Annotated in this window: 41 protein-coding genes and 1 rRNA gene; 20 read left to right on the top strand and 22 right to left on the bottom strand. The window is 63.8% G+C overall.

All coding sequences use genetic code 11. The annotated features are described in order from the left end of the window. Nucleotides 1-1,056 (bottom strand): aldehyde dehydrogenase family protein (locus tag FOZ70_RS21525; RefSeq protein WP_219706661.1); only part of this gene is annotated, 1,056 nt, incomplete at its 3' end. A gap of 29 nt (nt 1,057-1,085) precedes the next feature. Beyond that, the gene (gene phnA, locus FOZ70_RS21520; RefSeq protein WP_219706660.1) at nt 1,086-2,324 is read right to left on the bottom strand and encodes a phosphonoacetate hydrolase; all 1,239 of its coding nucleotides are present in this window, start codon (nt 2,322-2,324) and stop codon (nt 1,086-1,088) included. Between the two features lie 208 nt (nt 2,325-2,532). Here phnA and FOZ70_RS21515 point away from each other — a divergent pair, with 208 nt between their 5' ends. The 7 genes from FOZ70_RS21515 (at nt 2,533) to FOZ70_RS21485 (ending at nt 10,241) form a co-directional block, all read left to right on the top strand. After that, on the top strand, nt 2,533-3,588 hold the full coding sequence (locus tag FOZ70_RS21515) for a putative 2-aminoethylphosphonate ABC transporter substrate-binding protein (protein WP_021157963.1): 1,056 nt from the start codon (nt 2,533-2,535) through the stop codon (nt 3,586-3,588). 97 nt (nt 3,589-3,685) lie between these two features. Beyond that, nucleotides 3,686-4,777 (top strand): putative 2-aminoethylphosphonate ABC transporter ATP-binding protein, encoded by a 1,092-nt coding sequence (locus tag FOZ70_RS21510; protein WP_048025652.1) that lies wholly within the window; start codon nt 3,686-3,688, stop codon nt 4,775-4,777. Next, nucleotides 4,774-6,501, top strand: a complete 1,728-nt coding sequence (locus FOZ70_RS21505) for a putative 2-aminoethylphosphonate ABC transporter permease subunit (RefSeq protein WP_219706659.1) — start codon at nt 4,774-4,776, stop codon at nt 6,499-6,501. The genes FOZ70_RS21510 and FOZ70_RS21505 overlap by 4 nt, the downstream gene beginning before the upstream one ends. 48 nt (nt 6,502-6,549) lie before the next feature. Beyond that, nucleotides 6,550-7,680: a 2-aminoethylphosphonate--pyruvate transaminase gene (locus tag FOZ70_RS21500; protein ID WP_219706658.1), complete on the top strand. Its 1,131-nt coding sequence runs from the start codon at nt 6,550-6,552 to the stop codon at nt 7,678-7,680. Nucleotides 7,681-7,795: 115 nt separating this feature from the next. After that, nucleotides 7,796-9,184, top strand: a complete 1,389-nt coding sequence (locus FOZ70_RS21495; RefSeq protein ID WP_059688914.1) for an FAD-dependent oxidoreductase — start codon at nt 7,796-7,798, stop codon at nt 9,182-9,184. Nucleotides 9,185-9,525: 341 nt separating this feature from the next. After that, on the top strand, nt 9,526-9,972 hold the full coding sequence (locus tag FOZ70_RS38130; RefSeq protein WP_258025694.1) for a DUF4105 domain-containing protein: 447 nt from the start codon (nt 9,526-9,528) through the stop codon (nt 9,970-9,972). Continuing rightward, the gene (locus tag FOZ70_RS21485; protein ID WP_060229525.1) at nt 9,969-10,241 is read left to right on the top strand and encodes a hypothetical protein; all 273 of its coding nucleotides are present in this window, start codon (nt 9,969-9,971) and stop codon (nt 10,239-10,241) included. The genes FOZ70_RS38130 and FOZ70_RS21485 overlap by 4 nt, the downstream gene beginning before the upstream one ends. 174 nt (nt 10,242-10,415) lie before the next feature. Here FOZ70_RS21485 and FOZ70_RS21480 read toward each other — a convergent pair whose 3' ends face one another. After that, entirely contained in the window at nt 10,416-11,141 is a 726-nt protein-coding gene (locus FOZ70_RS21480; protein ID WP_048025648.1) for a phosphonate utilization associated transcriptional regulator, read from the bottom strand. A gap of 206 nt (nt 11,142-11,347) precedes the next feature. Further along, on the bottom strand, nt 11,348-13,522 hold the full coding sequence (locus FOZ70_RS21475) for a phospholipase C, phosphocholine-specific (RefSeq protein WP_059586591.1): 2,175 nt from the start codon (nt 13,520-13,522) through the stop codon (nt 11,348-11,350). A gap of 229 nt (nt 13,523-13,751) precedes the next feature. On the opposite strand from FOZ70_RS21475, the gene FOZ70_RS21470 reads away from it, so the two are divergent. Continuing rightward, entirely contained in the window at nt 13,752-14,696 is a 945-nt protein-coding gene (locus FOZ70_RS21470; RefSeq protein ID WP_219706657.1) for a LysR family transcriptional regulator, read from the top strand. A gap of 95 nt (nt 14,697-14,791) precedes the next feature. Here FOZ70_RS21470 and FOZ70_RS21465 read toward each other — a convergent pair whose 3' ends face one another. Beyond that, the gene (locus FOZ70_RS21465) at nt 14,792-16,432 is read right to left on the bottom strand and encodes an L-lactate permease (RefSeq protein WP_021157971.1); all 1,641 of its coding nucleotides are present in this window, start codon (nt 16,430-16,432) and stop codon (nt 14,792-14,794) included. A gap of 419 nt (nt 16,433-16,851) precedes the next feature. Between FOZ70_RS21465 and FOZ70_RS21460 the strand changes: the two genes are divergently transcribed. After that, nucleotides 16,852-17,163 (top strand): DUF4148 domain-containing protein, encoded by a 312-nt coding sequence (locus FOZ70_RS21460; protein ID WP_060217983.1) that lies wholly within the window; start codon nt 16,852-16,854, stop codon nt 17,161-17,163. Nucleotides 17,164-17,265: 102 nt separating this feature from the next. Here the strand turns inward: FOZ70_RS21460 and gshA are convergent, their stop codons facing one another. The 3 genes from gshA to ada form a co-directional block, all read right to left on the bottom strand. After that, nucleotides 17,266-18,879: a glutamate--cysteine ligase gene (gene gshA, locus FOZ70_RS21455; protein WP_219706656.1), complete on the bottom strand. Its 1,614-nt coding sequence runs from the start codon at nt 18,877-18,879 to the stop codon at nt 17,266-17,268. A 476-nt stretch (nt 18,880-19,355) separates the two neighbouring features. Next, the gene (locus tag FOZ70_RS21450; RefSeq protein WP_219706655.1) at nt 19,356-20,315 is read right to left on the bottom strand and encodes an AlkA N-terminal domain-containing protein; all 960 of its coding nucleotides are present in this window, start codon (nt 20,313-20,315) and stop codon (nt 19,356-19,358) included. Then, complete coding sequence (gene ada / locus FOZ70_RS21445) at nt 20,312-21,403, bottom strand: bifunctional DNA-binding transcriptional regulator/O6-methylguanine-DNA methyltransferase Ada (RefSeq protein ID WP_060229522.1); 1,092 nt, start codon at nt 21,401-21,403, stop codon at nt 20,312-20,314. Before ada ends, FOZ70_RS21450 begins: the two co-directional genes overlap by 4 nt. A 431-nt stretch (nt 21,404-21,834) precedes the next feature. Between ada and FOZ70_RS21440 the strand changes: the two genes are divergently transcribed. Then, nucleotides 21,835-22,248 carry a VOC family protein gene (locus tag FOZ70_RS21440; protein WP_011353604.1) on the top strand — a complete coding sequence of 138 codons (414 nt, stop codon included), beginning with the start codon at nt 21,835-21,837 and terminating at the stop codon, nt 22,246-22,248. Nucleotides 22,249-22,269: 21 nt separating this feature from the next. Here FOZ70_RS21440 and FOZ70_RS21435 read toward each other — a convergent pair whose 3' ends face one another. From FOZ70_RS21435 to speG, 3 genes are all read right to left on the bottom strand, one after another. Further along, the gene (locus FOZ70_RS21435) at nt 22,270-22,824 is read right to left on the bottom strand and encodes a YaeQ family protein (RefSeq protein ID WP_111998996.1); all 555 of its coding nucleotides are present in this window, start codon (nt 22,822-22,824) and stop codon (nt 22,270-22,272) included. A gap of 200 nt (nt 22,825-23,024) precedes the next feature. Next, nucleotides 23,025-23,372 (bottom strand): hypothetical protein, encoded by a 348-nt coding sequence (locus FOZ70_RS21430; protein ID WP_021157977.1) that lies wholly within the window; start codon nt 23,370-23,372, stop codon nt 23,025-23,027. Between the two features lie 488 nt (nt 23,373-23,860). Further along, nucleotides 23,861-24,418, bottom strand: coding sequence for a spermidine N1-acetyltransferase (gene speG, locus FOZ70_RS21425; protein WP_042973815.1), 558 nt, complete (start codon nt 24,416-24,418; stop codon nt 23,861-23,863). Between the two features lie 138 nt (nt 24,419-24,556). Between speG and FOZ70_RS21420 the strand changes: the two genes are divergently transcribed. The 4 genes from FOZ70_RS21420 to FOZ70_RS38125 all read left to right on the top strand — a co-directional run bounded on the left by FOZ70_RS21420 (nt 24,557) and on the right by FOZ70_RS38125 (nt 26,865). After that, nucleotides 24,557-24,727 carry a hypothetical protein gene (locus FOZ70_RS21420; protein ID WP_039364617.1) on the top strand — a complete coding sequence of 57 codons (171 nt, stop codon included), beginning with the start codon at nt 24,557-24,559 and terminating at the stop codon, nt 24,725-24,727. A 147-nt stretch (nt 24,728-24,874) separates the two neighbouring features. Then, entirely contained in the window at nt 24,875-25,123 is a 249-nt protein-coding gene (locus FOZ70_RS21415) for a DUF2795 domain-containing protein (protein WP_027788809.1), read from the top strand. Between the two features lie 110 nt (nt 25,124-25,233). Further along, nucleotides 25,234-26,592 carry a sensor domain-containing diguanylate cyclase gene (locus FOZ70_RS21410; RefSeq protein ID WP_021157979.1) on the top strand — a complete coding sequence of 453 codons (1,359 nt, stop codon included), beginning with the start codon at nt 25,234-25,236 and terminating at the stop codon, nt 26,590-26,592. Between the two features lie 150 nt (nt 26,593-26,742). Continuing rightward, on the top strand, nt 26,743-26,865 hold the full coding sequence (locus FOZ70_RS38125) for a hypothetical protein (RefSeq protein WP_021157980.1): 123 nt from the start codon (nt 26,743-26,745) through the stop codon (nt 26,863-26,865). A gap of 43 nt (nt 26,866-26,908) precedes the next feature. Here FOZ70_RS38125 and FOZ70_RS21405 read toward each other — a convergent pair whose 3' ends face one another. From FOZ70_RS21405 to mnmE, 3 genes are all read right to left on the bottom strand, one after another. Next, entirely contained in the window at nt 26,909-27,292 is a 384-nt protein-coding gene (locus FOZ70_RS21405; RefSeq protein WP_219706654.1) for a hypothetical protein, read from the bottom strand. Nucleotides 27,293-27,479: 187 nt separating this feature from the next. Further along, nucleotides 27,480-28,193, bottom strand: coding sequence for a hypothetical protein (locus FOZ70_RS21400; RefSeq protein WP_155635141.1), 714 nt, complete (start codon nt 28,191-28,193; stop codon nt 27,480-27,482). Between the two features lie 171 nt (nt 28,194-28,364). Continuing rightward, nucleotides 28,365-29,759, bottom strand: coding sequence for a tRNA uridine-5-carboxymethylaminomethyl(34) synthesis GTPase MnmE (mnmE, locus tag FOZ70_RS21395; protein ID WP_219706653.1), 1,395 nt, complete (start codon nt 29,757-29,759; stop codon nt 28,365-28,367). A 336-nt stretch (nt 29,760-30,095) separates the two neighbouring features. On the opposite strand from mnmE, the gene FOZ70_RS21390 reads away from it, so the two are divergent. Then, complete coding sequence (locus tag FOZ70_RS21390) at nt 30,096-30,527, top strand: transcriptional regulator (protein ID WP_021157984.1); 432 nt, start codon at nt 30,096-30,098, stop codon at nt 30,525-30,527. 102 nt (nt 30,528-30,629) lie between these two features. Here FOZ70_RS21390 and yidC read toward each other — a convergent pair whose 3' ends face one another. The 4 genes from yidC to rpmH form a co-directional block, all read right to left on the bottom strand. Continuing rightward, the gene (gene yidC / locus FOZ70_RS21385; RefSeq protein ID WP_027788804.1) at nt 30,630-32,294 is read right to left on the bottom strand and encodes a membrane protein insertase YidC; all 1,665 of its coding nucleotides are present in this window, start codon (nt 32,292-32,294) and stop codon (nt 30,630-30,632) included. An 8-nt stretch (nt 32,295-32,302) separates the two neighbouring features. Then, nucleotides 32,303-32,569, bottom strand: a complete 267-nt coding sequence (gene yidD / locus FOZ70_RS21380) for a membrane protein insertion efficiency factor YidD (RefSeq protein ID WP_006750110.1) — start codon at nt 32,567-32,569, stop codon at nt 32,303-32,305. A 75-nt stretch (nt 32,570-32,644) separates the two neighbouring features. Then, nucleotides 32,645-33,106, bottom strand: a complete 462-nt coding sequence (rnpA, locus tag FOZ70_RS21375) for a ribonuclease P protein component (protein WP_219706652.1) — start codon at nt 33,104-33,106, stop codon at nt 32,645-32,647. A 15-nt stretch (nt 33,107-33,121) separates the two neighbouring features. Continuing rightward, nucleotides 33,122-33,256: a 50S ribosomal protein L34 gene (gene rpmH / locus FOZ70_RS21370; RefSeq protein WP_004198824.1), complete on the bottom strand. Its 135-nt coding sequence runs from the start codon at nt 33,254-33,256 to the stop codon at nt 33,122-33,124. A 421-nt stretch (nt 33,257-33,677) separates the two neighbouring features. On the opposite strand from rpmH, the gene dnaA reads away from it, so the two are divergent. From dnaA to gyrB, 3 genes are all read left to right on the top strand, one after another. After that, nucleotides 33,678-35,261, top strand: a complete 1,584-nt coding sequence (gene dnaA, locus FOZ70_RS21365) for a chromosomal replication initiator protein DnaA (protein ID WP_027788803.1) — start codon at nt 33,678-33,680, stop codon at nt 35,259-35,261. Between the two features lie 168 nt (nt 35,262-35,429). Next, nucleotides 35,430-36,536, top strand: coding sequence for a DNA polymerase III subunit beta (gene dnaN / locus FOZ70_RS21360; RefSeq protein ID WP_006756934.1), 1,107 nt, complete (start codon nt 35,430-35,432; stop codon nt 36,534-36,536). Between the two features lie 192 nt (nt 36,537-36,728). Next, nucleotides 36,729-39,203, top strand: a complete 2,475-nt coding sequence (gene gyrB, locus FOZ70_RS21355) for a DNA topoisomerase (ATP-hydrolyzing) subunit B (protein ID WP_219706651.1) — start codon at nt 36,729-36,731, stop codon at nt 39,201-39,203. Nucleotides 39,204-39,300: 97 nt separating this feature from the next. Here the strand turns inward: gyrB and FOZ70_RS21350 are convergent, their stop codons facing one another. Continuing rightward, on the bottom strand, nt 39,301-40,221 hold the full coding sequence (locus FOZ70_RS21350; protein ID WP_219706650.1) for a DNA adenine methylase: 921 nt from the start codon (nt 40,219-40,221) through the stop codon (nt 39,301-39,303). 21 nt (nt 40,222-40,242) lie between these two features. After that, complete coding sequence (locus tag FOZ70_RS21345; RefSeq protein WP_219706649.1) at nt 40,243-41,697, bottom strand: hypothetical protein; 1,455 nt, start codon at nt 41,695-41,697, stop codon at nt 40,243-40,245. Nucleotides 41,698-42,051: 354 nt separating this feature from the next. Between FOZ70_RS21345 and FOZ70_RS21340 the strand changes: the two genes are divergently transcribed. Continuing rightward, nucleotides 42,052-43,407, top strand: a complete 1,356-nt coding sequence (locus tag FOZ70_RS21340; RefSeq protein WP_258025691.1) for a hypothetical protein — start codon at nt 42,052-42,054, stop codon at nt 43,405-43,407. Between the two features lie 109 nt (nt 43,408-43,516). Here FOZ70_RS21340 and FOZ70_RS21335 read toward each other — a convergent pair whose 3' ends face one another. Then, nucleotides 43,517-44,575 (bottom strand): DUF6236 family protein, encoded by a 1,059-nt coding sequence (locus tag FOZ70_RS21335; protein WP_219706648.1) that lies wholly within the window; start codon nt 44,573-44,575, stop codon nt 43,517-43,519. Between the two features lie 182 nt (nt 44,576-44,757). Between FOZ70_RS21335 and FOZ70_RS21330 the strand changes: the two genes are divergently transcribed. Next, on the top strand, nt 44,758-45,090 hold the full coding sequence (locus FOZ70_RS21330) for a hypothetical protein (RefSeq protein WP_219706647.1): 333 nt from the start codon (nt 44,758-44,760) through the stop codon (nt 45,088-45,090). A gap of 241 nt (nt 45,091-45,331) precedes the next feature. On the opposite strand, the gene rrf is transcribed toward FOZ70_RS21330, so the two are convergent. Next, nucleotides 45,332-45,444 (bottom strand): 5S ribosomal RNA (gene rrf / locus FOZ70_RS21325). Between the last annotated feature and the right edge of the window lie 40 nt (nt 45,445-45,484).

Raw genomic sequence — 45,484 nt, 5'->3', positions numbered from 1 at the left:
CGCGATCGCGTCGTTCACCTGCTGCTCGCAGAACTTCGCGGCCGCTTCGTCGATCACCGTGCCCATGTCCACGGACGGATCGGCCGGATTGCCGTACGACCACGCGCGCGTTTTTTCGACGACCAGCTCGGTGAAGCGATCGGCCACCGACTCGTGCACGAGCATCCGCTTGATCGCGGTGCAGCGCTGCCCCGAGTTCTTGTACGAACCCGACACCGCGAGCGTGCTCGCTTCGTCGAGATCGGCGTCTTCCATCACGATGATCGGATCGTTGCCGCCGAGTTCGAGCACCGCGCGCCGGTAGCCCATCCGCGCCGCGATCGACTTGCCGATCGACACGCCGCCCGTGAACGTGATGAGGTCGATCGCCGGGTTCGTGATCAGCTCGTCGGCGATCTCCTTCGGGTCGCCGGTGAGCACCTGCAGCATCTGCGGCGGCAGGCCCGCTTCGTACAGGATGTCCGCGAACAGGTAGCACGACAGCGGCACCTTCTCGGACGGCTTCACGACGATCCGGTTGTTGGTCGCGATCGACGGCACGATCTTGTGCGCGACCTGGTTCATCGGGTGGTTGAACGGCGTGATCGCCGAAATCACGCCGAGCAGCGGATCGCGCTGCGTGTACACGCGGCGCTTCTTGCCGTGCGGGGTCAGGTCGCACGAGAAGATCTGCCCGTCGTCCTTCAGCACTTCGCCGGCGCCGAACGTCAGCACGTCGGCCACACGCCCCGCCTCGTATGTCGAATCCTTGATGCACAGCCCGGCCTCGGCGGTGATCAGCGCCGCGATCTCCGCCGTGCGCGCACGCACGATGTCGGCCGCGCGGCGCAGGATCGCCGCGCGATCGTGGCGCGTGAGCGCCGGCCGGTAGGCACGCGCGGCCGCGAACGCGCGCCGCACGTCGTCGAGTGTCGCCTTCGGCACGGTGCCGACCAGCGCGCCGTCGTACGGGTTGCGCACTTCGATCACCGCGTCGCGATGAATCCGTTCGCCGTCGATTCGCAGTGCTTCGCGACGAATCTCGCGGACGTCCGTCGATGCTGCAATGGCGTTCATGAGTGTGTCCCCTTGCGGATGCGTACGCATCACTGCAGATGGTTGAGCGCGATGTCGATGATGTCGAAGTTGCGCAGCCGCGCGCGGCCCGTGACGTCGCCGGCGACCGGTTTGCTGAAAATCAGCGGCACGATCTGCTCGGAGATCCCGCCGTGCGAACGCAGCGGCACGTCGAGGCCCGACAGGTCGTGCTTGATGCGGCGCGTGCCGAGCACGACGTCCTGCTTCGAGATCACGATCAGGTCGCCCATGCGCACAGGCGGCAGCTCGAAGCGCGCGCAGCCCTCGGCGCCGGTCAGCACGACCTCGATGCCGTCGACCGCGGCGAGCCGCGCGCGCAGCGCCTCGGCATCGGCCGACGCCGGCACGTAGACGGTCGCGAACGAGCCGAGCGCGCCGTGGTGCACGACGTACGGATCGGTGATCGGCAGGATCACGCGCGCCGCGTCGTGCCCGAGCCACGCGTCGAACAGCTCCTGCAGGTAGATCACGTTCGGCTCGCCGGTTTCATCGTCGTGTTTCGCGTTCATCCCGTGGTCGGCCGTGATCGCGACGATCGCGCCGAGTTCGTCGAGGCGCTGCAGGTACGTGTCCATCATCGCGTAGAACGCGTTTGCGCCTTCCGTGCCGGGCGCGCACTTGTGCTGCACGTAGTCGGTGGTCGACAGGTACATCAGGTCGATCGGGCGCGTCTCGAGCAGGCGCACGCCGGCCGCGAACACGAATTCCGACAGGTCCGCGCTGTACACGCTCGGCACGGGCTTGCCGACCAGCTCGAGCACGTTGTCGATGCCGTTTTCCTCGACGGTCGCCTCGTCGGCCTTTTCCGACGAGAAACAGATGCCCTTCAGCCCCTTGCCGAGGAGGCGGCGCAGCTTGTCCTTCGCGGTGACGACCGCGACGCGCGCCCCCTGCTCGGCGAAGGTCGCGAGCACGGTGGGAGCGACCAGGTACTTCGGATCGTTCATCAGCACCTCGGCGCCGGTGTCGCGATCGTAGAAATAGTTGCCGCTTATCCCATGCACCGCGGGCGGCACGCCCGTCACGATCGACAGGTTGTTCGGGTTCGTGAAGCTCGGCACCACGCACTCGCCCTTGAGCGCCGTGCCCGGTTTCAGCAGCGTGCGCAGGAACGGCGCGACGCCGGCCCCGGCGGCTTCCTCCAGGTATTCGTATGCGCAGCCGTCGACGCACACGACCACCACCGGCCGGCGCATCCAGTTGTAGCGGCGGCCGTTCACTTCCACGGATACAGGCGTTTCAGTCATGACGTTCATTCCTTTCAGTTCGAAGGGTAGAGCCGTCGGCGCCCGCGCCGCGCCGAAGGGAGGTGTTTTCCATGCTTGACATTAAAATTGATGATTTGTAGATTGTCAACAACATGCAGAGAACAGAAAGCAAAACAACGCAGCAGCAAGAGGGCTGGTCTCCACTCATTCGCCGTGTGCCGCGGCGCCACAGTCAAGGGGTCTGAAGATGAACGAAGTGCCGGTAAACAAGCGTTTGAATGCATGGGCGGCGGGCGCGGCCCGTCTCGCGCTGGCCGCGGCGGTCGCGCTCGGCGCCGCGCAGGCGGCGCACGCAAAGACGTCGCTGCTCGTCTACACCGCGCTGGAAGACGAGGCGATGAAACCCTACAAGGACGCGTTCGAGAAAGCGAACCCCGACATCGAGATCCGCTGGGTGCGCGACTCGACCGGCTCGGTCACCGCGAAGCTGCTCGCGGAGAAGAACAATCCGCGCGCGGACGTCGTGCTCGGCCTCGCCGCGTCGAGTCTCACGCTGCTCGACCTGCAGGGCATGCTGATGCCGTACACGCCGAAGGGCTTCGACCAGCTCACGCGCAAGTACAGCGACGCGAACACGCCGCCGCACTGGGTCGGCATGGACGTGTGGGGCGCGACGATCTGCTACAACCGCGTCGCCGCGCAGGCGAAGAACATCCCGAAGCCGACGTCGTGGGAAGACCTGACGAAGCCCGTCTACAAAGGCGCGATCGTGATGCCGAGCCCGGTTTCCTCCGGCACCGGCTACCTCGACGTGACCGCGTGGCTGCAGACCTTCGGCGACGACAAAGGCTGGAAATTCATGGACGCGCTCGACAGGAACGTCGCGCAATACGTGCACTCGGGCTCGAAGCCGTGCACGCTCGCCGGCACCGGCGAATTCCCGATCGGCATCTCGTTCGAGTTCCGCGGCCACGAACTGCAGTCGCAGGGCGCACCGATCGATCTCGTGTTCCCGAAGGAAGGGCTCGGCTGGGACATGGAAGGCACGGCGATCATGAAGACGACGAAGCAGCCCGACGCCGCGAAGAAGCTGGCCGACTTCATGGCGAGCAAGGACGCGAACCAGATCACCGCGCGCTGGTGGGCGATCGTCGCGTACCCGGGTGTCGCGCGCAAGCTCGCCGGCATCCCCGACAACTACTCGGACCTGCTCGTGAAGAACGACTTCGTGTGGTCGGCGAAGAACCGCCAGTCGATCCTCGATACGTGGCAGAAGCGCTACGGGGCGAAAACGCAGCAGTAACGCCGCGACCGGCAGCGGGGCCGCGCCGCGCGCCGCCCCGCGTCACCCTTTCCATCGTCGAATCCGGCCCCCGGGCCGCCCCAGCATGGAGGCGCGCATGGCACCTTATCTGAGCGTAGAACGCATCGAGAAGCGGTACAACGACACGCAGGTCCTGACCGACATCAACCTGAGCGTGATGAAGGGCGAGATGATCTGCTTCCTCGGGCCGTCCGGCTGCGGGAAGACCACGCTGCTGCGGATCATCGCGGGGCTCGAAACGCAGAACGCCGGCCACATCATGCAGGACGGCCGCGACATCTCGCGGCTGCCGCCGCAACTGCGCGACTACGGCATCGTGTTCCAGTCGTATGCGCTGTTCCCCAACCTCACCGTGTACGACAACGTCGCGTACGGGCTCGTGAACCGGAAGATGAAGCGCGACGCGATCCACGAGCGCGTGCACACGCTGCTCGCGCTGGTGGGCCTGCCCGACAGCCATCGCAAGCACCCGGGCCAGTTGTCCGGCGGCCAGCAGCAGCGCATCGCGCTGGCGCGCGCGCTCGCGACTTCCCCCGGCCTGCTGCTGCTCGACGAGCCGCTGTCGGCGCTCGACGCGCGCGTGCGCGTGCGGCTGCGCCAGGAAATCCGCGCGCTGCAGCAGCGGCTCGGCGTGACGACGATCATGGTCACGCACGACCAGGAAGAAGCGTTGTCGATGGCAGACCGCATCGTCGTGATGAACCACGGCGTGATCGAGCAGATCGGCACGCCGCTCGAAATCTACCGGCAGCCGGCGTCGCCGTTCGTCGCGGATTTCATCGGCCGCGTCAACACGATTCCCGCCGAAGTCGCGCAGGACGGCACGCTGCGGGCGGGCGCGGTCGGCCTCGACTGCCGCCACGGCACGGCACGCCCAGCGCAAGGCGCGGCGGTATCGGTCTACGTGCGGCCGGAAGACCTGCGCATCCGCGTGCCCGGCGAAACGGCCGACAACGTGCTGGCCGGCCGCGTCGAGAAGCTCGAATTCCTCGGCGCGTTCTGTCGCGTGAGCTTCCGGATCGACGGGCTCGACGGCCAGGAAATCGTCGCCGACCTGTCGTATCACGACGTCGACCGCACCGGCGTGGCGGCCGGCGCGCGCATCGATCTCGCGCTCGATCGCGAGCATGTCCGCGTGTTCCCGTGCGCGAAGGAGCGACTGCAATGAGCACCGTCCTGACCGAGCGCCGCCGTGGCGCCTCCGCCCCCGCCGACGTGCGGCAGCTCACGCACTGGCACGACCGCATCGCGCAGCTCGCGCTCGTCGCGATGGCCGCGCTGATGTCGCTGTTCCTGCTGCTGCCGCTCGCGCTCGTCGTGCAGAAATGCTTCGTCGATGCCGACGGGCGATTCGTCGGCGCGCACAACTTCGTCGATTACCTCGAGGACAGCGGCGTGCTGCGTTCGATGCTGCATTCGCTGACGGTCGGCGCGCTCGTCACGGCGATCGTCGTGCCGATGGCGTTCACGTTCGCGTATGCGCTGACGCGCTCGTGCATGCCGCTGAAGAACGCCGCACGCACGATCGCGCTGTTGCCGCTGCTCGCGCCGACGCTGTTGTCCGCGGTGTCGTTCATCTACTGGTTCGGCAACGCGGGGCTGCTGAAGCCGCTGCTGCACGGCCATTCGATCTACGGACTGCCGGGCATCGTGCTGAGCATGGTGTACGCGTCGTTCCCGCACGTGCTGATGATCCTCGTCACCGCGCTGTCGCTCGCGGACGGCCGGCTCTACGAGGCCGCCGACGCGATGGGCACGCGCCGCCTGCGCAAGTTCTTCACGATCACGCTGCCGGGCGCGAAGTACGGGCTGATCAGCGCGACGATGGTGGCGTTCACGATGTGCATCAACGACTTCGGCGTGCCGGTCGTGATCGGCGGCTCGTACAACGTGCTGTCGACCGACATCTACAAGCTGATCATCGGCCTGCAGGACTTCAACCGCAGCGCGGTCGTGAGCCTGATGCTGCTGTGCCCCGCCCTCGTCGCGTTCGGCGTCGACTTCTTCATCCGCCGCCGCCAGCAGTCGCAGCTCGGCGCGCGCTCGACGCCGTACCAGCCGAAACCGTCGCGCGGCTTCGACGCGGCGATGCTCGCGTACTGCACGCTCGTGTGCGCGTTCTTCATCGCGGTGGTCGGCATCTCGGTGTTCGCGTCGTTCGTGAAATTCTGGCCGTACCAGATGACCCTCGGGCTGCAGCACTACGAGATGGGGCTGATCGGCGCCGGCATCTTCGACGCGTACAGGAACAGCCTGCGGATGGCCGCGACGGTGGCGATCGGCGGCACGATCGTCGTGTTCGGCGGGGCCTACCTGATCGAGAAGACGCGCGGCGCGCGCTGGCTGCGCGGCTTCATCGCGCTGTGCGCGATCCTGCCGATGGGCGTGCCGGGGCTCGTGCTCGGCATCAGCTACATCTTCCTGTTCAACGCGCCCGGCAATCCGCTGAACGGGCTGTACGGCTCGCTGTGGCTGCTCGCGATCGTCACGGTGGTGCACTACTACGCGTCGAGCCACCTGACGGCCGTCACCGCGCTCAGGCAGATCGACAGCGAGTTCGAGGCCGTGTCCGCGTCGCTGAAGGTGCCGTTCTACAAGACCTTCCTGCGCGTGACCGTGCCCGTGTGCCTGCCCGCGATCCTGCTGATCGCGCGCTACCTGTTCGTCAACGGGATGACGACCGTGTCGGCCGTCGCGTTCCTCTACTCGCCCGACACACAGCCCGCGTCGGTCGCGATCCTGAGCCTCGACGACGCGGGCCAGATGGGCCCGGCCGCCGCGATGGCCACGCTCGTGCTCGCGACGTCGTCGTTCGCCTGCGTGCTGTTCGCGTGCATCTCGCATCGACTGCTGCGCCGTACGCAGGCCTGGCGCAACCCGCATCGCCACTGATTCTTTCGCCGCATTCACGTGACGTCCCGACTTCATCGAGGAGACACCATGACGCTCGCCGCCCAGCCCATCCTGCTCACCCCCGGCCCCCTGACCACCTCCGACCGCACGCGCGACGCGATGCTGCGCGACTGGGGATCGTGGGACAGCGACTTCAACACGATCACCGCGCGGCTGCGCGAACGCCTGCTGCAGATCGTGCACGGCGAAGGCACGCACGAATGCGTGCCGCTGCAAGGCAGCGGCACGTTCTCGGTCGAAGCGGCCATCGGCACGCTCGTGCCGCGCGACGGCCACGTGCTCGTGCCGAACAACGGCGCGTACTGTCAGCGCATCGCGAAGATCAGCCGCGTGCTCGGCCGCAAGCTCACGACGATCGACTACAGCGAGGATCGCCGCGTCGATCCGGCCGACGTCGAGCGCGCGCTCGCCGCCGATCCGTCCATCACGCACGTCGCGCTCGTGCATTGCGAAACGGGTGCCGGCGTGCTGAACCCGCTGCACGAGATCGCGCAGGTCGTCGCGAAGCACGGCCGCGCGTTGATCGTCGACGCGATGAGCTCGTTCGGCGCGATCGACATCGACGCGCGCACGACGCCGTTCGATGCGGTGATCGCCGCGTCCGGCAAATGCCTCGAAGGCGTGCCGGGGCTCGGCTTCGTGATCGCGAAGCGCAGCACGCTCGAACGCTGCGAAGGCAACAGCCATTCGCTCGCGATGGACCTGTACGACCAGTGGGTCTACATGCAGCGCACGACGCAGTGGCGCTTCACGCCGCCGACCCACGTGGTCGCGGCGCTCGACGCGGCCGTCGCGCAATACGTCGACGAAGGCGGGCTCGCCGCGCGCGGCGGCCGCTACCAGCGCAACACGCGCGCGCTGATCGACGGGATGCTCGCGCTCGGCTTCCGGCCGTTCCTCGATCCGGCGATCCAGGCGCCGATCATCGTCACGTTCCACGCGCCGGACGATCCGAACTACGACTTCAAGCGGTTCTACCAGGAGGTCAAGAAACGCGGCTACATCCTGTATCCGGGCAAGCTCACCGAGGTCGAGACGTTCCGGGTCGGCTGCATCGGCCACTTCGGCGAGGCCGGCATCCCGGGCGCCGTCGCCGCGATCGCCGACACGCTGAAAGCGATGGGCGTGCGCCGCGTATCGGCCGAAGCGGCGGCCTGACGTGACGCAATACGACGGGATGTGATGTGACGTACCCCGCCGCGTGCACGTTCGCATGCGGCGGCCGCTTTTCCCGTGCCGTGCATGGCACGGCCCCTTTTCGGCGAACCCTCCCATGCGACCCTTCTGGATCGAACAAGCGCTGTTCAACGACGGCGATCTCGCCCCCGCGCTGCAAGGTGCGACGCAGGCCGACGTCTGCATCGTCGGCGGCGGCTTCACCGGGCTCTGGACCGCGATCCAGGCCAGGCAGCAGAACCCCGCGCTCGACATCGCGATCGTCGAAGCCGACCTGTGCGGCGCCGGCGCGAGCGGCCGCAACGGCGGCTGCCTGCTCACGTGGTCCGCGAAATTCCTGACGCTGCGGCGGCTGTTCGGGGAAGCCGAGGCGATCCGGCTCGTGAAGGCCTCCGAAGCAGCCGTGCAGCACATCGCCGATTTCTGCCGCGCGCACGACATCGATGCCGAGCTGCGGCTCGACGGCACGCTGTACACCGCGACGTCGCGCGCGCAGGTCGGCACGCTCGCGCCGGTACTCGATGCGCTCGCCGCGTGCGGCATCCACAGCTACGAGCCGCTGCCGCCCGCCGAAGTCGCGCGCCGCTCGGGTTCCGCACGCAACCTCGACGGCGTCTACTCGCCGATCGCCGCGACCGTGCATCCCGGCAAGCTCGTGCGCGGGCTGCGCCGCGTCGCGCTCGCGATGGGCATCCGGATCTACGAGCGCACGCCGATGCTCGACTTCACGCCCGGCCAGCCGGCCGTCGTGCGCACGCCGTCGGGCAGCGTGAGCGCGGGCAAGCTCGTGTTCGCGATCAACGCGTGGATGGCGAGCCGCTTCCCGCAGTTCGAACGCACGATCGCGGTCGTGTCGAGCGACATGGTCATCACCGAGAAATGCCCGGAACTGCTCGAGAAGACCGGGCTCGTGGACGGCGTGTCGGTGCTCGATTCGCGGATCTTCGTCTACTACTACCGCACCACCGCCGACGGGCGGCTGATGCTCGGCAAGGGCGGCAACACGTTCTCGTGGCGCAGCCGCATCGCACCGGTGTTCGACCGGCGCTCGCCGTACGAGGCGCAGCTCACGCACAGCCTGCGCGAGTTCTTTCCGTCGCTCGCGGGCGTGCCGGTCACGGCGAGCTGGAACGGGCCGTCGGATCGATCGGTCACCGGCTTCCCGTTCTTCGGCCGCCTGGACGATGCGCCGAACGTGTTCTACGGCTTCGGCTATTCGGGCAACGGCGTGGGGCCGACCTACATGGGCGGGCAGATTTTGTCGTCGCTGGTGCTCGGCCTCGACAACGCATGGACGCGCAGCCCGATCGTGCGCGGCCCGCTCGGCCATTTCCCGCCGGAGCCGATCCGCTATGTCGGCGCGCATGTCGTGCGCAATGCGATCCGCCGCAAGGAGCGCGCGGAGGACGAGAGCCGGCAGCCGGCGGCCGTCGATACGTGGCTCGCGAAGTTTGCGAGCGCGGCGGGGAAGGCGGACAAGGCGTGACGGGAGGGCACCATGCGCGGGAGATCAGGAAAACCCGGGCGGCACGCCAAGCGTTATCCCGCCGCCGGCTTTTTGAGCCCTCGCCTCGCCCGATTGGCGAGCTAGGAAATCCCGTCCATGGAGCAAGTCCAATCCCCAACATCGTGATTCCCGCAAAACAGGCAACCCGTCATTCAATTTACTGCGCATCGATGAGACATGTCCCAATACAGACATAATTAACAAATGGATTTACCACCTATCGAATATTTATTTTTCGATTAAATGTCTCGATTTTACAATCAAGATCATCATGATAGGATTTCGCGAATTCGATAGATAATCAATTCAATTCATCCTTCATGCATTCGTCAGCAACCGTCGAAATCCTGATTAGCGACTCTCGATCCATCTCGAGAGGATCCCAGTTCGGACATGCCGCGATCGCAATCGACGGAATCGTATATGGCAGGGCGCATCCGGGGTGGGACGTCGATAACATCCGGAACTATCTGAGCCGCCAGCAAACCAAGATGCAACGCGATACGATCGGCTATCTCCTCAACAGCTCCGAGGACGAGAAGAAGATCATTGTTTCCGAGATTAAACGCCGGCGACATGAAAACAAGCCATACTCGCTCGTCGACAACAATTGCTCGTCGAACATAGCCGAATTACTGGGCAAGGCGGGAATTCTGGCTTATGACCCAAGATGGCAACTGCCGGGTATCATAGCCCCTGCGGATTTGATGACCGGTCTGCGCCACTCGAAACGCCTGATTGGAATCCGACGATATCCCAAAAAATGATGCGCCTTCTGCTATTCGCCGCACTCACCATGATGATCGGTGCTTGCTCGAAATATAAAGACGAGAAGTGGACAGCGCTTCAGAACATGCCTGCGTTTGCCGAGCCCAACGACGATAGGACCCAGCCGGTCTTTACGGTCAGGAAAGGTGAATCCTGTGTTCCATTGACGGATCGTGTTGCCAAAATTTACGCGTACACAGAAGTGCACTGCGAATCCGGCACGGGCTGGGTTCTGGACGATGCCTTTGATAAACGACGCGGCAAATGATCGCCTGCCGGCGATCCGTGCATTCAGCCCGGGCGCCTTCGATTTCGACCGGGGCTACGCCTGTCCGATGCGACCAGCAACCCATCCGAAACTCGCAATGCAAGAACGGAAGGCGGTGAGCGCCCGGTCAACGCTCTTTCGCCATCAATGTGCGATGACGCCCGCCGCCCCCACTCACGCGCCAGCCTTCTCCCGCGCCGCCTTGCCCGTCGCGGGCAGCCCCTGCTCGTGCGTACGGCGCATCCGCGCAAGGCCATGCGAAACGTGCTCGCGCACCAGCGCGACCGCCTGCTCCTCGTCGCCCCGTGCGAGCGCCTGCACGATCTTGTCGTGCTCGGCGGCGGACACCGCGATCGCGTCTTCCTCGGCCTCGATCGCGGCCTGGCGCAGCAGCCCGAGCTGGCGCACCAGCCGGCGGTAGGTATCGGTGAGGTGCGTATTGCCGACGCCGACGACCATCGCGTCGTGGAACTGCACGTTCAGCTCCGTGTAGCGCGTGACGTCGTGGGTCTTCGCGGCGTCCTTCATCGACTGGATGATGCCCTTCAGCACCTTCAGCGTGTCGGGCGAGATGCGCTTCGCGAGCGCACGCGCGACCGACTCGTCGAGCATCGCGCGCACTTCGTAGATCTCCTCGGCCTCGCGCAGCGGCACGACGCGCACCGTCACGCCGCGGTTCTTCTCGTTACGCAGCAGGCCGGCCTGCTCGAGCGCCCGGAACGCTTCGCGCACGGGGCCGCGCGACACGTTCAGCCTGGTCGCGATCTCGACTTCGTTGAGCTTCTCGCCGGGTGCGTATTCGCCGGAGACGATCGCGCGCTCGAGCATGTCCTGGACGATCATCGCGAGCGACTGGCTTTGCAGGAGTTCGATGGCGCTGAGCGCGTTCGGGGCTGTCATGGTCGGGCAGGCAGCAAGGCTGCGGTAGGGAACGAGGGCGCCATATCGGCGAATGATCCTTGTATACCCTCGGCCCGACACATTGTCAACAGTTTTCAGTTTCCAAAAGCCAATTCCACGTACCGGGATGCAATCGGGATGCAGCCGGCAGGCGGTGCTCGCGCGGCGGGCCGACCTCGCCCGCATCGCGCGACGCGTGACGGCCGTCAGGCCGTCGTGTGCTTCACCGGCCCCGGATCGCTGTGGCTCGGCCGACCCGTCTCGACGTGGCCCGCGAAGCGGCGCACGACCTTGTCGTCGCCGCCGCGCAGCGTCGTCGCGGTAATCGTCAGATCGTACCAGCCGTGGCTCGACGACAACGCGAAGTGATCCTCGACGCGTTCGCCCGGCTCCAGCGTGTAGGTGCGCGCATGCGCATGGCTGTACGCGTTGTCGACCGTCACGCGGCAGGTCGCGCGCCCGCTGTTGCGCAGTTGCAGGTACACGTGACGGTTGCGCACGTCGTAGCCGATCCGCGCTTCGGGGTTCGCGTGGCGGCCGTCGGCCGCGAGCCGCGTGTTGCCCTGGAACTCGCACAGATAGCCGTTCGGGCCGTATGCCGCGAGATGGTAATCGCCGCGCGCGGCCGACGTGTTCCACGTGTCGACGAAGCGATCGTGCGCGGACACCGCATAACGACGCGGCGGCGTCGCCGGATTGCGGCGGTCGTACACATAGAACGCCGCACCCGCGTCGCCGGTGTTCGCGAAGTCGAGCGACACGCTGTCGTCATGGCCGCTCACGCGGCTGTGCACGAACAGCTCGTACGGCAGCGCCCGCGCCGGCCGCGTGCCGGGTTCCTGCGCCGGCATCGCCTGCTGCGCGGGCACCTGGTACGCCTGGCCGGCCGTCGCGATGTGCTGCGGCACCGTGAAGCTCACCGTGCGCGTGTCGGGGCGCGCGGAGAAGTCGAACGCCGACGTGAGGTCGCCGCAGATCGAGCGGCGCCATGCGCTGATGTTCGGCTCCTTCACGCCGAAGCGCGCTTCGAGGAAACGCAGCACCGACGTATGGTCGAACGTCTCCGAGCAGACCCAGCCGCCCTTCGTCCACGGCGAGATGATGATCAGCGGCACGCGCGGCCCGAGGCCGATCGGCTGGATGCCGCCCGGGTCCGCGCCCGGCACGAGCGGGCTCATTTCGCCCGGGTACTTGTTCAGGTCGAGCAGCTCGTCGCCGAGGTTCGACAGCAGGTTCGACGACACGATGCCCTGGCCGCCCACGCCGCTCGTGACCGGCGGCACCGGCGGCACGACGTGATCGAACAGCCCGTCGTTCTCGTCGTAGTTGAGGATGAACACGGTCTTCGCCCACACCTCCGGGTTCGACGTCAGCGCCTCGAGCACCATGTTGATGTAGAACGCGCCGTCGGTCGGCGACGCCTGCGGGTGCTCGCTGTACTTGTACGGCGCGACGATCCACGACACCTGCGGCAGCCGGTTGGCCTGCACGTCGGCCTTCAGCTCGGCGAGCGTGTGGTCCGACGCGCCCTTGTCGACCAGCGGGCCGCTCGCGCCTTCCTTCACCTGGAACTTCTTGAAGAACATCAGCGAGTTGTCGGTGTAGTTGTCGGTCGGGTCGCCCGGGATGCCCGTGCCGCCCTGGTACACCTTCCAGCTGATCTTCGCGTTCTCGAGGCGCTCGGCGTAGGTCGTCCACGTGTAGCCGTTCACGTCGTCGCGCTCGCCGATGCCCGGGCCGTTCGGCGGGGTGCCGTAGATGTTGCGCGGGTCGACCGTGCCGGTCCACAGGTAGATGCGGTTCGGCGCGGTGTCGGCGTGCGCGGAGCAGAAGTACGAATCGCAGATCGTGAACGCGTCGGCCAGTGCGTAGTGGTACGTGAGGTCCTGGCGCTTCAGGTAGCCCATCGTCAGCACGTCCTGCTTCTGGTTCACCCACTGGTCCCACTGGCCGTTGTTCCAGGACAGGTGGCCGCTGCTCCAGCCGTGGTTGGTGCCCGGCTGGAATTCGGTCGTCTGCTTCGGATCGAGGTAGAACGGCAGCACGTACGGCGCCGACGGATCGAGGCCGCGCGAATGGTAGTTCTTCGTGAACACCGATGCCGGCGGCTGCTGCCACACCGGTGCGCCGCTCGGCAGCAGGTGCGGGCGCGGGTCGTTGAAGCCGCGCACGCCGCGCAGCCCGCCGAAGTAATGGTCGAACGAACGGTTTTCCTGCATGAAGATCACGACGTGCTCGACGTCGCGGATCGTGCCCGTGCGGTAGGCGGCCGGCATCGCCAGCGCATTGCGGATCGCGGGCGGGAAGCCCGCGTAGGCGGCCATCGCACCGGCCGACTGCGCGGCGAGGCGCAGGAAATCGCGTCGATTGTTCGAAGACATGAAGGGAACCCTGTTGTCGGTAGGAGTGGGGCGCCGGTCGAGCGGGGCCGGCGGTCGGTGTGTTACGCGCTATTACCCCGCACCGGCATGTCCCGGCCGTGACCGGTTCCAGCAGGTTTCTTGCGCTCACCCCCAGCTTTTTTTCGAAGCGGCGCACGACGCGCCTTTCATGCGGCCGACACACGCATGCGCTACGCTGACGCGCGATGAAGAGGGGAGAAGCCGAGTCGTGTTCGATCAGCTGAAGGCGTTCCACGCGACCGTCCGGCAGGGCAGCATCACGCGCGCCGCGCGCCACCTGGGCGTGAGCCAGCCGACGATTGCCGCGCAGATCCGGCAGGTCGAGCAGCTGTACGGCGTCGAGCTGTTCTACCGCAGCGGCCGCAAGCTCGAGGTCACCGAGACGGGTATCGAGCTGCTGCCGCTCGTCGAGAAGATGATCGCGCTCGAGGCGCAGGCCGACATCATGCTGCGCAACGTCGGCGGCCTGTTCGAAGGGCACCTGCGGATCGGTGCGACGGGGCCGTACTACATCATGGACGCGGTCGGCCGCTTCTCGAACGCGCATCCGTCGATCGCGCTCACGTGCCGGATCGGCAACTCCGAGGAAATCCTGCAGGCGCTGCAGGAATTCCGCATCGATCTCGCGGTATCGTCGCAGCACAACGACGCCGAAGGCCTCGAACGCAAGGTGATCTCGACCGACCCGCTCGTGCTCGTCGTGCATCGCACGCATCCGCTCGCGCGTTTCGACGCGATCGATCCGGCGCAGCTCGCCGACGTGCGGCTGCTGATTCGCGAGGAAGGCTCGGTGACGCGCCGCTGCACGGAGACGATCCTCGCGGCGGCCGGTGTCGCGGCCGTATCGATGGCCGAGATCGGCAGCCGCGAAGCGATCCGCGAGGCGATCCTGCACGGCGTGGGCGGCAGCCTGTTTCCGCTCGGCGAGGCGGAGCGCCATCCCGACCTGCGCGTGATCGCGCTGCGCGGCGTCGACACGACGATCGACGAATACGTGTACTACCTGAAGGCGCGCCGCCAGAGCCCCGCGATCGACGCGTTTCTCGCGTGCATCCTGCCGGCCGACGGCAACACGGCCGCGGCAGCTGCGGCGGCCTCGGCAGCCGGGGCGGATGAAGCAGGACGAACGGCGCGGTGGGCGAACGCGCGCTGAAGTGCCGCGCGTTCGCCGGTTCCGCACTTTGCCGGCGCTTTTCCCGCGCCTTCCCTCGTTTTTCCTCGTGCCTTCCTTCTGTCGTTGCGCTCACCTCATTTCGGCAGTGCCGGAATCATCCACGTCAGCACGTGCTGCTGCAGGAACACCAGCACGCCGAGCAGCAGCGTGAGGATCACGCTGTGCCAGAAGGTGCGCGCAAACACGACACCTTCCTGCCCTTTCAGGTCCGTCGTCGACACGCCCGTCGCGATGTTCTGCGGCGAGATCATCTTGCCCATCACGCCGCCCGACGAGTTGGTCGCGGCCATCAGCACCGGATCGAGGCCGAGCTGCCGCGCGGCCACGACCTGCAGGTTGCCGAACAGCGCGTTGCCCGACGTGTCGCTGCCGGACAGGAACACGGCGATCCAGCCGAGCGACGCGGACACCAGCGGGAACAGCGCCCCCGTCGACGCGACGCCGGTGCCGAGCGTATAGCTGATGCCCGAGTAGTTCAGCAGGTACGCGAGCCCGACGATCATCATCACCGTGACGATCGCGATCCACGTCTGCCGCCAGGTCTTGACCACGCATTCGAGGAACGCGCCGATACCGGTGCGCGTCAGCGCGGCCGTGATGATCGCCGAGAGCAGGATCGCGGTGCCCGTGCCGAGCGGCTGGAAGTCCCAGATCGCCGCATACGGCTTGTGGTACAGCGACACGAACACCGCGTTGTGCAGGCCCGGCCACTTGATCTTCACGTCGCCGATCGCCGCGACGTTCGCGTGCACCCACACGATCACGACCACCGACACGACGAGCCACGGCAGCCAGCCGCCGAAACCCGCGCGGGCGGCACCGGCCGTTGCGGGCACGCTGCGCGCGAGCGCGTATTGCGGATCGGGTTGCGGCTTCCACACCTGGAGGAAACCGATCGTGACGATCAGCGACGTGAGCGACGACAGCACGTCGGTGAGCTGGTAGCCGAGGAAGTTCGACGTGACGAACTGCGCGATCGCGAAACTGCCGCCCGACACGAGCAGCGCGGGCCACAGCTTCGAGATCGAGCGCAGCCCGCCGTACGCGCCGACCACGTAGAACGGCAACAGCAGCGCGAAGAACGGCAACTGGCGGCCGACCATCTGCGCGAGTGTCGCGGGCGGCAGCGACGTCACCGCGCCGAGCACGGTGATCGGCACGCCGAGCGCGCCGAACGCAACCGGCGCCGTGTTGAACAGCAGCGTATAGGTGAGCGCTTCGAGCGCGGGGAAGCCGAGCGCGATCAGGAGTGCGCTCGTGATCGCGACCGGCGTGCCGAATCCCGAGATCCCTTCGAGCAGGCAGCCGAACGAGAACGCGACGACGAGCAGCACGAGGCGCCGATCGTCGGGCAGGTTGTCGAGCATCCACTGCCGGAACTGGTCGAAGCGGCCCGACTTCACCGCGATGTTGTACAGCAGCAGCGCGTTGAAGACGATCCACATCACCGGCACGACCGCGAGCGCCATGCCCGCGCCGACCGCGTTGAACGCGAGCCCGGCCGGCATCCCCCACGCGCCGATCGCGACCGCGAGGCCGGCGACCAGCCCGGCGAGCGACGCCTGCCACGCGGGGCGGCGCAGCACGCCCAGCGCGATCAGCGCGACGGCGATCGGGATCGCGGCGACGAGGAAGGACAGCAGCAGCGAGTTGGCGACCGGCGTCAACGGCTGCGCGAAGACAATGCCGGGCGGCAGGGCGTCGGTGGGATTCATCGCGTCTCCAAAGTCGACCCGGGGCTGGCGCGACGGCGCCCCCGGATTCGGTGCAAAGCGGTCCTTCCGCAATCGCGACGGCGCTCAGGCGCTTGTGCACGCAACGACGTCGCACGGCCAACCGATCGGTCGCTTAAAAGAGGTTAGGAGGCGCGGGGCGCTTCTACAAGGAGGACAAGCCCGATGCGTGCCGACCCGGTACGAGCCCGCCGCCGCAGGCTGACAGGCAGCGGGCGGGCCGCTGTCGCGTTCGACAGGATGCCCGTCGTGCGTGGCTCACCCGCGCAATGTTGCACATGCGGCAAAGGTGCCTGACGGCCGGCGGGATGTTTCGTTTGGCATCCGAAGCCTAGACTGGCTGCATCGATTCCGCCCGCGCCGGTCACGGCACGGCACCGGAACCTCACGGAGTGAACACGATGAAGACGATGAAACAAGCCGTATGCGCATGCGTGCTGATCGGCGCGGCCTTCGCCGCGCACGCGCAGGCGGCGTCGACGCTGACGCGCGCCGAGGTCCGCCAGGAACTCGTGGAGCTGCAGGCCGCCGGCTACCGGACGAGCCTGGCAAGCAGTCCCGACTTTCCGGAAAAGATGCAGGCGATCATGCACCGTGCCGCGCAGGCACGCGGCGCGAACGCCGGCTACGGCCGCGACGGCAGCGCAAACGTGGAATCGGGCAAGCCGGCGCTGCCGCACGCGATCGATCGCGGCACGTACGCACACCACTGACGGTGGATCGACCCGGATCGGGGGCGCCACGGCGTACACCGACCGGCGACGGAGGACGCAGCGCGCACCGCGCCGACCGACGCGGTGCGCGTGCGCCAGGCATCACACGCTGAAGCGGTTCAGCGTATACGCGCGATAGGCCGCGACGAATGCGTCGAACGAACCGGCCTCCTTCGCTTCGAGCTCGGCTTGCTCGGCGAGCGACTTCGCGGCGAGCGCCTGCTCGGTGCGCAGCGTCTCCGCCGACGGCGGGTGCGCGCGGAAATGCGCGGCATGCGCTTCGCTCTGCGCCAGCGCGAACCCGAGGAACGACTGCCCGTGCTCGCGCATCGTGCGCAGTACGCGCGCGGACGGCGTGCGCTCCGGATCGGCAAGCTTCTCGCGCTGCGCGGCGATCGCGCGCGCATGTTCGTCGCCACCGCGGATTTCGTCGAGACGGCGGCCGACGGTTTCGATATCGGCCATCAGCTCGTCCGCCCACGCCTGCAGCGTGATCGGCGCGCCGTCGCGCTGCAGCGTGAGCCCGGGCTTGCGCCCTTCCATCGTCACGCTGCCGAAGTTCGCATTCGCCTCCTGGTACGCGGGGCAGTCGAGCACCGGGCTCTCGTCGAGCGCGCACGCGAGCAGGAAGGCGTCGATGAAGCGCGCGGTTTCCAGTGCGATGCCGGTCGGCTCGAACGGATCGATGTCGAGACAGCGCACCTCGATGTACTGCACGCCGCGCGACGCGAGCGCATGCAACGGCCGCTCGCCCGAATACGTGACGCGCTTCGGCCGGATCGTCGAGTAGAACTCGTTTTCGATCTGCAGGACGTTCGTGTTGATCTGGATCCACTCGCCGTCGCGATGCGTGCCGATGGCCTCGTACGCCGGATACGGCTCGCTCACGGCCTTCGACAGCGCGTCGAGATAACCGGGCAGCGTGTTGTAGTCGACGTGCAGCGCGGCCTGGGCGGTCGTGTTCGAGTAGCCGAGATCGCTCATCCGCAGGCTCGTCGCATACGGCAGGTACAGCGTATCGGCGTCGAACGTGTCGAGCTTGTGCGGCTTGCCGCGCAGGAACTTCGTGTCGAGCGCGGGCGATGCGCCGAACAGGTACATCAGCAGCCAGCTGCGGCGGCGGAAGTTGCGGATCTGCGCGAGATAGCGCTCCGACTGGTAATCGACGAGCGTGGCCGTCGACCCTTCGTCCGCATGCAGGCGCCGCCACACTTCCTCGTGCAGCGAATAGTTGTAGTGGATACCGGCGATGCACTGCATCGTGCGGCCGTAGCGATACGCGAGGCCGCGCCGGTACACCGTCTTCAGGCGGCCGATGTTCGACGTGCCGTAGTCGGCGATCGGGATCTGGTCGTCGGCCGGCAGCAGGCCCGGCATCGAGTCGTTCCACAGCATCTCGTCGCCGAGCGATGCATAGACGTAGCGATGCAGATCGTCGAGGCGTTCGAGCGTGATCGCGGCATCGCGTTCCGCGGGCGTGATCAGTTCGATCAATGCTTCGGAATAGTCGGTCGTCAGCGCCGGATGCGTGAGCGCCGAACCGAGCGCGCGCGGATGCGGCGTGAACGCGATCATCCCGTCGCGCGTCACGCGCAGGCTTTCCTTTTCGATGCCGCGCAGGCCGTCGGGCAGATGCTGCCGCGTCGGGCCCGAGCTCAGCGCTTCGAGACGATTCAGCAGCAGTTCGGACTGGCGGTGAGTCATGGTGTTCGACATGGAGACGCAAGTGCGTGACGGCCGCGCGCAGAACGCCGCGCGCGGCCGGCTGGATTGTTGGTCGCTTCGTTGGTAGCGGGCACTTTAACATCTCGCCGAAACCCGCGCTTGAGGTGGCGCCGGGCAGCGTGCACGGGCCGGAACGGGCCGCCGGACGGGCCGGCCGCGGCGATCGCCGCATCTCCCGCCGGTTCCGGGCGGCGGCGGCAGGCACACCGGTTGAGCGCATTCGTCCGACGGAACTTGACGCGCGAACGGGGGACGGCAGGTGCAACCGTGCCGCCGAATCGACCACGGAGAGAGGCGAAAGTGTGCGTCGTGCGCCCGGCATCGGGCGGACGACGGATTCGAGAAACAGCCTTGACGGTCGAAGTCCGGCGGTAGCCAACGAACACCGGCACGGCTTGCGCGACGGGTTGCATCGCGGCTTCGCCGGGTCGCACCCGGCCGCGCAACTCAGTGATCGGCAGTTGCCCTCACCCGCCGCGCGCGCCGCCCGCCCGGTCGGCCACTTCGTTCCACAAATGCAGCGCCGCGTACGCGCGCCACGGCCGCCAGCCTTCGGTGCGACGCTTCTGGGTCGCGAGCCGGTCGAGCGCCGGATCGCGCGCGGCGATCGATTGCATCAGCACGAGATCGGAGGCCGGCCACGCATCCGGATCGCGCCACGCGCGCATCGCGATGTATTCGACGGTCCACGGGCCGATGCCGGGCAGATCGAGCCACGCACCGCGCAGCGTCGCGAGATCGGCGTGCTCGTGATCGACCGGCACGTCGCCGGCCGCCACCGCGCGCGCCGTACCCGTCAGTGCCGCCACCCGCTTGCCGGGCATCCCGATCTTGTCGAGATCGCAGGCGGCCAGCGCCTCCGGTGTCGGAAAACGCCATGCGGGCGCACCGTCGTCTTCATGGACCACGCGCTCGCCGGCCCGCTCGACGAGCCGGCCGACGATCGTCGTCGCGGCCTTCACGCTCACCTGCTGGCCGACGATCGCGCGCACGGCCAGTTCGAACCCCGACCACGCACCCGGCACGCGCAGCCCCGGTGCGGCCTCGACGAGCGGCGCGAACCACGGATCGCGCGCCAGTCCGCTGCCGATGACGGCCGGATCGGCGCCGAGGTCGAACATCGTCGCGACGCGCGCGGCGAACGCATCATCGACATGACGCGCGACCGCGCCTTCGACCGTCGCGACCAGGCAATGCTTGCGCGGATGTTTCGCGACCGTGAGCCGGCCGGCGTCGCCGTGCAGGTCGACGATGCGGCGATACACGCCGCCCGCCACCTGCTCGACGCCCGGAATCGCGCGCCCGCTGAAGAAGCGCAGGACGCGCGCCCAGTCGTAAGGCGCATTGAAGCGCAGTTCCATTTGCGCGGACGGCGGCACGCGGCCGCCGTTCACGATGGACGTAATCGTCGTTCTTGCGATGCTCAAGCTGCGCTGCCCTCCGCGACGGATTCGGTTTCATCGTCGTGCACGTGACGCGCCTCGGCGGCAAGCAGCGTCGCCTTGCGGCGCACGCCCCAACGATACCCGGACAGCGCGCCGCCCTTTTGTACGACGCGGTGGCACGGGATCGCGAGCGCGACGGGGTTCGACGCGCACGCGGACGCGACGGCGCGCACCGCGCGCGGCGCGCCCAGCGCCTCGGCAATCTCCGAGTAGCTGCGTGTTTCGCCGTACGGAATATGCGTCAGCGCTTCCCACACGCGCTGCTGGAAGGCGGTCGGCGCGATGTCGAGCGGCAGGTCGAACGCGTGCCGCGTGCCGTCCAGGTACGCGCGGATCTGCGCGACGAACGGCGCGAGCCGTGCCGACGCTTCGACCAGCTCGGCGCGCGCGAACGCGTCCTTCAGCTCGCCGACGAGCGCGGCCGGTTCGTCGCCGAACGCGATCCGGCAGATGCCCTGTTCGGTTGCGGCGACGAGCACCGTACCGAGCGACGTCGACGCGGTCGCATAGTCGATCCGCAGGCCGGCGCCCTGGCGGCGGAACGCCGACGGTGCCATCCCGAGCTCGCGCGGCACCGACGCATAGAGTCGCGACGGCGAGTTGAAACCCGCGTCGACGGCCGCCTGCGTGACCGGCTGCCCGCTTTGCAACGCCTGCCGCAGCGCGGCGCCGCGCTGCGCGGCCTGGTACTGCCGCGGCGACACGCCGACCACGCGCTTGAAAAGCCGCTGCAGATGGAACGGGCTCACGTGCACGGCATCGCTCAGCTGCTGCAGCGTGAGCCGCTCGGCATGCGCGTCGAGCACCGCGCACGCGCGGTTGACGATCTCGAGCTCGCGCGGCAGCCCTTCCGGCTGACAGCGCTTGCAGGGCCGGAAACCGGCCGCGCGCGCGGCGGCCGGATCGGCGAAGAAGGACACATTTTCGCGGCGCGGCAGCCGCGACGCGCAGGTCGGACGGCAGAACACGCCGGTCGTGCGCACGGCGTAGAAGAACGCGCCGTCCGCATGCGGATCGCGCTCGGTCACGGCGCCCCAGCGGGCATCATCGGTCGGATAGGCGGTTTTCATCTGAACCTCGCACTCTCTAGTGTAGATGGTGCCTACTCTAGACATCGGCACGTGCCGTCGCGCCCTGAATCTTGCTCTGTGATTCGCCCCGGATAATCAGGGGCGCATCACTCGGAAATAAGTCCGGCGAAACGCGCGCGCCGGCTGCTGCAGCGCGGTTTTCGTCATCGTCCCGTCACTATTTTGCTGCACTGCGGATGCGACAAATCGCCGTCCTGACGTTTTTTTGCATTCGGAATATTGCGTCGCACCATCGCCGTGTGTATAGTTGGAACTGTCTCCTCCATGTCTCCTCCTGATATGGATTAAGCCCGTTCCGCTCCGCGTGAACGGGCTTTTTTTCGTCCGTCGATTGTGCCGCGTTCCGGCGGGCGGCGCAGGCGCGATGCGTCTACACTCGATGCTCGTCGACTGCGAAGGAGCGCCTGCCCATGAAACCCACCATCCGCGCGATCGATCACATCGTGCTGCGCGTGACCGACATGGCCGCGATGACGCGCTTTTACTGCGACGCCGTCGGCTGCCATGTGGAAAAGGAACAGCCCGACCTGGGCCTCGTGCAGCTACGCGCCGGTGATGCACTGATCGACCTGCTGTCGGTCGGCGGCCCGATCGACCGCCCTGACAGCGGCCCGCCCGGCACGGGGCGCAATCTCGATCACCTGTGCCTGCGCGTCGAGCCGTTCGATCCCGACGCATTGACCGCCCATTTCGCCGCGCATGGCGCACGGCCGGGCGCGCCTGCGGAACGCTACGGCGCCGGCGGCTACGGACCGTCGATCTACCTGTTCGACCCGGAAGGCAACATGCTCGAATTCAAGGGGCCGCCGGCCGCGATCGGCTGAACGCGGCCGGCGCGTGGGCCGTCATGCGTCCGCGCGCGCCTTCAGCACCGTCCATTCGACCGCGACCGGATCGTGGTCGGCGCTCGAGATCCACGCGGTGCCGTCCTGCACCGTGCACTGCAGGCGCATCGAGCGCTCCGCGAGCCGCCCGAGCGCGGCCGCGACGCCTTCGGCCAGCGACAGCACCTGCACGTTGCGCAGCCGCTCGACCTTGCTGCGCACGCCCTGCCACCAGATATCCGACGTCTTGCCGCCGTACGCGATCACGGTGACCTGCCCGGCGCGGCCGGCCGCCTTCGAGATGCGCCGCTCGTCGGGCTGGCCGGCTTCGATCCAGACGTCGATCGCGCCCGTCAGGTCCTTCTGCCACAGATCGGGCTCGTCGACGTCCGACAGCCCCTTGCAGAATTCGAGCCGCTCGTGCGCGAACAGCGCGAACGCGACGATGCGCACCATCATCCGGTCGTCGGTCTCCGACGGATGGCGCGCCACCGTCAGCGCGTGATCGGCGTAGTAATGCCGATCCATGTCGGCGATTTGCAGTTCGGCTTTGTAGATCGTGGATTTCAGCGCCATGCGGATACGGCCCGGGCGGGCATTCGGTTCGGTCGGGCCGTGATGATACCGAATGCGCGCCGTCCGGCGCGTGTCATGCGCCACCCACAGCGCAACGGCCCGGCATGTGCCGGGCCGTGTTTCGGTTCGCGCCGCCCGCTCATCGGGCCGGCGCGCTCGCGCGTCGTGCGACTGCGCGGTGGATGGGCGGTTACTGGCGGTTACTGCTTGACGAAGCGCGAATCGGTCCAGAGACCCTGCTGGTCGCTGTTGTCGGCGCTGACGAACTGCACGTCGCCCTGGTCGACCGACACGACGCGGAAACGCTGGCCTTCCGGTACCGACAGACAGCGGTAGTCGTCGAAGTATTGCTGCTTCGCCTGCGACTTGCCGTCACGTTCGTGACTCAGTACGGAGTCCAGATTGTCTTTCGACAGGCAGCCCCATGCATTTTTCGTCAACTGGATTTCCTGCGCCGGCTTGACGGCCGAATCGCCGCCCGCCTGGGCAATCGACACTGCGCAAAATGCGCCGACGAGGGCAAAAAGGATACCGGTACGCTTCATCATGTTCTGTCTCCAGGCTTGCGGACACCAGGCTTGGGTTAGCTATGTGTTTAAAGGTGATCGTGAACCGCGTTTTTCACTTTAGAAGACCGGCAAGCGATAGCAAGCACATTTGTTGTGCGACCGCAATAGCGGCGGATTGTCGCACCCCGTGCGCAGCCTGTTTTTTGCGCGGCACGCGCGGCGGGCAACCCCCGTTGCGCGGCGGACAGGCCCGTCACGCCGGGCGGAAAGCGTTATCCGACAGGGCTTTCATCCAAGTTACATTGCAGCAATTGAACGGTTTGGATAATCCATTTCGTCATCCGGATCATTTTGATGCGCCGCACATAAAGTCATTCGAAAACGAATCGACTTTACCGCAGTGCGGAATCGCAAATACCTGATACAAGAAAAATGCCAGGCATAAGCGAATCCGTATTTATCCGTAGTTCCCCGAATGTATTCGGCGCCCGCGAAAACCCCGCTGCAAGCGCCTTTCGCCAGCGCGTTTACCCTGCCTTGTTCGGACTGGATTGCTGACGGTCGAAATAATCGCGTTGAAAGATGCACATGCGATAAGCGTTGTGATACGCGCCGTTTCCGAAAAATTCTTCCTTCAACTCGGCCTCGTGCTGGAATCCGCATTTTTCGTACACGTGAATCGCCGCCGCATTCGACGTATCGACGATCAGGTACAGCTTGCGCATGTTCAGCACCTTGAACGCGTACTCGATCGCGAGGCGCGTCGCCTGGCCCGCATAACCGCGCCCCTGGCATTGCGGCGCGATGATGATCTGGAACTCGCCGCGGCGATGAATGTAGTCGAGCTCGATCAGTTCGACGAGGCCGACCAGTTCGCCCTGCGCGTCGACCGCGACGAAACGGCGCTCGCGCTGGTCGTGCACGTGGCGGTCGTACAGTTGTGACAGTTCCGAGAAGGTTTCGTACGGCTCCTCGAACCAGTAGCGCATGATCTTTGCGTCGTTGTTCAGTTCGTGGACGAAGCGCAGGTCCTGGCGCTCCAGCGGCCGCAGCGCGAGCGTGTTGGTATCGTTCTGGAGTTGCATGTTCATGTCCTGTTTGATGCCGGCGCATGTGCGGCAAGGCCACTTCCGGACCTGTTTCGCACTGTAAGAAGTTGAACGCGGGCGAAGTTCAGAGCCTAGAATGGGAGCAAGGGTTCCTGCCACCGCAAGGAGGCTATCGTGTTCGAGCAAGTGATACTCGGAATTTTCCTCGTGCTGCCGCTCGTGATCGTCGCGGCGCTGTTTTCCGACGAACTGTGGCAGGAACATCGGCGCCAGCATCCGCGTGACGAAAACGCACCGCACATCGACTGGAAGCATCCGTGGCGCCGCGTGCGACGCGGGCATTGAGTCGACTGGCGTTGATCCGCGGGGCGCGCCGGCCTGGCCGCCCTGGCGTGTGAACGCATGACGCACCCCGGTACGCACCCGATTACACGCCCGAATTCCGCTTCGATCCGATTCCCGCTCAACCCGCTCACTCCGCGAGACGCCGCCGTGAACGACCAGCCCGCCCAGCCTCCGCACGACATTCCCAACGAAACGATCGACCTGCAGATCGCCGACGTGCTGGCGGCCGTCCGCTACCCGGCCAACAAGGATGCGATCGTCGATGCCGCCCGCGACGCGGGCGCCAGCAACGAAGTGCTGTCGATGCTCGACGGCCTGCCCGAACAGGACTACGCGGACGTCGACGCCGTCACGCACTGGGTTGCCGGCAACTTCGGTCCCGGCCTCGGGGTTTGAGCGCGCAACCATAACGCGATAGGATCAGGCCGCACCGGTCGCGCAGCGGCCGGCTGGCTGTCGCCCGGCGCAAGACCGGGCGTTTCCGCGTACGTGCCCCGGGGAACTCCATGGAAGGCATCCTGATCCAGCACACGACACGCCGTCAGCTCTGGTTCGGCGCACTGACGGCGCTCGTCATCGTGCTCGCGCTCGGGATCGCCGCGCCGCACGCGAACGTCGCGCTGCCGGCCGTCGAGCCGTTCATGCCGATGTGCGCGCTCACCGTGTTCACCACCGCGAGCATCGCGGCGTTCTTTCTCGGCGCGCAGTTCACCGTGACCCGCCAGCCGGTGCTCGGCGCGCTCGGCGGCGCCTATGCGTTCACCGCGCTCGCCGTTGCGCTGCAGCTGCTCACCTTTCCCGGCGTATTCGCGCCGCACGGGCTGTTCGGTGCGCAACCGCAAAGCGCCGCGTGGATGTGGATCTTCTGGCATGCCGGCTTCCCGAGTTTCGTGATGGTCGCGCTGCTCGCGCGCGCGCGGCTGGCGCGCGCACCGGTCGGCGTGCGGCAGACACGGTGGTGGACGCTCGCACTGGTCGGCGGGCCGGCTGCCGTCGCGGGATTGCTGAGCCTGTTCGCGCTGAACGTGTCGCTGCCGCCCGCGTTTCATCCGCCGGGCGACGCGTCCGTGCTGCCCGTCAACGCCGTCGCGCTGGTCGTGTGGCTGCTCAATGCGCTGGCGCTCGTTGCCGTGCTGGCCACCGGCCGGCTGCGCACGACCCTCGACCTGTGGCTCGCGATCGCGGTGCTTGCGTGCGTCACCGACACCACGCTGAACCTGATGAGCACCAATCGCTTCACGGTCGGCTGGTATCTCGCGCGCGTGTTCAGCATGTTCACGCCGGGCGTGCTCGTATGCGTGCTCGCATGGGAAGTGACGATGCTGTACCAGCGGCTGTTCGAGGCACACGCGACGCTGATCCGTTCGTCCGCGCGCGACGGCCTGACGGGTGCGTTCAACCGCATGCACTTCAACGATCACTTCCACACGCTGTTCCTGCAGTCGCGACGGCAAGGCGAACCGCTGTCGCTGCTGATGGTCGACGTCGACCACTTCAAGGCGTACAACGACGCGTTCGGTCACGTGAAGGGCGACGCGTGCCTGATTGCCGTCGCGAATGCGTTGGCCGGCGCGGTGAGGCGGCCCGCGGACATGGTCGCGCGTTACGGCGGCGAGGAGTTCGCGATCGTGCTGCCGAATACGGGCGCGCGCGGCGCGCGGGTCGTCGCCGAGGAAGCGCGCGAAGCGGTATTGCGGCTCGATCTCGCGATGCCGACATCACCCGCCGGACGCGTGAGCGTGAGCGTCGGCTGCGCGACCGTGGCGGCCGACGATCTCTCCACACCCGACGCGTTGATCGAAGCCGCCGATGCCGCGCTGTATCGTGCGAAGGATACGGGGCGAAACCGGGTCGTCACTGCCTGAAAACGTCTGCTGTTTGGGGATTTGTTACGGTCATTGTGACCGGAATAATCCGCCGTTACGGATTGCGGAGCAGGGAAACGATCGCTTACAGCCGGTGTTGCGGGCGCTCGCTATGCTGGGTTTCATATTGAACCCGAGCAGGTGAACCCGATGAAGAAGACCCTTTTGCTGATTGCCGGCGTCGCCGTGTTGCTGAGCGGCTGTATCGTGGTGCCTGACGGTGGCGGGTATTACGGTGGTGGCGGGTATTACCATCACCGGCATTGGGATTGACGTGGATGACGGTCCGGCTGCTTCGATCCGGGCCTTCGCGCCATCAAGCCGGCGCAGTCAGCTCGGCATGCATCAGAAATACCTGTAGCGCAGCGAGCGTTTCGTAGTGAAGACGCTCGAGGCGCGCATCCTTCTCCGCGTCTTCGATCAGATTGCGCTCGGCATTGAACTGATAAGGCTCCCCCAGCAGTTCGGCCATGTCGATCTGGAAGTACGTGCACTCCCCATAGGGCCGCTTGCCGTCGATGTAGGACAGCGGCCAGAAGTCATTGCGCTTCAGCACCGCATCGATCGAGTAATCGTCGAGCGTTCTCCAGACGGTCCCTTGCAGTATCGCGAGATGCTCGGCGCGAAATTCGAAACGCCCCGATGCGTCAACGCCGCTTTCCGGAAAATCGAACGCCTCGCGCAGTTCCGCCGGGATCACGTATTGCCCCGGTGACAACGTGCCCGCGACCGTGACGAATTCGGGCACGACGTGGCCGAGTTCTGCCAGCGTACGAATGGCCAGGCATCGGAGCACTCGGTGTGACGCGCGGCAAACATCGGCAGCGCGACGGGATTCAACTTCGGCAGAGGTTTGCGGCTGGCGTCGCCGTATCCGAAACGCGAACTCAGGTCGTGCCCGTAGCCGTCATCTGCGGCGGATACGCGGAAGGCGACAGGTTTCGAATGACCATGCGGTCGAGTTCGGCTTGCGCCTGCGCAATTTTCTCGTCGGCTGCGACGATTTTCCGCCGATGGCGATAACGCGCCACGAGTACCGAGCCGATTATCACGAGACCGAAGACGACGTTCCCGACGGCCGGCGTATGGTCGGCAAGCTCGCCGGCCAGGGTACCGAGGATCGCACCGCCTATCACGCCGAATATGGCCGCGAATATGCCATCGACGATCCAGCTCTTCGAAGGGTATTTGAGCCGCGCAACGTTGATTGCGACAACGGCATCGACCATGCCGTCCACCTTGCCCTGTACGGCATCGAGTTGTGCTTCGATGTCATCCGTCAGGTTTCGGGCGCGCGCCTTGTCCGGTTCGGCGAGCACCCCGGCATTGGCATAGGTCAGCAGGATGCCGTCCAGCTCTTTCCATGCGGCTTCCAGATCGGATGACACCCGGCCTTCTTCCCGCAAATGGCGCCAGCCGGTATCCACATCGTTGAGGTCGACGTATGTGCCGTGCGATGCACAGCATTCAAATACCGCAAATGCCCGACGCAGCTCGAGCTCCGTGGTGAAGTTGTCGTTCGCTCGCGACCGTTGGCTTTTCGCCATGTCGGTCGTCGAGTTGCCGGTTGATTCGCCGCGTTTTCCGAATCCGAATCCCATGCGTGCCCTCTCTTTGTTTTTTGGACCGGGGGTCGTTGTGTCGAAATGTCCCGGCCGGCCGATTTTACGGCAGGCCGCGTGACGTGCACGGGGGACCGATCGCGATCGGGGTGGCCGATCAACAGCGAATGACGAGCCGTAAAGCGCTTTCGAACGTCGAATCCGCAGACATCACTTCCCGATACAAAACCTGCTGAAAATCACCCCCAGCAGATCATCCGAAGTGAACTCCCCGGTAATCGAATTGAGTTGCTCCTGCGCGAGCCGCAGTTCCTCGGCAAACAGATCGAGCGACTGAGCGCGTTGCTCCGCATGATCCGCCGCCTGCGCGAGATGCTCCTGCGCAGCCCGCAGCGCGATCAAATGCCGCTCCCGCGCGAGATACACGCCCTCCGCCCCGGCCTGCCACCCGGCGATCCGCAGCAGCTCCGCGCGCAGCATGTCGATCCCGTCGCCGCGCTTCGCCGACAGATGCACCTCGGTCAGGTCGCCTTCCGCCGCCGGATGCTCGACACACGCCGCCACGCCGGTCAGGTCCGTCTTGTTCAGCACGCGTACCACCGGCACGCCGCCCGGAAACCGCGCGGCAATCGTCTCGTCATCCGCCGTCATCCCGGTGCGCGAATCCAGCAGATGCAGCACGACGTCCGCCCGCTCGATCTCGCTCCACGTGCGTGCGATGCCGATCCGCTCGACCTCGTCCTCCGTCTCGCGCAACCCGGCCGTATCGATGATGTGCAGCGGAATCCCTTCGACCTGGATCGTCTGCGCGACCTTGTCGCGCGTCGTGCCCGCGATCGGCGTAACGATCGCCAGCTCCGCGCCGGCCAGCGCGTTCAGCAGCGACGACTTGCCGACGTTCGGCTGCCCCGCGAGCACGACCGACAATCCTTCGCGCAGCAACGCGCCTTGCCGCGCATCACCCAGCACGTGCGCGAGCTGCGCGCGAATCTTCGCGAGCTTGCCGCGCGCGTCGGCCGCCTCCAGGAAATCGATCTCCTCTTCCGGAAAATCGAGCGTCGCCTCGACCAGCATCCGCAGCGTGATCACGTCGTCGACGAGCGCATGGATCTGCCGCGAGAACGCGCCGTCGAGCGAGCGCCCGGCCGAACGCGCGGCCGCTTCGGTGCTCGCCTCGATCAGGTCGGCGACGGCCTCGGCCTGCGCGAGATCGAGCTTGTCGTTCAGAAACGCGCGTCGCGTGAATTCGCCGGGCTCCGCGAGCCGCAGCCCGAAACCGCGCCCCGCATCCAGGCAGCGCTGCAGCAGCAGCTGCATCACGATCGGCCCGCCGTGCCCCTGCAGCTCGAGCACGTGCTCGCCGGTATACGAATGCGGCGCCGGGAAGTACAGCGCGATCCCGCGGTCGAGCGGCGCGCCGTGCTCGTCGAGGAACGGCACGTAACTCGCATGGCGCGACGCGAGCTTCTGCCCGCACAACGCGTCGATCAGCGGCAACGCGGCCGCCTCGCCGCCGCGCCCGAACGACACACGGACGACCCCGATGCCACCCCGGCCGGCAGCAGTGGCAATGGCGACGATCGGATCGGAATCGGTAGCGAGCATGGGAATCGGATGAATCGGGTGATCAGTGAATATGGTGCGCCCGCGCAACAGTTCGGGCATCGGAACGCCGGCATTGTAGCGTGCCGGCCCACACGCCACCGGTCGCCACGCTGGATTCGGACGCGCCCGAATTTATCCCGCCGGGGATAAGCCAAGTATCAGTCCGGCGCCATGTCACAACGACGGTTTCGGACGAGTATGCCTGCTGGAGCGGCCCAACACTGTGGCCCTCAATTTTTCCTCCCACTCCGATCGAGATCGGGATTCGTCTGAACGAGATATGTTTAGCCCGAATGGTTGTCTGAAACGTGGTGGTGGAATTGCACAATCTCCCCCATGCCGACATCCGAAGAAAAAGCCGCGTTCTCGGAACGCCTGAAATTCGCCCTGCGGCGCAGCCCGGAGAAGATCACCGGTGCGACCGAACTGGCGAACCGATTCAATCTGCGCCACCGCGGAGCGCAACCCGTTTCGCCGCAAACCGCGCATAAGTGGCTGACGGGCCGCACGATTCCGACGTCGGACAAACTCGCCACGCTCGCCGAATGGCTGCGCGTCGAACTCCACTGGTTGCATTACGGCCCGTCGCCGAGCGTGATCGAACATCCGACGCCGCAACCGCTGCCGCGCGACGAGCGCTATCCGCCGACGCCCGAGACGATCGAACTCGCGTCGAAGATCGAAGCGCTGTCGCCCCATCATCGCTACCTCGTGCAGGAACTGGTCGAGCAGTTCTACGGCGACTCGGGCGAATCGAAGAAAGGCTGAACCCGCACCGGCACCGCAAAAGCAAAAAGCCGCATGGCGCGAACCATGCGGCTTTTTTTGCGTGCATCGCGGGCGGCTCGCCGCCCGCGTATGCAACGGGCGTCAGGCTGGTTTCTTCTTGGCCCCGCCGAGCTTGCGCGTGATGTAGTACTGCTGCGCGATCGACAGCACGTTGTTCACGACGTAGTACAGCACGAGGCCGGCCGGGAAGAAGAAGAACATCACCGAGAACGCGATCGGCATGAACTTCATCATCTTCGCCTGGACCGGGTCCGGCGGAGTCGGGTTCAGGCTCGTCTGCACGTACATCGACACGGCCATCAGCACCGGCAGGATGAAGAACGGATCGCGCTGCGACAGGTCGTGAATCCACAGAACCCACGGCGCGCCGCGCATTTCGACCGAGGCGAGCAGCACCCAGTACAGCGAGATGAACACCGGGATCTGGATCACGACCGGCAGGCAGCCGCCGAACGGATTGACCTTCTCGGTCTTGTACAGCTCCATCAGCGCGGCGTTCATCTTCTGCGGATCGCTCTTGAAGCGTTCGCGCAGCGCCTGCATGCGCGGCGTGATTTCCTTCATGCGCGCCATCGACTTGTAGCTCGCAGCCGACAGCGGGAAGAACACCGCCTTGATCAGGATCGTGAGCAGCACGATCGACCAGCCCCAGTTGCCGATGTAGCCGTGGATCTTCTCGAGCAGCCAGAACAGCGGCTTCGCGATGATCGTCACCCAGCCGTAGTCCTTCACGAGTTCCAGGCCCGGCGCGATGCCTTCGAGCATGCGCTCCTCTTCCGGACCGGCGAACAGGCGTGCCTGCACGTCGGCCGACTGGCCCGGCGCGATCGCGGCGACCGGCTGCTTCACGCCGACGCGGTACAGCGTCGGATCGATCTTTTCAGCGTAGATGTCGCGCTTCACGCCCTGCTGCGGAATCCAGGCCGACGCGAAGTAGTGCTGCACCATCGCGACCCAGCCGTTGTCGGCGGAGGTCACGTAGTCGGCCTTGTTCTTGTCGAGGTCGCTGAAGTTGATCTTCTGGAAGTGCTTCGCGTCCGTGTAGACCGCCGGCCCGAGGAACGTATGCGAGAACATCGGCGTTTCGACTGCCGTGTTGTCGCGCACCAGTTCCATGTAGACCGTCGGCGTGACAGGTGCCGTGCCGACGTTGTCGATCTTGGTGTCGACGCCGATCACGTAGCTGCCGCGCGTGAACGTGTAGGTCTTCACGACCTTCACGCCGCCCTTCACCGGCGATTCGAACGACAGCTTCAGCGCGTTCTGGTCGCCCGTCAGCGACGTCGAGCCGGGGTTCAGCTGCGTGTAGACGTCGTTGTGGTTCGGGAAATCGCCGCCGAGCAGGCCCGAGCGTGCGAGATACGTATGGCCGGCCGTGTGGTCGAACAGCGTGATGTACAGGTCGGGCTGCTTGCCGTCGCCCTGCTTCTTCAGCGTCAGCTTCGCGAGCGTGCCGCCGCGCGTGTCGATTTCGCCGTCATAGACGTCGGTCGAGAACTTCACGAGCTGCGCCTGGGCGGCCGGAGCAGTGGTCGACGGGGCGGCGCCGGCTGCGGCGGCAGGCACTTCACCTGCGGTCGTCGTCGCGCCCGTGCCCGATGCACCGCCGGCAGCGGCCGCGGGGGCCGTCTGCGTGGCGCTCGGGAAGAACATCGACGGGCGTCCATGGGACCGCTGCCAGTTGTCGTACAGCATGACAGCTGACATGAAGAAGATCACCCATAGGACGGTGCGTTTGATATCCATGCGTTGTCTCAGAGTCGATGGGACCGCGCGTCGGCTTCGCCGCGAGCGCGAGTGTCGGAGTTGGGCGGCGGGACGAGGTCGATGCCGCCCGCGGAAAACGGATGGCATCGGCACACGCGCCTGACGGCGAGATACGTGCCGCGCGCGGCGCCATGATACTGGATTGCCTCGCGCGCGTAATCCGAACAGGAAGGATAAAAACGGCAACGGTTGCCGAGCATCGGGCTCACGGCAACCTTGTAGAAGCGCAGCAAGGCGATCAATACCGTTTCCATACCTTGGGCGGCGCCGTACGACGCCGCGTCAAAACCGGCCGGGCAGGCGCGAACGCCGCACCGGGCACGGATGCGTCACTCGGACGCGGGCTTCGACGCACGGCGGGCGATTTCCCGGACTGCCCTGTCGAGCAGTTCGCGGATCTCGCCCGCGCACATCGCCGCGAGCGGGGCGGAAGCCGCGCTCGGCAGCGCTTTCTTGTCGAAGCGCGTGTGCTGCCGCAGCAGCAGGTCGTAACCGGCGAACTCGGCCCGGCGCAAGCGAAACGCATCGCGCGCCAGCCGCTTCACGAGGTTACGTGTTACCGCACGCGGCGCATACTTCTTGCCGACGACGAGCCCCAGACGCGCGGGCTGACCGGTCGGCTTGCCGTAAATCACGAAGTGCGCGGAGCGCCGCCAGGGGCGCAAACGAAAAACGGATGAAAATTCATCCGTTTTCAGAAGTCGCGCAGCTTTCGGGAAGGCGGCTTTCGTCTGCGACGGATTCGCACCCGGCTCGACGGCACCTTCCGCAGGACTGCGGACGGCGGACACAGCGCGCAACCTGCCTTAGATGGCGAGGCGCTTGCGGCCCTTCGCGCGGCGAGCGTTGATGACCTTGCGGCCACCTGCCGTCTTCATGCGGACACGGAAGCCATGGGTGCGCTTGCGGCGCGTCACGGACGGTTGGTAAGTACGTTTCATGATGTTCTCACTTGTTCGAGAATGTCGAAATTCAGGGGACCGCGTGCCCTTAACCGGAGGCATTCGGGCGAACGCAATCGCCGGGAATACAGGATTGGTTTTCGCGGAACCCGCTATTTAAACCGTTTTTCTCTTGACGGTCAATACTTTAGGAGTCGCTCGCCTGTGCCGGCCCACGCCGATCCGGCCCCGCGACCCACCATCCCGGCCTGTGGATAACTCGCGCTGTGGTCGCGTTTGGCGGTAGAATCTCGCCTTATCTCCAAGAATCCCGCACGCCGCCTCGGCCCGCGCCTGCCCCTCCAGCACTGTGACGCAGGCGTCCGAGGCACGCTCGCACGACCGCTTCGGGCCTTGTTGCGCAACCGCGACAAGGGCGCCGGCGAGCCGCGCTGTGCACGCAAAAAACGACAGTTACTTGATGAACGATTTCTGGCAACACTGTTCCGCACTGCTGGAGCGCGAGCTGACGCCCCAGCAGTACGTGACGTGGATCAAACCCTTGGCCCCGGTGGCCTTCGATGCGTCGGCGAACACGCTGTCCATCGCCGCGCCGAACCGCTTCAAGCTGGACTGGGTCAAGAGCCAGTTTTCGGGACGGATCTCCGATCTGGCCCGCGAATTCTGGAACACGCCGATCGAAGTCCAGTTCGTCCTCGATCCCAAGGCAGGCATGCGCAGTGCCGCGGCCAGCGCCGCATCGGGCGCAGCCGCCCCGCGCGCGCCGCTTGCACCGAGCGGCCCGGCCGCCACGGTGGCCGCGATCGCCGCCAACCTGGCCGCGAACGCCGGCGCTGCGCCCACAGCGCCGGCCGACGTGCCGATGACGCCGTCGGCAGCCGCCGCGCACCACCTGAACGCCGACGACGCCGACATCGACCTGCCGAGCCTGCCCGCGCACGAAGCCGCGGCCGGCCGCCGCACGTGGCGCCCGGGCCCGGGCGCCGCACCCGCGAACGGCGGTGAAGCCGATTCGATGTACGAGCGTTCGAAGCTGAACCCCGTGCTCACGTTCGACAACTTCGTGACCGGCAAGGCGAACCAGCTCGCGCGCGCCGCCGCGATCCAGGTCGCGGACAACCCGGGCATCTCGTACAACCCGCTGTTCCTGTACGGCGGCGTCGGCCTCGGCAAGACCCACCTGATCCACGCGATCGGCAACCAGCTGCTGCTCGACAAGGCCGGCGCGCGGATCCGCTACATCCATGCGGAACAGTACGTGTCCGACGTGGTGAAGGCGTACCAGCGCAAGGCGTTCGACGACTTCAAGCGCTACTACCATTCGCTCGACCTGCTGCTGATCGACGATATTCAATTCTTCTCCGGCAAGTCGCGCACGCAAGAGGAATTCTTCTACGCGTTCGAGGCGCTGGTCGCGAACAAGGCGCAGGTGATCATCACCAGCGACACGTATCCGAAGGAGATCTCGGGCATCGACGATCGCCTGATCTCGCGCTTCGACTCGGGCCTCACCGTCGCGATCGAGCCGCCCGAGCTGGAAATGCGCGTCGCGATCCTGATGCGCAAGGCGCAGTCGGAAGGCGTGAATCTCTCGGAAGACGTCGCGTTCTTCGTCGCGAAGCACCTGCGCTCGAACGTGCGCGAACTCGAAGGCGCGCTGCGCAAGATCCTCGCGTATTCGAAGTTCCACGGCCGCGAGATCTCGATCGAGCTGACCAAGGAAGCGCTGAAGGACCTGCTGACCGTGCAGAACCGGCAGATTTCGGTCGAGAACATCCAGAAGACCGTCGCCGACTTCTACAACATCAAGGTCGCCGACATGTATTCGAAGAAGCGCCCCGCGAACATCGCGCGGCCGCGACAGATTGCGATGTATCTCGCGAAGGAACTCACGCAGAAGAGCCTGCCGGAAATCGGCGAGCTGTTCGGCGGGCGCGATCACACCACCGTGCTGCATGCGGTGCGCAAGATCGCCGACGAGCGCAGCAAGGACGCGCAGCTCAACCACGAGCTGCACGTGCTGGAACAGACGCTGAAGGGCTGAGCGCGCGGCGCGCTTGATAATTCGGCCTCCGCCCCAATTTAAGGGGGGCGGTTCGGTTTTGAGGCACAATACTGGTTTGACCGCCCCGGTGGTGGCGGGCCAAGAGCCCGGCCGGCGGGGCGCTGCGAGGCTGCTGCGCTGCAGGCCGTTACTCAACGAAGGAACTCTATGCAACTGGTCAAGACCGAACGAGACACCCTCCTCAGGCCGCTGCAAACGGTCAGCGGCATCGTCGAACGCCGCCATACGTTGCCGATCCTCGCCAACCTGCTGATCACCAAGAACGGCCCGGACGTTTCATTCCTGTCGACCGACCTGGAGCTGCAGATCACCACGCGCGCCGATTTCGGCGTCGGCGGCGACCAGGTCGCGACCACCGTCGCGGCCCGCAAGCTGCTCGACATCCTGCGCGCGATGCCTGACGGCCAGGTCACGCTGTCGCTCGCCGACAAGCGGCTCACCGTTCAATCGGGCAAGAGCCGTTTCGCACTCCAGACGCTCGCGGCCGACGAGTTCCCGACCGTCGCGCAGGCGAAGGATTTCGGCGCCACGCTCACCGTCCCGCAGAAGTCGTTCCGCCAACTGCTCGGCATGGTGCACTTCGCGATGGCGCAGCAGGACATCCGCTACTACCTGAACGGCATGCTGCTCGTCGTCGACGGCGACCAGCTGATGGCAGTGGCCACCGACGGCCACCGCCTCGCGTTCTCGTCGATGAAGCTCGAAGGCGGCACGTTCGGCCGCCAGGAAGTCATCGTGCCGCGCAAGACGATTCTCGAGCTGCAGCGCCTGCTCGAAGACATCGACGACACCGTCACCATCGACATCGCGCAAACCCAGGCCAAGTTCACGTTCGGCCAGGTCGAGCTCGTGTCGAAACTCGTCGAGGGCAAGTTCCCCGACTTCCAGCGCGTGATCCCGAAGGCGCACAAGAACACGTTCGAGATCGGCCGTGAAGAACTGCAGCGTTCGCTGCAGCGCGCGGCGATCCTGACCTCCGACAAGTTCAAGGGCGTGCGCTGCATCATCGCGCCGGGCCAGCTGAAGATCATGTCGACCAACGCCGATCAGGAAGAGGCGCAGGAAGAACTCGAAATCGCCTACCAGGGCGATACCGTCGACATCGGCTTCAACGTCACGTATCTGCTCGACGTGCTCGCGAACCTGAAGGTCGACACCGTGCAGGTGAGCCTCGGCGACGCCAGCTCGAGCGCGCTGATTACCGTGCCCGAGAACGACGAGTTCAAGTATGTCGTGATGCCGATGCGCATCTGACGCGCACGACATCAAGACACACACCAGGGGGCGGCAAGCCCCTTTGGCGTTTTTATGGCGAACCGACAACCCGCCCTTTTAGTGCCTTTTCGGCACTTGGGCGGGCCAGGAAACTGGAGCGGCCCGGCGATTTCCTTCGCTGAAACGCACCGCGCCGCCACCTGAGTGGCCTCGCAGAACCGGAAGATATCCATGAGTGAACAGCACAATTCGCAACCCGATAACAGCAGCTACGGCGCCTCGTCGATCCAGATCCTCGAAGGTCTGGAAGCGGTGCGCAAGCGCCCCGGGATGTACATCGGCGACACGTCTGACGGCACCGGTCTGCACCACCTCGTGTTCGAGGTGCTCGACAACTCGATCGACGAAGCGCTGGCCGGGTACTGCAACGACATCCACGTGACGATTCACGCCGACAACTCGATTTCCGTGACCGACAACGGCCGCGGGATCCCGACCGACGTGAAGATGAACGACAAGCACGAGCCGAAGCGCAGTGCCGCCGAAATCGTGATGACCGAGCTGCACGCCGGCGGCAAATTCGACCAGAACAGCTACAAGGTGTCCGGTGGCCTGCACGGCGTGGGCGTGTCGTGCGTGAACGCGCTGTCGAGCTGGCTGCGCCTCACCGTGCGCCGCGACGGCAAGAAGCGCTTCATGGAGTTCCACCGCGGCGTCGCGCAGGATCGCGTGCTCGAGGTGGTGGACGGCGTGGAAGTGTCGCCGATGCTCGTGACCGGCGACACCGAGAACCGCGGCACCGAAGTGCACTTCATGGCCGATCCGACGATTTTCGGCACGGTCGAGTATCACTACGACATCCTCGCGAAGCGGATGCGTGAACTCTCGTTCCTGAACAACGGCGTGCGGATTCGTTTGACCGACCTGCGCTCGGGCAAGGAAGACGATTTCGCGTTCGCCGGCGGGGTGAAGGGCTTCGTCGAGTTCATCAACAAGACGAAGACCAACCTGCACCCGACGGTGTTCTTCGCCAACGGTGAGAAGGACGGCGTGGGCGTCGAAGTCGCGATGCAGTGGAACGACAGCTACAACGAAAACGTGCTGTGCTTCACGAATAACATCCCGCAGCGCGACGGCGGCACGCACCTGACCGGCCTGCGGGCCGCGATGACGCGCGTCATCAACAAGTACATCACCGACAACGAAATCGCGAAGAAGGCGAAGGTCGAGACGACCGGCGACGACATGCGCGAAGGGCTGTCGTGCGTGCTTTCCGTGAAGGTGCCGGAGCCGAAGTTCAGCTCGCAGACGAAGGACAAGCTGGTGTCGTCCGAGGTTCGTGCGCCGGTTGAAGAGGTTGTGGCGAAGGCTCTGGAAGAATTCCTTTTGGAAACGCCGATCGACGCGAAGATCATCTGCGGGAAGATTGTTGAAGCTGCGCGGGCGCGGGATGCTGCGCGGAAGGCGCGTGAGATGACGCGACGTAAGGGCGTGCTCGACGGCGTCGGCCTGCCGGGCAAGCTCGCAGACTGCCAGGAGAAGGATCCGGCTAAGTGCGAAATCTACATCGTCGAGGGTGACTCGGCAGGTGGGTCGGCCAAGCAAGGGCGCGATCGTAAGTTCCAGGCGATCCTGCCGCTGCGCGGCAAGGTGCTGAACGTCGAGAAGGCGCGCTACGACAAGCTGCTGTCGTCGGAACAGATCGTCACGCTCGTGACCGCGCTCGGCTGCGGCATCGGCAAGGAAGACTACAACCTCGACAAGCTGCGCTATCACCGCATCATCATCATGACCGACGCGGACGTCGACGGTGCGCACATCCGAACGCTGCTGCTCACGTTCCTGTATCGCCAGATGCCGGACATGATCGAGCGCGGCTATGTGTATATCGCGCAGCCGCCGCTTTACAAGATCAAGGCGGGCAAGGACGAGCGGTATCTGAAGGACGACGTGGAGCTCAACGCGCATATGCTGCGGTTGGCGCTGCAAGGGTCGGAGCTGGTGCCGAGTGAAAATGCGGCGGCGATTTCGGGTGATGCGCTTGGGGAGTTGGCGCGGTCGTATCTGCTGTCGCAGAGCGTGATCGAGCGGTTGAGCCGGTTGTATGATCCGGCGGCGCTGGAAGCTGTTATGGATGGGGTGGTGATCGATCTCTCCAATGAGGCTTCGACTGAGGCTTCGGCTAAGGCGCTGCACGCTGCGTTGCATGATGAAGCGCTGAAGAACGAAGTGCGGGTTGTGCCTTCGTATGACGCGGTTCGCGAACAGCGGGCGCTGCATGTCGAGCGCACGCATCACGGCAACGTGCGCGTTTCGGTCATCGACCAGGAATTCCAGCACACCGCGGATTATCAGCAGCTCGTGACGACGGCGAATACGTTCAAGGGGCTTATTGGGGAAGGTGCGGTCATCAAGCGCGGTGAGCGCAGCATGGCCGTGGCGGACTTCAAGAGCGCGATGAAGTGGCTGCTGGCGGATGCTGAGCGGAACGTTTCGAAGCAACGCTACAAGGGCCTTGGCGAGATGAACCCTGAGCAGCTGTGGGAAACGACGATGGATCCGGCAGTGCGGCGACTGCTGCGTGTGCAGATCGAAGACGCGATTGCGGCGGACGGGATCTTTACTACCCTCATGGGGGATGATGTCGAGCCGCGGCGAGCGTTTATTGAGTCGAATGCGTTGCGGGCGGGGAATATTGACGTTTAATTCGTTATCGCAGACAGCTTCGTACCCTTTTGTCTAAAAAAGCAGACCCATAAGTTGCCAAACTTATGGGTCTTTCTTAACCACTTAAATTCTTCACCTAAGCAGCAACAGCAGAACTCTTTACCTCATGAAGGAGCTCGCCACTTGCCTCGATCGCATAATTAATAAACGAGAGTGCCGATTCCGTTGGCAACTTAAGATCATCCGAGAATACGAAAATTTCTTTCCCCTTATACACACGAGATGCATTGTATTGCAAATCGTATAAAAAAGAGCGTCGAGCGCCGTAGTAACTTAGGATTTGAGGTGCACTATCATACGAAACCACCCATTTCCTAACCAACTGACGCTGAATCACATTAGATATACGTTCGTGATCAGCCGCAGCATAGGAATTCAAATAAAGACGGCTAGCTTTTTCAAAATAAGGCGGGTCGCAATAAATGAGGGTCTCCATAGGTAACGTCGGAACATACTCCTCCATGAAGCGCTCAGCATCCCAATTTTTTAGAACGATTGACGAACTACGCGAAGCGATTACCTCGATTCTTCGAATTAGTTCATTTCTGGAGAACCGAGCATCCATCCTCCAGTCTCCATCTTGCGCAAGACCACCAATTAACCCACCGGACAGCACTCCGGATCGGTTGCATCGATTGAGATAGAATGTGCTAAAGCCAACCTCTAGTTGAGAATGTCCCTTCGGGTTTCGAACAATCTCACGGCGGCGCTTCCACTCCTCAACCGTAAGAGATGCTGTCGAAATCATTCGACATAATTCATCAGGCTTAGACAGAACCGATCGCCAAAACGCGTAAATCGGAAGCGATGAATCGTTAAGATGAACCTTGCTTACCCGGTTATCCAGGAGCAACTCCATGGCTACTCCTGCTCCTCCAGCATATGGTTCGACATAGTGCCCACCAATCAAATCATTTGCCTGAATAATTTCAAGGATAAATGGAGTCAGTTTTTGCTTACCACCGGGGTAACGAAGCGGAGTGCGATATCGGCTCATGAAGCGATTCCTAAATTGCCGTTATGGCCGGTTCATTGCATCCAGCAACGGGAAAATATTCCCGAAAAGGATAGCAATATCTGTTGGTTGATGGGAAAATTTCGGATTATGTACCAACTGATTCATGGAGGTTACAGAAAGCATTCCTTCCGGTTTTGCAATTTCTGCCATCGCCCCATGAAGCTCCCGCACCATCTCTTTGTCTTTTTTATCATTGGTTAGGTGGCGAGTAATATCTCGAAGCACCTCCACCAGCGGTTTGTCGACACCTTTCTTTGTCACAGACAATCCATCGGCTTTATGATCAAGGCAGTATGCTTTTGCAGAAATTTCAAACATACTACGAAGCAGGAAGCAAAAAGCGATTGGATTTTTATCCAATTTTATAAGTCTAATCTCAATCAGAAGGGACGCTAGCTTCTCTCGATTGAGCCCCCTTGGCGCGAATTTTTTTAATGTGCGTGCAACCTGCCTTGGGTCATGAACAGCTACCGCAACAACGTTCTTACCACCTGCGGCCGCCGCCGCCCCGCCTTTAGATCCGCTTGCTGTTCCATTACCCGTCGATACACCGGTGCCTGTCGCTCCAGCAGAGCTTCTCGGACCATTTGATCCAGACGCCGTACCTTTAGATTGCCCGTTCTTACCGTTTAAGGTCGTATCAGTTGCTGCTTGAGTGGGATCCGGCGCAATGCCGTATTCACTGGCAATATCCCGGTGTCGGAGTGAATCAAAGCGAACGACACTTAAACCAATGTCGCGCATAATGTTATCGAATTCCGCACGCTGCTTTATCTTCGGGTACTTTTTTGCGAGATCGGGGCCATTCACTGCCCCAACACGCGTCGCAATACGTTTCGCCGCCTCTTCCAATACACTTAGAGGATAGTCACCGGCCCAGCGCTGAGCTTGAGTATCAGTGTGATTCTTACCTTGTTCTAGATATTTTTCAAGAAGGTCAAGCGCCGGCTCCGAAGCTCCATTTTCATCTCGATTGTGGCGCGCTCGAGCGACGGCGGTCCATCCGTCACGCCCCGCCTTTTCGCCCTTACCATGGGTCAGGCTACGAATTCTGTTGACAGTTTCGGCCTCATCCGGCTCATAAATAGCACATGGTACGTTCGAATTCTCTCGCTTCCAAGTTGCCGAGATATTTTCGATTCGATCTAGGATATTCTGCGGAATTGGGAGTCCATCCACAGGAATTAAACCGTGAATCAGCTTAAGCGCCGAGATACGGCGATTCCCTTCTTTAACGACTAACGAGGGACGAGCTCCGCTCCCTTTTTGGACCAAAATATTCTCAGTGGGCAAATACCCAGTTTCAAGAAGACTTTCGGTTAGAGCCCAGAACCAATCCGGATTTATGGCGATAATGGCTTCCACCGCATGCCGCTCATCAGATTGCCTGAGAGTTCGGTAATTAGCGAGATCGAGCTTGAGTTTTTTGACTGGTGTCGGTGTTGTGGCTGGCATTTAATCCCCCCCGTGGGAAAGAATTGATTGTACAGAAGGTAGATGCTCACGGGCGCAGAAATTCGACTGCGCCGCTCACGGTTTAGTGGGCGACCACACGGAGTGCGCTCCATACAGCGAACGAAGACGCTCGTTGCTTGTCTAGCCAAACCGCCAAGTCTTTGCCACCGTGGCCACTCATAGCCAGTACATTTGGCGCTTGCGTCACTTACGCGCACCCCGGACGTGCCGGATGCTCAGCACACTGAGAGATATGTACTCACGCGCATCTCCATCAAGAAAGCAAACATGACCTCTGGGACATACTGTGAAATAATCAGCGGACCGTGACAGAATGTTACCGGAGACCAAAATATGACAACTGTCATCCCGCAACCCGTTCCCGCGCAACCTGCTGCTGCTCAGCCTACAGCCCCTCAATTACCCGCGCTGCCAGATACGGTCCTTCCTGGCCTGACTGCCCTGACAACAGCGCTCGGTATACCTCGGACCGTGCTGGCGAGCGATGAGGAGATTGAGTACGCTTGGAAAGACTTGCCTCGGGAATTGAAGCAAATTCCGGCACCATTGCGTGGAGAATTGATTGCGAGAATGTGCGTAGCAGTCAGTACCGGGCTATTTGATGGCGCAATGAACTACATATGGAACGCTGCAATTCTTCAATTGCGAACGAAGGTTCAAAACTTCGGACTACCGATTGTTGCGCAGATCGTCCAAAGTGACTTTGAGGAGAAGCACCTCCTTGAACTCCAAGATAGCAAGTTGTTGGATCTTTGCCTGAAATTGAATTTGGTCGATGAAGACGGTTTCTTTTTTCTAGATCAGTGCAGAGATGTAAGAAACAATTTCTCAGCAGCCCATCCTACACTTGGTACAGTTAACGATCGGGAATTTACGACATTTCTCAATCGCTGCGTTCGCTACGCATTGGCCGATGCATCCTCACCAAAGGGCGTGGACATCGGTGCATTTATTTCAGCAGTGAAAGGTGCTCGGTTCAATGGAACTCAACTAGCTGTTTGGATTCAAAGGCTTAGCGAAACACATGACGCACAGAGGCAAATGCTTGTAGGCATGACACACGGGATTTACTGTGATCCAAACACACCCGAACCGCCTCGCCTCAACTCCCTCGATATCTGTAATGCTTTAAAAGCGAGATTCACGGCAGCAACTCGTTCCGACTTGATCAATCGTCACAGCGAATATGCGGCCAAGGGCGATGAGCCGCGGCACACAGCGTCACTGCAGTTTTTTGAAAAGCTTGGTCTCCTAACTCTCCTCAATGAGTCTGAACAGCACGCAGTGTTCGTTAAAGCAATCGATCGATTGTGGAGTGTGCACAACGGCACAAACAATTTTTACAATGAACCACCGTTTGCGGAACGCCTTTACGAACTCTCGCAACAGGGTGCAGTGCCAGAAACTGCGCAAGAACAGTTTGTTGAGTCCGTTGTATGCTGTTATATCGGCAATGGATACGGTGTCTGTTGGGCTGCCGAAGGCAACTACCAGAGCATGATTCGGGCGTTTTCACCACGCGAAATCGCGACCATGATTCGCCTCGCCATGTCAAATACCAATATGCTTGGTCGGCGTGTGAGCAGCATTACGACTTGTCGCTCTCGATTTAAAGCAGCGCTTGGATTTATTGACTCCGCAAGTGTTCCAAGCGGCGTTCGGGCCGATTACGACAACTTCCTCAAATAATCTAATTGCCACAAATGCACTGGGGCGCCACCGCCCCAGCTCCGGAGTTTTTCACCGTTGCCACCTCCGGGATGTAGCCGGGCTGCAGATCCAAATCAGTTTGCGAAACTTAACTCTTAGCAAGCACGCGCTGTGCGTGGGCAACATAGGCGAGAGGGCGATTCACAAGGGCGCGGCCGCCGCGAATGCTGTTGATCGCTTGATAGGTGGCCCCAGCGAGCGACAGCGCTGCGCCTGCATACGCAGTCACGTTACCAGTGTCTGTAGCATGAAGTGTAAGACCAGCACCCCATAGCGGGGCTAACGTCCCCAGCGTTATCGAGCCGAAGGAAGGGCGCATAGCCTCCTCGATTTCTGCGATATCTGATTTGCAGCTCAGCAAAAATGCCTCGTTAGCGCCGACGCGATCGTCCGCATCTTGAAGCGTCGCAACAAATGCGCAATGCGCTTCGATCCGAGTGCGCAAAGGAGGAAGAAGATGGCCGTATCGCCTCTTAAATCGCAGAAGTTTGTCCAACGGGACGGAGCCTCTTGGTGTCGGAAGTAGGTGCCGTAGCACGACTTCTCGCGCCTTTTGGCTATGAAGATTTCGGGCCGATGTGTTCGAGCGAGCCCGCAATCCCATAGCGAAAATCATCTTGTTGGTCACGGGCGTTGCATTGACCTCAGGAATCGCCCCCAAACATGCCGCAAGGTAGGACATGAACATTGTTGCCGTGGTTGACTCCACGTCGTACCACGCCCAATCGACCTGCTTAGCGAGACCGGCCTTAACCAAGAAACGAGGTATTTCACCAAGCTTCTCTGCGTGAATTCGGGTTAACGCGTGTTGAGCAGGACGTTCTTGCCTGCGCACACCGAGCCACCTCAGCCTGTGCTCGATCAACGTGATGAAGCTCTCATCGAAGCGGGGCAAACAATGAATGTATTCAGCGGGTATTACTGGTTCTACAAGGCCTTCGACAAGCAATGTTCGCATGAACTCGTTCATCTGCTCGGGGCGGCTCATATGGTCCGTCGGGACAATGGATGATAGCTTGTCCCAATATAAGAGCGACTTCACTGTCCATGCGTTGTCAGGGAGCGTGATGTAGGGAAAATAGAGTGCGTTGGCACGCATGTGGTTCTTGCAATCCATATCTCGTCGTTCATCGATCTCTAGACCCATGCCGTAACTTCCTGCGGGGAAAACTCATGAAGCTATGCCGATTGGCCACTCCCCGAATTTTCCATATTTCGAGATGCCCAGTTAGATAGACTCAAATGGCATCACCGCAAAAAGCGCGGGCCGCATGGGCTGCCACCCATACGACCCGCTGACCACAACCAACTCGTTTCCGGAGTCGGAAGATGGCTAACGCCTATAGTAAGTCACGTCCCAAGAAGCTCAAACAATATCCAACGGTTGAGCTGCCCCTCAGCAACAAGCCTGACCTTCCCCAGGACGGCCAACCGTACATGCCATGGATGCGCGCCATCGACGCGCATTTCGAGATGTTCGGATTCAAGCCGGGTGATCGCGTCTATCTTCGATTCAACTTTGATTCCCGAAGGGTCATCATTACGCCCGACTACAGCGCGCTGAACTGGCGAGAGCAGCCCTATGGGGCAGCTGCCCAAGAAGAGGAAGAGGAGCTGGAGCACGCAGCGCTGGCCCCTTTGCGCCGCTCTGTTGTCTGGTGACGGCTCGACGTGAAGCACTTCGGCGCGCGCCTTGATGCAAATGGTCCACGGCGGCGCTGCAAGTAACTTCAACAACCGTCACAACAGACGAGAAGTTGCGCTCTGCTCGCTCGCATTCGACGGCATCGCAAGCATCAGTGCATACAGCACGACAAGCATCCATGCTGAGTGCTCCGCACGCATTTCCGCCGCCCAAATGCAAAAACCCCCGCCTTTCGGGCGGGGGTTCCTGGCTTAGGGAGCCTGACGATTACCTACTTTCACACGGGAATCCGCACTATCATCGGCGTAGAGTCGTTTCACGGTCCTGTTCGGGATGGGAAGGGGTGGGACCGACTCGCTATGGTCATCAGGCAAAGAGGGTTGTTGCGCTGCTTCGCAGCACAACCAATCT

This window comes from Burkholderia sp. COPS, assembly GCF_019425585.1.
Taxonomy (GTDB): Bacteria; Pseudomonadota; Gammaproteobacteria; order Burkholderiales; family Burkholderiaceae; genus Burkholderia; species Burkholderia cepacia.
The sequence above is the reverse complement of the archived record's forward strand: the minus strand, read 5'-3'. Positions and strand labels throughout refer to the sequence as shown.

Coding starts and splice junctions, on each gene's coding strand:
- yidC (WP_027788804.1), bottom strand. CDS start 32,294: ATGGATATCAAACGCACCGTCCTATGGGTGATCTTCTTCATGTCAGCT.
- FOZ70_RS21390 (WP_021157984.1), top strand. CDS start 30,096: ATGCCGACATCCGAAGAAAAAGCCGCGTTCTCGGAACGCCTGAAATTC.
- FOZ70_RS21475 (WP_059586591.1), bottom strand. CDS start 13,522: ATGTCTTCGAACAATCGACGCGATTTCCTGCGCCTCGCCGCGCAGTCG.
- FOZ70_RS21400 (WP_155635141.1), bottom strand. CDS start 28,193: ATGGGATTCGGATTCGGAAAACGCGGCGAATCAACCGGCAACTCGACG.
- FOZ70_RS21430 (WP_021157977.1), bottom strand. CDS start 23,372: ATGATGAAGCGTACCGGTATCCTTTTTGCCCTCGTCGGCGCATTTTGC.
- FOZ70_RS21510 (WP_048025652.1), top strand. CDS start 3,686: ATGGCACCTTATCTGAGCGTAGAACGCATCGAGAAGCGGTACAACGAC.
- FOZ70_RS21480 (WP_048025648.1), bottom strand. CDS start 11,141: ATGACAGCCCCGAACGCGCTCAGCGCCATCGAACTCCTGCAAAGCCAG.
- gyrB (WP_219706651.1), top strand. CDS start 36,729: ATGAGTGAACAGCACAATTCGCAACCCGATAACAGCAGCTACGGCGCC.
- FOZ70_RS21440 (WP_011353604.1), top strand. CDS start 21,835: ATGAAACCCACCATCCGCGCGATCGATCACATCGTGCTGCGCGTGACC.
- FOZ70_RS21465 (WP_021157971.1), bottom strand. CDS start 16,432: ATGAATCCCACCGACGCCCTGCCGCCCGGCATTGTCTTCGCGCAGCCG.
- FOZ70_RS21505 (WP_219706659.1), top strand. CDS start 4,774: ATGAGCACCGTCCTGACCGAGCGCCGCCGTGGCGCCTCCGCCCCCGCC.
- speG (WP_042973815.1), bottom strand. CDS start 24,418: ATGCAACTCCAGAACGATACCAACACGCTCGCGCTGCGGCCGCTGGAG.
- FOZ70_RS21345 (WP_219706649.1), bottom strand. CDS start 41,697: ATGCCAGCCACAACACCGACACCAGTCAAAAAACTCAAGCTCGATCTC.
- FOZ70_RS21515 (WP_021157963.1), top strand. CDS start 2,533: ATGAACGAAGTGCCGGTAAACAAGCGTTTGAATGCATGGGCGGCGGGC.
- phnA (WP_219706660.1), bottom strand. CDS start 2,324: ATGACTGAAACGCCTGTATCCGTGGAAGTGAACGGCCGCCGCTACAAC.
- FOZ70_RS21460 (WP_060217983.1), top strand. CDS start 16,852: ATGAAGACGATGAAACAAGCCGTATGCGCATGCGTGCTGATCGGCGCG.
- mnmE (WP_219706653.1), bottom strand. CDS start 29,759: ATGCTCGCTACCGATTCCGATCCGATCGTCGCCATTGCCACTGCTGCC.
- FOZ70_RS21485 (WP_060229525.1), top strand. CDS start 9,969: ATGATGCGCCTTCTGCTATTCGCCGCACTCACCATGATGATCGGTGCT.
- FOZ70_RS21495 (WP_059688914.1), top strand. CDS start 7,796: ATGCGACCCTTCTGGATCGAACAAGCGCTGTTCAACGACGGCGATCTC.
- FOZ70_RS21335 (WP_219706648.1), bottom strand. CDS start 44,575: ATGGGTCTAGAGATCGATGAACGACGAGATATGGATTGCAAGAACCAC.
- ada (WP_060229522.1), bottom strand. CDS start 21,403: ATGAAAACCGCCTATCCGACCGATGATGCCCGCTGGGGCGCCGTGACC.
- FOZ70_RS38130 (WP_258025694.1), top strand. CDS start 9,526: ATGCATTCGTCAGCAACCGTCGAAATCCTGATTAGCGACTCTCGATCC.
- dnaN (WP_006756934.1), top strand. CDS start 35,430: ATGCAACTGGTCAAGACCGAACGAGACACCCTCCTCAGGCCGCTGCAA.
- FOZ70_RS21435 (WP_111998996.1), bottom strand. CDS start 22,824: ATGGCGCTGAAATCCACGATCTACAAAGCCGAACTGCAAATCGCCGAC.
- dnaA (WP_027788803.1), top strand. CDS start 33,678: ATGAACGATTTCTGGCAACACTGTTCCGCACTGCTGGAGCGCGAGCTG.
- FOZ70_RS21410 (WP_021157979.1), top strand. CDS start 25,234: ATGGAAGGCATCCTGATCCAGCACACGACACGCCGTCAGCTCTGGTTC.
- yidD (WP_006750110.1), bottom strand. CDS start 32,569: ATGGAAACGGTATTGATCGCCTTGCTGCGCTTCTACAAGGTTGCCGTG.
- FOZ70_RS38125 (WP_021157980.1), top strand. CDS start 26,743: ATGAAGAAGACCCTTTTGCTGATTGCCGGCGTCGCCGTGTTGCTGAGC.
- gshA (WP_219706656.1), bottom strand. CDS start 18,879: ATGTCGAACACCATGACTCACCGCCAGTCCGAACTGCTGCTGAATCGT.
- FOZ70_RS21500 (WP_219706658.1), top strand. CDS start 6,550: ATGACGCTCGCCGCCCAGCCCATCCTGCTCACCCCCGGCCCCCTGACC.
- FOZ70_RS21350 (WP_219706650.1), bottom strand. CDS start 40,221: ATGAGCCGATATCGCACTCCGCTTCGTTACCCCGGTGGTAAGCAAAAA.
- FOZ70_RS21330 (WP_219706647.1), top strand. CDS start 44,758: ATGGCTAACGCCTATAGTAAGTCACGTCCCAAGAAGCTCAAACAATAT.
- rpmH (WP_004198824.1), bottom strand. CDS start 33,256: ATGAAACGTACTTACCAACCGTCCGTGACGCGCCGCAAGCGCACCCAT.
- FOZ70_RS21340 (WP_258025691.1), top strand. CDS start 42,052: ATGACAACTGTCATCCCGCAACCCGTTCCCGCGCAACCTGCTGCTGCT.